The following is a 57671-nucleotide window of genomic DNA, read 5'->3' on the forward strand; positions in this document are numbered from 1 at the left end:
AACTTGATTATGCAGAATGTTAGAGTATGCCGAATGAGATGAGGGACAGAAAAGCATGATCAAGTTACGACATGGCATATATGGTGTGGCACTGGCGGCGGCGCTGATTTTGGGCGGTTGCGAGAACCTGTCACATATGGCATCTGGATCCTCGTCCTCGACGGCCAGCAGCCAGGGCGACAAGGGTGGATCATCGATGCCATCCTTTAACAAATTCACCGACATTCCGATGCCGTCCAATTCGACACTGGATATGGATCGCAGCATCATTTTCGGGGCGTCCGATGCCTGGACGGGCCGACTGGTGTTGAATTCGCGCGGGACGCCTGCGCAGATGTATGATTTTTACGAACGCGAAATGCCCAATTTCGGCTGGAGCAAAGTTACCGTGGTGCGCGCCGATGTCAGCGTCCTGGTATATGACCGGGAAAGCCGGGTTGCGACCATCAAGCTGACCGGCGGGTCCTTTAGCGGATCAACGGTTGATATCACGGTGTCCCCGAAAGGCTGATTGCCAATTACGGGTTGCCGGGGTTTCACCCAGGATACAAGACCAAAACAAAAGGGCTGCATTCCCAACCGGAATGCAGCCCTTTTTGATAAGTGACGAAAATTGACAGGCGGTGATTAACGCGTCCCAAACAGGCGGTCGCCTGCATCGCCAAGACCCGGCACGATATAGGCCTTTTCGTTCAGCTTTTCATCAAGACCGGCGGTATAAACCTGCACATCAGGATGGGCTTCCTGGAAAACGCGCACACCTTCCGGGGCTGCGACCAGAGCCATAAAGCGAATGTCCTTATCCTGCACACCGTGCTTATTGAGAACATCAATAGCAGCCACAGCAGAGTTACCGGTTGCCAGCATCGGATCGACCAGAATGAAGGTACGGCCTTCGACCTCCGGCAATTTGACCAGATATTCGACCGGCAGATGCGTTTTTGGATCACGATACATGCCGATATGACCGATACGGGCCGACGGCATCAGTTCGATCAGACCATCGGCCATGCCAAGACCGGCCCGCAGGATTGGAACCACGGCAAGTTTACGGCCCTGAATGATCGGTGCATTCATCTTGCAGATGGGGGTTTCGATTTCTTCAAAGCTGACCGGCAATTCGCGGGTAATTTCATAGCCCATCAGAAGGGCAATTTCGCGCAGAAGCTGGCGGAAGGTTTTGGTCGACGTATCGACCTTGCGCATATGCGTCAGCTTATGCTGGATCAGCGGATGATCGAGAATGTGAAGATTGGGAAATTCGGTTTGGTTGCTCATGATACTGCCAGCCATCCTCAATTACACTGCGCCAGAATGTGTTGGGGTGTCACCTAACGGGTTTACCCCGAGAAGGCAAGCCCCTCGCCCCACGAAGATTGCAGCATGCCGCAGTTTCCCCCAAAAAAGCAAACGCCGATGTCAGACACCGGCGTTTGGAAATCACGATAAGATGTAGGCTGCCATCCACGATATGGTGCGAAAATCAGTCGATTTTCTTGTCATTTGGTTCGGCACGAACCGGGAAACCGTCAATCCCGGTATCCTTTTTCACCTTTTCCGCACCTGATCGGGCCGACGTGGCGTCGGGATAGGCGCCAACACGCACATAATACCAGGCCCCATCATTGGTGCCGCGTTCAACGACGGCGACCTCCAGCCCCTTTTTGCGCAATTCGCCCGCACGCTGCCGGGCATTAGCATCAACCTTGAAGGCACCGACCTGAATGGAATAGGGCATATTTTTGCTGCCCGGTTCGCGGTGCAGGGCAGCAGATGCCGCTGTTTCAGAAGCGGCGGATTTTTCGGTTTTGGCCGGTGCGGGTTCTTCTTTGGCGACCGGTTTGGGCGGTTTGGTATCCTTGCGGATTTCTGGTGCAACGGGCGCGGCAGCCGGTGCCTTCGCCGTATCGGCTGACGATTTTTCAGCGCTGCTTACGGCATCATCGGCGGCTTCGGCCTCGCTTTGCGACATATCGGAGATATCAGGTGCATTAGGCGCCGCGGTTACGTCAGGCGCATCAGGGGCTGACATGGCATCAGAACTATCCGCATTACCAGCATTACCGCCATCACCTTCACCGGCGCGTTCGGCGATCAGATCACCAACCGGGTCGTTCCCCTGCGGGGCATCAACGCCTTGCGAGGATGTGGCAGACATATCGCCATTGGCAGAGGGAGCGTCGTCATTTGCACCGGAATCAGGTGTAAGGGTTTCGGACTGGCGCGGGGCAATTTCGGTTTGCACGCGCGGTGCCGTATTTTGTGCAAGCAATTCCATTTTACCGTCTTCGGCAACAGCGGATGCATTTTTAGGGGCATCAGGCCCCATAAACAGGCCAGCACCCACCAGCATGCCACCGAAAAACAAGACCAGGCCCAGCATGCAGGCCCCGGTAATAAGCCCCAACAATGTTTTGCGATCCATGTCTGCTAATGTCCTGTTAGTAAGCGAAAAGGGTTGCGACGGTTGATCGTCACGCGTTGCCGACAGCGATGACCCGGCTTGTGCCGATGGCCCCGGCCTGCCCTGCCCGTAAAAGAAGGCCGGCAAGGGTGCCTTTGGTGCACGTCCTTCCGAATCTTTGCTGGCATTATCCGGGTCGTTATCGGCCAATTTATTGCGCCCTGTTTGTATTTGAACGGTATGGGCCACGCAAAAACGCGCCCTTGCTGCTATTTCTAACCGCAAGGCCGTTTAAAAAACACTTAAATGCCGAGATTTTCCCGGCAGAATGGCAGCAAGTGGAAAACTGGCGAAAAATAAGGGCTGGCATTGAGCCCGGCTTTGTCCCGCACAAATACCGGATGCCAGCCCCTCGAGTGAGAGAGATCGACCTTCGGGGAGAGAGTCCCGAAGTGTGACTTCCGGATACGCCATGTTTCCCGGAAGCCATGTCACCAACGGAAGTTCCGTTGGCCAGTGACAAAAACAGTCATAACCAACCCCGAACGTAATTGCAAACGATTATCACACACATTCGCAATTATTTTTCTCGTCGAAATGTCAAATCGTTCCCATATGCAGTGCGACACGCTATGCGCGAATGCGAAATCCATCATCTAGAAACAGTCGCAACCGTCCGGTTTGCCTTATGTTCAGGGCTATCGGGAAAATTACGCAAAATGTGTCAGAACTGTTGTCTTTATGTTGAAGCTCTGCTTGGATTGCTACAAATGCGTCCTCAAGGACGCAACGGGAGGTCACAATCAATACAGATATAAAAATCCAAGTGACTGAGGAGGGTGTTGGATGAAGGGAGTGAAGGCCGTGAATACGGCTGTGGGGAGCAAGAGTGCAAGCATATTGACATTGCGCCGTATCCTCTTGGTAATTGGGCTTTTATTGTCGGGTGCAGTCGCGTGGATGCTGCTTTGGACCGGCGACAATTACCGCAATTTTGCCGTGGAAACGCTGAACAATTCGGTCAGCAGCACGGTGAACTTTTTTGTCAGATCGCGTGTCATCAATGATTATGCGAACCGAATCACCCCTGTAACGAATGACTGGTCGCGCACGACACGACTGGTGAAGGCCTTACAGGACAAGAATGTTGAAAATACCAAAACAGAACTGACCTTCTTTTCAAATGCAAGCCAGGTGACCCAGGGTGAAATAAACCTGATCCAGACGATTGCCTATGACAGCGATTTTAACAAGGTTGCCTTTTCGGACGGAGGCAATGGCGAAAGCGTTGCTGACGACCCTGCCCTTAATGACATGCTGAAATCGCGCGACAAGGCGGCAGCCCGCAAGGCCGTTTCCTATATCTGGCATATGAGCGACGGACGCCCGGTATTTAGCATGATCCTGCCGATTGGCGGGTTCAAGGCGGTTGGTTTTCTGGAAGTTGTAACTGACCCGCTGCCTATTTTGCAGGGGATGGGAACAGTTCTTGGCGGAGATTTCCGGATTATCGGCAATGACGGCCAGGTTCTGTTTGAAAGCCTGGAAAATGATGGCGAAACCGAAGATACACCACCAGCAGAAGCCGCCGCGGATGAAGCAAAGGCAGAAGCAGGTGATGCTCCGGCGAAAGAAAAATCGACCCAACGGGCATCGGTTGATGTGAATATCGGTAACGGGCGCGGAGGCCAATGGGCAACGGCCACCTTCACCCGAGACATTACCGAGTTTTACAGCCGCACTGGCGAACTTCGGAACCTTTCGGTCGAACTGCTGGTTGGCGTTTTGGCCATTGGCTGGATTGCCGGCTGGTTGCTGCTGCGCTTTACGGTATTTCGCAATCTGCGCGGTTTTGCCCGCGCCATGACATCGATTGCCGAGGGGGACACAAGTGTTCGTCTGCCCAAGGTTGGCAATGATGAAATTGGTGAAATGCGCAAAGCCCTGGTTCAATTGCGTGAATCGGTACGCCAGGCCATGATCCTGCAAAATATGGTGGAAAATACCCCCACCATGACAGCGCTTATGTCGCCCGAAGGCGAGCTGACCTATCTGAACGCCAGCGCCAAACGTTATCTTGGTGGTGACACCAATGACGTTAAGGAAGACTTCCTTGAGCTGGGCCCGGATTTCCAGCGCAAGCTTCGGAACCCGAGCAACCTGCCATTCGAGGAAGTATTGCAAAGCGGCAATGACCACCTTGATATTCTGGCCGCGCCAGTGCGCGACAAGGATAACGAACTGGTGGGCACCATGCTGGCCTGGAGCAATGTCAGCGAACGCGAAGAAAGCCGCATTGCCATTCAGGAACTGGTTGTTGAGGTGGAGAATGTTGCACGTTCGGTTACAGCACAGTCTGAAATGCTGCTGGAACTGGCAAACAACCTGACCCATCAGTCCGAAGAGACGATTACGCAATCTGGCACCGCACTGGATGTTTCGCGTGATGCAGCAAGCAATACGCAAAACGTTGCCACCGCGGTTGAGGAACTTTCATCCTCGATTGCGGAGATCAACCGCCAGGCGGGCGATGCCAGTACGGTAACGGAACGTGCCCGTTCCGAAGCCGAGGAATCGCAGCGCAATATCGTGTCGCTTGAAAATGCCAGCTCGGAGATTGGGTCGATCATTGATCTGATCAACGATATCGCCCATCGCACCAAGCTTCTGTCGCTGAACGCCACGATCGAGGCGGAACGTGCAGGCGAGCTAGGCAAGGGCTTTGCCGTTGTGGCAAACGAGGTCAAATCGCTTGCCGATCAGACCGCAAATGCCACGGGCAAAATTGGTGATCTGACTGGTGCCATCCAGACCGAAGTGAAAAAGGCCGCCCGATCCATCAGCACGGTGGGTGACGTTATTCACCAGGTCAATGACATCCAGAATACCATCACCAGTTCGGTGGACGAGCAACGCCGCGCAACCAGTGAAATTTCGGAAAACGTACAGCGCATCGCACAGGGTGCTGGCACGATGGATGAAATGATCCGGTTTGTGAATGGCGGGGCGCAAAGCACTGGTAAAACGGCATATGACCTGAACAGCGCCAGCCACGAGCTGTCGCAAATGGCAAAAAGCCTGTCGGACCGCATGGCTGCCTTCAGCTCGCGCGTCAAGATCGGCGACTAATCAGATAAACCTCCTGGTCAAAAAAGAAGCGGAGCCGGTTTCCTGGCTCCGCTTCTTTCGTTTCAGGTGATGCGCCCTGCCCCATTAAAGAAGCAGGACTGTATCCTGATTATTCGGCAACAGACTTGCTGGCGATTTCATAGAGATCGCGCGAGAGATTTTCCTTGGCAAGAATGCGGTTGAGTTCTGCCTTCATTTTGCTTGCGCGGTCTTCATCAAACTTGCGCCATTTGCCCAAAGGTGCGGCAAGACGGGCAGCCACCTGCGGGTTCAGGTTATCAAGTTCCATCAGACGGTCGGCATAGAAGGCGTAACCGCTGCCATCGGCGGCATGGAAATTACGCTGATTGGCCATGGCAAAGGCACCGACCAGTGCGCGCACCTTGTTGGGATTACGCATGGTAAAGGCGGAATGTTCCATCAGCTTTTTGACCTGATCAAGCGTATCGGTGCGCGATGACATGGCCTGGAGCGAGAACCATTTATCAATCACGACGGTATCGCTGGCAAAACGGCTTTCGAAATCGGCCAGGGCCTCTGCCCGGCCGGGATGATCCTGATCATTGAGAACCGTAAGGGCCGCCATACGGTCGGTCATGTTATCAGCGGTGCGGTATTGCTCCAGCGCCAGATCAAGGAACACCGTTTCACCGGTTGCGGCGAGATAGGACAACGCCACCGCCCGCAAAGCACGCTGCCCCGCCGAGGTCGCATCGGGTGAATAGGCATCATTTGATGCATTATGGCGATAGGATGCTTCAAATTCGTCCTGCAGGGCGATGGCAACCTTGCGGCGCAGGGCCTGACGAACCTGATAGATTGCTTCCGGATCGGCGGGCTGAAGTTGTTCGGCCAGCATTGCTTCACCGGGCAGGATCATGGCCTGCGCCCGGAAGGCTTTGTCCAGATCATCATTGGTCAGGGTTGCCCGCAGCGCGTTGCAAAATGCATTGACATTGCCAAGGGCCGCATCGGCATCACCGGATTTGGCATAGGCACGTACAGCCGCAATCAGCAGGTCGGATGCGTATTTTTGCCCGGCTTCCCAACGGTTAAAGGCATCGGTGTCGTTACCCATCAGGAAGGCAAGGTCTTCGTGGGACGGGATGGTGCCGACATTAACCGGCGCCGAAAAATCGCGGTTAAAGGAAACAACCGGTTCTTCGCTGATATCTTCAAACAGGAATTCCTGTTTGGCCTGTGTCAGGTCAATGGTCTGGGCGTGCAATTCGCTGCCATCACGGGCCAGCAGGCCAATTTTAACCGGCATCTGCAAATCGGATTTAATGACCTGCCCCGGTGTCGGTTCGGTTTTCTGTTCGATGGTCAGGCGGTATGCCTGCTTGTCGGCATCATATTCGCCCTTCCAGATCAGGTTGGGGGTGCCAGCCTGCGAATACCACAAACGGAACTGGTCAAAATTAACGCCATTTGCATCTTCCATCGCGCGGGCAAAATCATCGCAGGTGACGGCCTGCCCGTCATGGCGTTCAAAATAAAGGTCAATCCCCTTGCGATAACCTTCGGCACCCAAAAGGGTATGCATCATGCGGATGACTTCGGCACCCTTCTGATAGACCGTTGCGGTGTAGAAATTGTTGATTTCGATATAGCTGTCCGGGCGTACCGGGTGGGCCAGCGGGCCGCCGTCTTCGGGGAACTGGCCCGCGCGCAGACGCTGCACATCCTTGATGCGCTGAACCGGGCGGGAACGTTCATCAGATGAAAATTCCTGGTCCCGGAAAACCGTCAGCCCTTCCTTGAGCGAGAGCTGGAACCAGTCGCGGCAGGTAACTCGGTTGCCCGACCAGTTATGGAAATATTCGTGAGCAACAATGGATTCGATCAGTTCATAATCGGTGTCGGTTGCGGTATCGGACTTGGCGAGGATGTATTTGGCGTTGAAAACATTCAGGCTTTTGTTTTCCATCGCGCCCATATTGAAGTCCGATACAGCGACGATGTTAAACAGGTCCAGGTCATATTCCAGACCATAAACATCTTCGTCCCATTTCATCGCGCGTTTCAGCGAATCCATGGCGTAATCGCAGCGATCCTCGTTTCCATGTTCGACAAAAATGCGCAAGGCCACATCACGGCCCGACATGGTTTTAAAGCTGTCTTCAACACAAGCGAGATCCCCCGCGACCAATGCAAACAGATAACAGGGTTTCGGGAACGGATCATCCCACACCGCCTGATGGCGACCATCGGGAAGGTCGGTCGAGGAAACCAGATTGCCGTTTGAAAGCAGCACCGGGCAGGTATCCTTGGGCGCGTTGATGGTGACACGATAGGTTGCCATCACATCGGGGCGATCCATGAAATAGGTGATGCGGCGGAAACCTTCGGCTTCGCACTGGGTGCAATAGGCACTTTGCGATACATAAAGGCCTTCAAGACGGGTATTGTTGACCGGCGAAATACGAGTTTCGATTTCAACAACAAACTGTTCTGACGGTGCCTTGAAGCGCAGGCCTTCGCCGGTTACTTCATAATCACCCGCGGCAAGGGCCGTTCCATCAACCTTGAGCGAGAGCAGTTTCATGTCTTCGCCATCAAGGCTGACAACATCGCCAGCGCCGCTTCCGCGTTCCGGATTCGCCTTTAACGACAGGCGCGAAGCAACGATTGTGGCGTCGCGATCAAGGTCAAAAACCAGTTCGACGGTTTCAATCAAAAATGCCGGCGCGGTATAATCTTCGCGGCGAATTACTTGGGGCTGTTCCGACATGAAATGGTCCTTTTCCTTGTTCTATCGCACTTTTATGACAGATCGCACATTGTGGTGGCGGTTTGTGGGCAAGCACGAAAATCGACTGTTTCTTCCTCACAAATAACGCGGAATGCGCATACCCACAAATGCAGAGTTTACGTGAAGGCTTTTACAGGTCATAATCATAAACGGTGGCGCGAGGGGGGCCGAAGTTTCACATTCGTGGGGCGAAGGTGTTCTTTGGTTTCCCTCACTTCCTTTCGGCTCGCACCCAAGAGAAAAAATCCCGCAGGACAGAAAGTGGCGCAAACGCGCAATGAACCGATTGTGGGTTTTCCCGCGATCCGGAATTAACTTTACTGTTGCCTGGGGATTTACCGCTTATGACAACTGCTTTCCACGTATTGATTGCCGATGATCATCCTTTAATGCGTGGTGCGCTGTCACATGCCCTGAGTTCGGAACTAAGCAACATTTCCATTCATGAAGCGGGCAGCCTTGGCGAAGCCATTGATGTGATCGAGGCATGCCACGCCCAGGGCCATGATATTGATCTGGTCCTGCTGGATTTGCATATGCCCGGCATGAATGGCTTTACCGGGTTATTCACCCTGCGGGCATCCTACCCCGATATTCCGGTTACCATCGTTTCGGCCAGTCAGGATTTGCCGGTTGTGCGCCGCGCCATTGAATATGGGGCAGCGGCCTTTGTGCCCAAATCCGCCCCGGTTGAACAGATTGGCGATGCCATGCGCGCCGTTCTTGATGGTGAAATGTGGATGCCGGATTGGGCGCGTGACGCCATTGAAAACACACCAGCCGATTCCGAAAACAGCGATATTGCCCGCAAAATCAGCCAGCTTACGCCCCAGCAATTACGTGTTTTAAACATGCTGACCGAAGGCAAGCTGAACAAACAGATCGCCTATGAGCTTGATGTGACCGAAGCGACCATCAAGGCCCATGTTTCGGCGATTTTGCGCAAACTTTCGGTGCATAGCCGGACACAGGCCGTTATTGTTGCCCGCGAATTGCAAATTCAGGAACCCGCCGTCGAGGTTTGACCGGTTCGCCTTCCGCACATGATGAACCTGCACAGATTTACAGTGCAGGTTCCATCAGCGCGGCCGCTGCTGTGCTGATGGCCGTTGAAACTGCTTTGATCGATTCTTCGTTGACCATGGCGCGCGCCACTGTCAGCCCGCCAATTAAAATGCCCAAAAATGCCCATGCCTTTTCAAGGCGGGTATCTTCGGGCAAGTGCGGCAAACCTTGTGCAATCAGGCCAGCAATGCGGTTCATTTTACGGTCATAAAGGTTGCGGGTATCGTCATCCGCACGGGCAAGTTCGTGGGACAGGCTGGTCATGGCGCAACCACATGCCAGATCATCACGGTGGGCACGGCCCATATAATAATCAATAAAAGCCGCAATCCAGCCCGCACCGTAATCGCGCTGAAACACCGGGATATTTTCAATAACTTCGTCCAGGCCCAATTCAAGGGCCGCGCGAAATGCCCCGTCTTTGGACCCGAAATGGGCATAAAACGCGCCCGACGTCGCATTGGCGGCACGCGCGATACCATCAACACCGATGCCCGCAAAGCCACTGGCCCGGAACCCACGGCTTGCCGCAAGCAGGATATTCTGGCGGGTTTCTTCCTTGCGCGTCCTGTTACTGACCACGGCGGTTACCTGTACTGACCTCAAAAATATAACGACCGATATATTTTTAATTGACAGCAACGCGATTGTCGATCAAATCTTGAATATAACGATCGTTATATTTTTGAAAAACAGGATGACAGATATGGAATTGCGCATCTGACCAACGCCTGCCCCGGCAGGTTAAATACCAAACTTACTTCAATCCAATCACACCGACGGAACCGCGCTAGTGGCCTGCACATGCCCTGCCCCGCCCATATATATGGCTGGCAGGCAGCGAACCCTTGCGCCCATTTGAAAGATGAAAAATGTCAAACGCTGCTTTTGTTTACACCGAACTGCAAATTTCCGTTCCCTTTGATCAGGTTCCCTGGCAGGGCATTAACGCCGCCATTCGTGAATTGCCCGGTTTTCGCAATAAAACCTGGCTTTCCGGTATTGCAAACAATTCGGCGGGTGGGTTTTACGAATTTGACAGCATTGAAAATGCCCAGTCCTTTGTGACGGATTATTTCCCGACTGAGGCCCGTAATTTTGGCGTTGCCCAAACCACCCGCATTTTTGATGCCAATGCCGCCCGGGATGCCAGCATCGATATGCAGTCCCCGCATTTTGGCGTTAAACCCCGGCAAAAACCGGGTGCCTTTGTGTACACCGAAGTCCAGATCAATGTTTTGCCGTTCAACGATGCCCCTTGGCCTGCCCTTAACCCGGTCCTTAAGGCGCAGCCGGGTTTGCTTTCCAAAACATGGTTGTCGGGTGTACATACCGGCAGCCTTGGCGGGTTTTATTCATTTGATACCATCGAGAACGCCAAAAAGTTTGCCGTGGATTATTTCCCGCAAGAAGCCGCAAGCCTGAAGGCGGCCTTCACCACCCGCATTTTTGATGCCGCCCCCACCGAAACCGCAAGCCGCGAAATGGCATCACCGGTTTATGGCTAAATCAAAAGCCCCCTGAAACCTTCATTCAGGGGAAGCCAAAGCAGGATGCCGCATCTATCGGGCATCCTGCCCACTCACTCTTTGCGCCAATAATAATCTCGCGTTGGATTGCAACCTGGAAACGAGGAAACCCCGACACCGCATGGCTACGCATTACCACCGCCTTGCCCGGCAAAGCGTTTTTGGGGCATGATTGCCAGCCAAATTGTGAAAACAGGTTGCCGCCATGCCCAAGGGACAGATTGCCGTCCTGCCAACATCACGCCCGGGAACGGAAGCCGTTGCCGCCTGTTCCGCGCATCATTTTGCGCGGCACAGCCATGATGTGTATGGCATTGGCATGATTGACCGGGGCGGCCAAAAATCAGCCAGCGGACGCGGCATTGTCGAAGCTGGCCCTGGCACCGTCATCACGGTTAATCCCGGCGAAATTCACGATGGCGTGCCCGTGGCGGGCGAACCACGGCAATGGCGCATCCTGTATTTTCAGCCCGGTATTTTAAAAGATGCGATCAACGCCATCTTCGAGGGCGGCGCACCTGAACATGAATTCACCAGCCCGATTTTCCATCGCCCGGTATTGACGCAATATTTCAATCGCATTTACGGCCATTTAACAACGTCAAATGCGCCTTACAGCGATGAAAACCTTGAATATGACGAGCTGTTAATTCTGCTGGCACGCGCCAGCCTGGAACAGGCACACCAGCCCGATGAAAACAGGCTGATTGCACCGGGTGTTTTCCGGGCAAAACAGCAAATCGATGATGCGCCGGGCGAACCCCTGCAGCTTGATATGCTGGCGCAGACAAGCGGCCTTGGCAAATATCAGCTTATTCGCGATTTTAACCGTGCCACCGGCTTTACCCCGCACGCCTATATTATCCAGCGGCGTGCCCTTTTGGCGCGCCAGCTTATTTGTCGTAAAACCCCGCTGGCAGAAGCCGCCCTTATGGCCGGATTTTCGGACCAAAGCCATATGACCCGGCAATTCATACGCTTTTATGGCTATAGCCCGGGAAAACTGGCCCGATCACTGGGAACCTGACACCCTTTGATCACATGCTGCCGATAATGCCGGTTTGCAATTTCCTTCAAGACCGGGGGTGTAAGCATCCCTAAACTTTCCGATGTTGAAACCCCGCAATCAGGAGCCTTCATGTCGGCTGAATTTTTACTAACGTCCCTGATCCTGGTTCTGCTTCCCGGAACCGGGGTGATTTATACGCTTACTTCCGGGCTGAGCCAGGGCTGGAAAGCGGGCATTTGGGCCGCCCTTGGCTGCACATTTGGTATTGTACCGGCCGTGGTCGCCAGTGTTACCGGCCTTGCCGCCCTGCTGCATGCCAGCGCCCTTGTATTCGAGGCATTGCGCTATATCGGTGTGGCCTATCTGCTTTACATGGCAATCGCCATTTGGCGCGATCATTCAATGATGGTCGTTGATGAAAACCAGGCACAAAAAAGCAATGTGAAAGTTGCGATCAATGGCTGCCTGATCAATATCCTCAATCCCAAGCTGACGATATTCTTTTTGGCGTTTTTACCGCAATTCGTACCCGCCAATGCCACGAATGGGACCGAACGCATGATCCTGCTTGGTGCCGTATTCATGGCAATGACATTCGTTATTTTCGCCGGATACGGGCTTTTCGCATCATTGGCACGGCGTTATGTCCTAACCCGCCCGCGGGTGATGTTGTGGCTACGCCGCAGCATTGCGGGTGTGTTTGTCATGCTTGGCGCAAGGCTGGCATTTTCATCGCGCTAAAAATGATCAGGGGTGATGGCAGCATCACGACTGCCGTCATCCTGCTTTTTCCAACACGTATATCGGCCCAGGCCAGCCATCCCCGGCTATTCGTGCTTAGCGACCAAGTCGCTGGCGAAGCATTGAAACTGGATGCAATAGCACCCCGCCAATATCAATAACGACGGCGCGATAACAGCCAGAACAGCAAGACCCAGGCTGCCCCCAATGTCCAGCCTGCGAGAACATCGGTTGGCCAGTGAACCCCCAGATAAAGCCGGCTGGAGCCGATCAGCAACGTCATAAACACGCCAACCGACATTACAAAGATACGAACACGCGTACGTTTTTCCGTTCGCGCAACCAGTGTTCCCAATGTCAGATAGGTGATGGCCGATAACATGGCATGCGCACTGGGAAAGCTAAGCGAATGCACGGTCACCAGATGCGGTACAATGTCGGGCCGGGCGCGATCAAAGGCGATTTTAAGAGCCTCTTCAAACAAGGCCCCCAACCCGATCGATGCCACCACCCAGAATGCCGCCCGGCGATACCCGGCCACCAGCAAATATACCGTCACAATCGATGTAAACAGTGCTAACACGGCAACGCCGCCCAATGCGGTGATATCGCGAACCACGCCCAGCAACCAGCCCGGCCCTATTGGCTGGGACAAATCGTTTCCGTGGCGCATAAACAGCAAAATCGCCTTGTCGAACGCCCCGCTTTCCTGCTCGAACACATCTTCGGCGACTTTGCCAAACAGCAATAAAAGCCCGGCAATCGCCGCGATAACGGCCAGAACTTTTGGTTCAAACGGGGACTTTTGCCGGATTTTATCAAGCATCGAGCGGGAAAAGTTACGCAAGGACACACCTTTTAGGCTGCAGGTTTGTTATCTTCGCAAAGACAGCGGTTTATCAACAAACGTCGTTAATGCAGCTTTGTGCCGAAATAAGGCCAAACCGGGTTAGCCCCGAACACAAAGACGTTACCGGCCATAATAAAGCACTTTGCCCTTAATCAGCCCATGCCCGTAACGACACACCTGTTATCCCTGATGCACGAACGAACGTGTCATCAAAGCACGCAATTTTGCCGGTTTCAGGGGTTTGTTTAATAGACCAAATGACTGGGCCGATATTTTTTCCGCTGTTTCCGGGCTGCGATCAGCAGTGATGATAATACCCGGTATCGTAAGGCCGCGTTCGTCACGTAAACGGCGCAGCACATCAAGCCCGGTTTGGCCGGAACTTAAATGATAATCCGCCAGGATAATATCGGGCATGAATGCCGGGGTTGGTTTGTCTGGCGGGCAAAGCAGGCTTTCGGCTTCTTCGCCAGATCGCGCTGTTGCAACAACGCAATCCCAGTTTTCCAGCATTGCGCGCATACCGGCCAGAATATCGGGTTCGTTATCGATGCAAAGAACCCGTAACCCGCCCAATTCGCCACCTAACCGGCGGCGCGGTGTGGTAACGATGGTTTCTGGCGCGGCAATGCCCAATGGCACATCAACCGAAAACACCGTGCCATGCCCCGGGCGTGATCGCACCGAAACCGGGTGTTCCAACCGCCGCCCCAGGCGATCAACAATGGCAAGGCCAAGCCCCAACCCTTTGACATCAACATTTTCCGGGCTTTCCAGACGGTGAAATTCGCGGAAAATGATTTTCAGCTTGTCTTCGGGGATGCCTGGGCCGCTATCCCATACCTCGATGCGCAACACATCGCCGCGCAACCGGCAGCCCACCACCGTTCCGCCCTTGCGGGTATAGCGCAGGGCGTTGGAAATGAAATTCTGCAAAATACGGCGCAGCAAACGGCTGTCACTGCGAACCCATATGTCGCGGGAATGAACATTAAACCGCAGCCCAGCCTGTTCGGCAATCGGGGTAAATTCGGTTTTCAGGGCATTTAAAACCCGCGAAATCGGGAAATCCTGCAGGCTGGGCTGCATCGCCCCGGCATCAAGTTTGCAGATGTCCAAAAGCTCGTTCAAAAGCTCCTCGACACCTTTTAGCGATACATCGACCTTACCAACCAGATCGGCGGCATCATCGGCCAGTTCCCGCCCGCCAAGGGCAACGGTAAACAGGCGCGCAGCATTCAATGGCTGCAACAAATCGTGGCTGGCGGCGGCAAAAAACCGTGTTTTGGTGTCATTTGCCGTTTCGGCCTGTTCCTTGGCGATGGAAAGTTCGCTGTTTAGGGTTTCAAGGGCGTGGGTTCGGTCAATCACGCGCTGTTCCAGGCTTTCATTGGCTTCTTTCAATGCCTGTTCGGCCAAGCGGCGTTCGGTAATATCGTGATAAATACAGAAATAACCCAGCACCTCGCCCGTTTCATCGAAATGCGGAATATAGGTGCCCTCGGCAAAGCGTTCTTCGGTGAAGCCTTCCATCGGTGGAAAGTCGATTTCAAAGCTTTGCCGATAACCTTTTAAAACCTCGGCAATCATTGGGGCCAGGCGTTTATAGCGGGTTTCACCAACGGCCTCGGCCACGGTCAGGCCATGGGCGGCGGCCCGGCGCAGGCCAAACATGCGTTCATACGGGCGGTTGGTGAATCGTAGGCGCTGGTTTTTATCGGCATAGGCGATCATGACCGGGATATTATCGGTATAGATGCGAATATTGCGTTCGCTTTCGCGCAGGGCATCTTCGGTGCGGACACGCGCGGTAATATCGGCAATGGTCGCAACAAAGCCGCCATCGGGCATCGGGTTGGTGCGAATTTCCAGAACCATGCCGTCGCTGCGTTTGCGTTCATAGGTATGCGGCAAGCGGCGCATTTGTGGCGCCGCATTTCGCCCGACGAGAATATCCAGATCAACCGATCGCGGGCCGGTATGGCGGCAGGTTTCCACCAGTTGCGCCAGGGGCATGGTCACCTGAATATCGGCCGCAGCAATACCCAGCAGGTCAATAAAACGGTGGTTCCAGGTGGCAAGGCGCAAATCCTGGTCAAACACGCCCACCCCTTGCGAGATATTTTCCAGCGTGTTTAGCAACAGATCGCGGTTAAATTTGATCGCTTCGGATGCTTCATCGAGAAGCTCCATCGCGTCGCGGCGCGAAACGGCCTTATCGGGCAATAACAATGCCATGACCACGCGCGACGATGCCGCCCCCACCGCCCCGCTTAGCAAATGTTCGGTAAAATTGCTGGCATCGATATCGGCCAAATCCCCCCGGCCTACATCACCGCCGCGCCTTGCCAGATAGTTGCGAAAGGCACGTTCGGCCCATTGCGCGCCCAAAAACCGGGCAGCAAGGCTTTCGAGTTCGCCAATCGTGACCCGGCCAGGCCAGATATCATTGCGCGATTGCGCCGGGTTGCGCCCGACATCGACGAATAATTGCGCCTGCCTGCGTTGGGTCACCCCCTGAATACCCGTTGCCGACCCCAGCAACAGCAGGATCACGTTAACACCCAAACTCCAGATCACCCCATGGGTTAGCGGGTCGAGATGCAGGCCAAACAGGGCCTGGGGTTTTAAAAAGGCAATGCCAAGAGGCCCGTTTGCCAGCAATTCATGCGGCAAAAAGCCGCTTTGCACAAAGGATGGCAATAGAAGGGTATAACACCACAGGCCAAACCCGCCGATAAGGCCCCAGCGCACACCGGTCCGGTTAACCGCCTTGATATAAAGGGCGGCCAGCAAGGCCGGGGCAAACTGCGCCACGGCGGCAAAGGACAGCATACCAATATCGGCCAGCGCGTATTTTTCGCTAAGAAACCGGTAGAAGCCATAGGCCAGAAACATCAGGACCAGCACGGCAATACGGCGAATTTTCAACACAAGCTGGCTGACATCGCCATTCGCCTGATCGCGCAGGCGTGGCAGGCGCAGTAAAACCGGCATTACCAGGTCATTACAGACCATGGTGGATACCGCCACGCAGGAAACAATCACCATGCCGGTGCTGGCCGAAAGTCCGCCGACAAACGCAATCAGCGCCAGTCCGTTTTGCCCGCCCAGCAATGGCAGGGTCAGAACGAATGTATCGGGGTTCACGGCAGCCTGCCCGTCAAACAGCAACAGCCCGGCAACCGCAATGGGCACCACAAACAGGTTGATTGCCACCAGATAGGCCGGAAACAGCCAGCGCGCGGTTTTCAAATTCCGGCTGTCGTCATTTTCAACAAAGGTGACGTGAAACTGGCGCGGCAGACAGATAATGGCAAACATGCCAATCAGCGACCCGACAAAGAAATGAGGTGTCAGCCAGTTTTCCGGTGCAAACAGGGCGGTAATATCGGGCCGGGCGCTGGCCTGGCTGGCAAGGTCATTCATGCCGCCAAACAGGCCAAAAACCACAAACAGCCCCACCGCCAACAGCGCAACAAGTTTGACCGTGCTTTCAAAGGCAATGGCAAGGATAAGGCCATCATGATGTTCGGATGCGTGGATATAACGCACCCCAAACAACACGCCAAAAACCGCCATCAGGATGGTGACATAAAAGGCGGTATCCTTGGTGAAGTTCGCAGCACTGTGGCGCACGATATCTTCGCCAAGCGGGCCCAGCAAAACATCGAACGATGTTGAAACCGCCTTTAGCTGAAGTGCGATATAGGCCAGGATTCCGACCATGGCGATTACCGCAACAAGGGCTGCCAGACTTTGACTTTTGCCATAGCGCGACCCCAGGAAATCGGCGATCGAGGTGATATTTTGCGCGCGGCAGACCGTTGCAATTTTGACCATCACCGGATAGCCCGCCAGCATCATCACCAGCGGGCCGATATAAATGGGCAAAAACGCAAAACCATGCAGGGATGCGGTGCCGACAGAGCCAAAGAATGTCCAGCTTGTGCAGTAAACCGCCATGGAGAGCGCATAGATAACCGGCTTTAACCGCGACATGCGCCACAGGCGGGCATATTTATCGCCGTAATGGGCGATGGCAAAAAGCAGGCCGATATAGGTCATCGCGACGATAAATATCAAACCACCCTGAAGCATAAATTCGCGCGATCCCCAATTGGCCGCGGGCAAGGCCACGGCGCATTCAATACCAGTTTGGACTATACCATGCCGGTATCATCGACTAAAACGGCGGACATCATCCTTACGACCAATTGTTAAGCACCAGGTGATCATGTCTTCGCAATATGCCTTTTTTGCCGGAATTTTACGTTTCGTCGCCAAGAAAACCGCCGCTGACGACGCCGAAATTCGCGTCATGATGGGGCATTTATCGGGGATTGCCGATGCGGTTGAAAAAACCGGGCGTTTTATGGTTCTACGTGAAAATTGCGAAAGTGCCGCACGCGCCTTTGCCGGGGTGGCAAAATTCCTGCAGGAACGCATCCTGCCCGAGGCCCTGGCCGCTGGTAACAATGGTGCTGTCGAACAGGTGAAATGGACAATTGAAACATCCCTTGCGATGGCAGCCGAACTGGTAAAGCGCATCACCCAGGAAGAATATGCAAATCAGGAAAGCTTTACCTTTGATTTGCCCCTGCCCCCTGGTGCGCCCAAACCGCATTGATCGGCCGGTTGCGACAGGCAAAATCGCAACCGTCGCGCAGCACCCCTCGCAAAACAAAAACCAAAGCCAAACAAAAAGGGCGATCCCAGCGGACCGCCCTTTTGCATTAAAGATGCGAAATCACCGAAAAATCAGGATTCCCAAACCTTTGCGCGCTGGATCAGGCCCGTGGCCTCGAATTCCTTGGCATAGGGGGCAGCGATTTTGGTGAAGTCCATATAGGAATCATAAATGCGCTGGTTCAGTTCGTTTTTCGCCGCGATTTCCTTCACCGCATCCATCGACTGTTTGGCCAGTGCCTTGATCACTTCATCAGGGAAGTGGCGGACTTCGATGTTCTTTTTCAGAACGGCCTGATAGGACGTGATGTTGTTATAGGTGAAGTCAGCCAGGGTCTGTTCAGCATTGGCCTGTGCGGCAATACGAACAATTTCCTGCAGGTCTTCGGGCAGCGAATTGAATTTGTCCTTATTGATAAAGACTTCGATGCCAGTACCCGGTTCAGCGAATGCCGGGGTGTAGTAATATTTGGCAACCTGCGTCAGACCAAAGGCATAATCGTTCCACGGGCCAACCCATTCGGCAGCGTCAATCGCACCGGACTGCAAAGCAGGCAGAATTTCGGCCGCGGGCAGCATGGTCACAATGGCACCCAGGCGGCGCATTGCTTCACCACCGATGCCAGCATAACGCATCTTCACACCTTTGATGTCATCAACGGTGTTGATTTCCTTGTTAAACCAGCCACCAGCCTGCAGGCCGGTATTCCCTGCCAGGAACGGAACAACGTTGAACTGGGAATAAAGTTCTTCCCACAGGGCCTGACCACCACCAAAGCGCAACCAGCCCGACAGTTCCCAGCCCATCAGGCCAAACGGAATGGTCGAAAAGAAGTTAACCGCGTCGTCCTTGCCAGCCCAGTAATACGGGGTGCCATGGGCCATTTCGGCCACACCCTGTTCAACGGCGTCCATGCATTCAAATGCCGGCACCAGTTCACCGGGGCCATATACCTTGATGTTCAGACGACCGCCCGACATTTTGGTGACGCGTTCAGCAAACTTTTCGCCATTGGCCCCCAGTCCGGGCGAGCCTTTCGGCCAGGGCATGACCATACGCCAATTGAAGGTGTCATCGGCTTTGGCGATCGCAGGCGCGGCAAAGCCGCCAGCAACTGCGCCTGCGGCAAGGCCAGCACCTTTTAGAAATTTACGACGTTCCATGAAGAGCTCCAGTAGTCTTATTTGATAATTTTTTGCGTAAAAATGACAAATCTATGCCATTGAATACGTTGCAAGCGCGCAGAGTCATTGGTTTTACCAACAGCAACAATGCGCGTTTTCGGGATACAGCCATGCGCCAAATGCATGGAATGGATTATTTGCAACGCAAAACACAACCATAAATATCCATTTGCCGTTACGGCGTGCTATTGGCACCGTTTTTACAGTCTGTGCCAGCATTCGGCCCGTTCGCACCTGCAATGCGTAAAAAAACAAAACCGCCCTGCCAGATGACAGGACGGTCTTTTGCAAAAAGGCCTGATTAAAGGGCCTGTTCACGGATCAGGGGTTCAGTATCCCCAGACCTTTGCACGCTGAAGCAGGCCGGTTGCTTCAAATTCCTTGCCGTAACGGGCCGCTTTTTTGACCAGATCCATATAGGAATCATAGATCTTTTTGTTGGTTTCGCTCTGGTTTGCGATTTCTTCAACGGCAGCCTTGCTGGCATCAGCCAGCGCCATAATGACGTCATCGGGGAACTGGCGAACCTCGACACCCTTGTCGATCAGGGGCTGGTAGGATTCAATATTGTTGAAGGTGAAATCCGCCCAGGTGTTTTCAGCAATGGCCTGTGCCGCATAGCGGATGATCGCCTGCAGGTCCGGGCTGAGGCTGTCGAACTTTTCCTTGGAAACGAAAATTTCCAGGCCCGGTCCGGGTTCATGGAATGCCGGGGTGTAGTAATATTTGGCAACCTGATACAGACCAAATGCAAGGTCGTTCCACGGGCCAACCCATTCGGCGGCGTCAATCGCGCCGCTTTGCATTGCTGGCAGAATTTCGCCCGGCGGCAGCATGGTGATGTTGGCACCAATACGGCGCATTGCCTCGCCACCAAGGCCGGCATAGCGCATTTTAACGCCCTTCAGGTCATCAACCGATTTGATTTCCTTGTTGAACCAGCCACCGGCCTGCATACCGGAGTTACCAGCATAGAACGGCACCACGCCAAAATCGGCATAGACTTCTTCCCAAAGCTGCTGACCACCGCCAAAGCGCAGCCATGCCGTCAGTTCCCAGGCCGTCAGGCCGAAGGGAATGGTCGAGAAAAAGTTCAGAACCGGGTTTTTACCCTGCCAGTAGTAAGGTGTGCCATGGGCCATTTCGACCACACCCTGCTCGACTGCGTCCATGCATTCAAAGGGCGGAACCAGTTCGCCCGCGCCATACACGGAAATCGACAGGCGGCCATTGCTCATTTCTTTGACAATAGCCGCAAATTTTTCAGCGTTGGTGCCAAGACCCGGTGTGCCTTTGGGCCACGGCATAACCATACGCCATTTCAGGTTTTCCTGCGCCGAAGCAATTGCCGGTGCAGCTGCCGTCGCGGCAAGTGCGCCCGCCCCCAGACTGGCGCCTTTTAAAAACTGACGACGTTTCATCCTAACTTCCCCTAACCTGTTCTTATTTTAGCAGTTTGTTGCAAAAACTTGCGAACGAAGGGTGGATTTTGGCGAATTTCGCAAACAAATACCACCATTTTTCCAAGGGCGAAAAAACGGCCCTGCTTCGCGCAGTTTCAGACGCAAAATTCCGCCGCAGGCAGGTTGATGACCCGCAAAATCAGGGTTTGGTCGAAACCTGATACGACCTGAAAAATCAGTAAAATCGACAAAAGTTTAAATTCGAGATTCTTAAGTATAATGCATTTCTACTTAAAATTGCTTTTTGAAAAAGATACAATTTTAATTCAAAGAACAGATCGAAAAACCAAGGCATTGTTATGTAGTTTTTACTCATCCTACAATCGGGCTTTCACCATTATGGCATGTAAAGCCCCCATAATTTCCTTTCAAAAAGTGTGAATTGATTGCCGGTTTTTTAGAAAAAATGAAAAAAATCGGACCTATCCACACTAAAGTATAGTTAAATTTAATCTGATGAAAACCAACCTCAGATTTTAGAAGGATTCGTGCCAAAGCCTTTTTTTGGCACTGCTGCAGCGAAGAGAGATGGGGTCAGGGATGTCAGCAGAATTAGATCGTCGTATCGCTTTCGTTGAATTCAACGATAAAAAGCGCAGTTATCTGCGTGAACTTTGGCCGGTTATCGAAAAGAACCTGCCGGAAATGTTGGATTCTTTTTACAAAAAGGTGATGGCCCGGGCCGATCTTGCCGCCATTATCGGCGATATCAACCGTGTCGAAGGCCTTAAACGTGCCCAGACCAGCCACTGGAAGACCCTGTTCAAGGGGGATTTCGACGGGCATTATTATGAAGAAGTCCGCCGCATTGGTCGTGCCCATGAAAAAATCGGCCTGACCCCGGAAGCCTATGTATCGGGCTATAACTACATCCTTGGCATGATGACATCCATCCTGCATGACACTTTTCGCAAACGCCGCGAAGTTGGTGAAATGATTGCTGCTGCCTCGACGGCCATTATCATCGATATGGAAATGGCGATCACGATTTACTACGAAGAAACACGAAATACCTATCATCGTCGTCTTGGCGCCATGTCCGAGGATTTCCAGACAACGGTATCAAAGGTTGTTTCATCGCTGGCAGACAGTGCCAGTGACATGTCCAACGCGGCCGAGGCATTGGTCGATAGTGTGCAGCAAACCCGCACCCAGACCACCGGTGCGCGCGATGCAGCCGAAGTATCGGCCGAAAATGCCGCCACCGTTGCAGGTGCGGCCGAGGAACTTGACGGGTCCATTCGCGAAATTTCATCGCAGGTCAGCCGGGCATCAACAATATCGCAGGATGTTGAAGGCGCGGTGCGCGCAACATCCGATACCATCGGTATTCTTGATGCGACAGCGCAGGAAATTGGCACCGTTGTTGATTTGATCGACAAAATCGCCAGCCAGACCAACCTTTTGGCCCTGAACGCCACCATTGAAGCCGCCCGTGCCGGTGATGCCGGTAAAGGTTTTGCCGTGGTTGCAAGCGAGGTTAAAAACCTGGCCAATCAAACGGCCAAGGCCACGGGCGACATTACCGCGCAAATCAATGCGGTGCAGGAAACTACCCATCGCGCCGTGGACGCCATTCAGGGTGTTACCAGCCAGATCAGCATCATTGTGGATGCAGTTGCCGCCATTTCGGCAGCAGTCGAACAGCAAGCCGCCGCCACTGGCGAGATCAGCAACAACATCAACGCCGTTTCCAGTGCCAACCAGAATGTGAATTCCAGCCTGGGCCATGTTGGTTTGACGGCAGATCACACCGGTTCGGTCGCACAGGAAGTCCTTTCGGTATCCAAGGCACTGCGCAACCACGCCGATGTCTTGCGAAAAGATGTCGATAGCTTTCTTAAACGCCTGTCTGCCGGTTAAAAACAACCTACCTTACATACGCAAACAGCCCGGCCCAATCACAGGCCGGGCTGTTTTGTTTGGCGCAATCACAAAACAAAACCCGTGTGCGTTATTAACGTTCCCGTGCTTCTGATGGCGAGATGCCAAATACGCGTTTAAACGCGGTCGCAAAATTGGCCGGCGAGGAATAACCCGCCAGATAAGCCGCCTGGCCAATCGTTAATCCGTCCTTGTCCATGGCATCACGCGCGGTTTGCAGGCGGGTTTCGCGCATAAAATCCATAACCGTGGTGCCATAGGCGGTTTTAAACAGGCGCTGCAGGCGCGCGACACTCATATTCATCGCCGTGGCAAGATCGCGCAGGGACAGGCCACTGGTCATGTGGTGGGTAATATAATCGCGAATTTCCTGGGCTTTATCGGTGACATCCACAGATGCGGCCTGGCAGTTATGTTCGATCTGGGGTGTTTCCATCACGCTGCGCAGAGCTTCGCCAAAAATTTCCAGCCCGCGGCTTTCAATATAAATCTCGCGAAACAGCGGCAGCTCGATCGGCGGGTAAAGCATTTGTTCGGCCAGGGCGACAGCACGACGCGATGGTTGCCAGCGCACCGGCCCATGATCGCCGGTTAAAAATGCCCGGATCGCATCCTGACCGTGGCTTTGCCCCAGACTTTTTTCAACCCAGTCAAATCGCGCGGTTACCATCACCTTGCGCACGCGGTTATGTTTGGGAATACGCCGTGTCAGGGTAACGGCATGGGGCAACGCCCACATATAGCCAACCACACCATGCCTGGCGTCAAAATCAAACGGTTCATCATCAAATGCGCCTTCAACCCGGCCATCCACCACAATGGCAACCGTCACGGCTGGATGCACGAAATTTGAAATTTCAAAATCGCGCATTGCCACCGTATCGGTCGTATGCACGCGGAAATGCGATGTTGGCCTGTCATTAACCAGCCGCCCCTTCAACACCGTGTCATCGGGCTGCAAGCCTGCCTGCCCGCCTGCCACCTGCCGGCTTTGCCCGCCATTGCGCCACAAGGCAGCAGCGGTGATATCGTCGCGGTCAAGCGGTGTCCGTCGCAGCGCGGGCTGTTCTGGCAATTTATCCATCGTCATTTCCGTTCTGGTCCCTTTTCCCGCCTGGCAAACGGCAAAACGCCGTTTTCGCAGACAGGTGCGATGATTTCGCAAACGTCTATTGGCTGGTGACGTTTTGCAAAAATTAATATTAACAATCATTCGCATTTGGTAAAGACTATTCATCGATTGAGGGACCATATTATGCCGCAGCACCTGCTACCGTTGCTGTTTACCACTCATCTGCCCCTGCAGCGCTGGATCCGCACCACGCTTTTGACCGGGGTCAGCATTGCCGCCTTTCCCTGTGTCAGCCTGGCGCAGGACAACGGCAGTGAAAACAGCGCTGCGGCCAAACTGGACCCGATCACCATTACGGCGGACCGCGAAGCAGAAAATGCGCCCCTGCCCGGTGGCGTCACCATTGACCAGGAAGCATTGGATGCCATTGCCCCGCGCAGCCTGAAAGATGTGTTTTCCGGTGATGCGGCAGTCAATGTTGGCGGGGCATCGCCAGTCACACAAAAAACCTATGTGCAGGGCATTGAAGATACGAAACTGAACGTCACCATCGATGGCACCCGGCAGAACAATTCAAACTACCATCATCTGGGCACCACCATCATGGATCCCGGCATGTTAAAGCAGGTGGATGTTGAAACCGGTGTCGCCCCGGCAGACGGCGGCCCGGGGGCACTGGGCGGTTCCATTGCCTATGAAACCCGCGATGCCCGCGACATTGTTGAACCCGGTCGCACCTTTGGCGGATATGGCAAAATCGCCTATGACACCAATTCACAGGGACTAAGCGAATGGCTGACCATTGCCGGGCGCAGCGACAGTGTCGAGGCACTGGCCTATCTGCAAAATAACAACACCAATAATTACCGCGATGGCAATGGCGACAAGGTGCCTGGTACCGCCAATGGCAGCGAAAATGGCCTGGGGAAATTTGCCTTTAATGGCCGTGACGGCGAACGGTTCGAAGCCTTTGCCAGCCATTTGGAAGACGAAGGTGTGCGCCCGGCCCGGCCCAATTTTGGTGCCCTGACCGGCGGCCAGAACCCGCAATGGATTTCGTATAAGAAAACAGCGATGGGTGTTTCATATGTGGATGAAATACCAAATGGGCAGTTGGACCCGGAAGTGTCGCTGAATTACAGCAAATCCGAACTGGATGTGCCCCGCCTGCAAAGCGGCCCCAACTATTTTCATAACCAGTCCGAAGTCGAAACCATCAATGGCAAGGTTGCCAATAACTTTGACGTTGGCATGGGCAAGGTAAATACCGGGATTGATTTTTACCACGATGAAGCCACCGGCACCCATGACAATGGTGCGCGTGCTGGCACCTATAAGGAAAAATCGACCAATATCGGCCTGTTTTCGCAAGCCCGCCTGAACCTGACGGATCGCTGGCGCACATCCTTTGGCGGGCGGTTTGACCGGCAGTGGTTTACCGGCATTGATGGCACCGAATTTGATGAACAGGGCCTGTCTGCCAACGCCAATACCGAATATGACATTTTGCCAAACACCACCCTTTATGGCGGTGCAGGCACGGCTTTTGGCGGCCTGCCCATTGGGGAATCGGCGATCTATAATTTCACCGGTGTCTGGGATTACAGCAATTTCGCCCCATCGCGGTCATTTAACTACAAGGCTGGTTCCCGCGTTACGTTTGACCGGTTAACGCTGGACGGCAACGTATTTTACAACCGCATTGAACGGTCCCACGACCTGTCATCGGTTGACCGGCAAACAACGGCCGATCTGGTAACGCGCGGCATCAATCTTTCGGGCACCTATCAGTTCGATACGGCCTATATCCGCACCACATACAGCCACACCATTGTCCGGGCCGACGGTGCGCCGCCCGTTAGCACAGCATCGGCATGGCAAGGTGTTTTGCTGGGCGACATTATTACCCTTGATGCTGGTAAGGAATGGCGGGATCTGGGCCTGCGCGCCGGTATGTCATCCGAACTGGCACTGCGCAATGACGACCCCAAAAAATACGGCGAACAGCCCATCGATACCTATTTCGTCGCCAATCTTTACGGCGAATGGACACCTGAAATGCTGTCAAACGCGGTAACGCTGCGCATTGATGCCAATAACATCTTTGATCGCGCTTACAGCAACCGCACCACAACCGGTTACGACAGCATCCGTACCGAACCTTACCTTGATCCGGGGCGAAGCTTCATCCTTTCAGCGAAGGTTACCTTCTAACCCCCACCCACATATTTGCGCAATCGGGCGGCCCATACGGGCGGCCCCTTTGTGCGTTTTGACCGACCCAAAAACGCGGACATACGCATGAAAAAGCTGATCAAATCCCTGGCACATATTGCCATTATCACCGCAACGGCCACATTTGGCACCCAAACCGTCCTTGCGGCCGAACCCGCGCAAAAACAGGTCACCCTGACCGATGTTGCCGGCCACGACGTAACCGTGAATGTCCCGGTGAAATACATGATCCTGGGGGAAGGCCGGTTTCTGCCCAGTATCGGCATTTTGGACCCGGAAAACCCTGTTCGCTGGATTGCCGGTATGATGGGTGAATTCAAACGCCTGGATCCGGCAAGCTATGCCCAATATCAGGCGAAATTCCCCGCCATTGACGATATCGCGTTAATTGGCAGCAGCGGCGAAGAATCCTTTAATCTTGAAAAGGCGATTTCGCTGCATCCCGATGTGGCCGTTTTTGGCATTACCGGCGGGCATGGCCCCAGCGCCGAAAACAAACAGATTTTCGATACCCTGGCAGCCGCCAATATCCCCGTCGTCGCCATTGATTTTCGCCAGGACCCGCTGGTTAACGCCCCCAAAAGTGTGCGTATTCTGGGCACCCTGATGGGCAAGGAAGACCAGGCGGAAAAATTCCTGGAATTTTATGATCAAGGCCTGGCAACAGTACATGACCGGTTGGCAACAACCACCGAACGCCCCGGTGTGTTTATGGAAAGCCGTGTTGGCCTGGCACAGGAATGTTGCGAGGCAATGGGCCAGCAGATGATGGGCCGTTTCATTGACTGGGCCGGGGGCAAAAACGTGTTTGGCGATATCATCCCCGGCACACATGGCACGGTTACAATCGAACAGTTGCTGGTGACCCAGCCCGACTATTACATTGCAACGGCAATCGGCGCGGCCAATGTCAAAGACAATGGCAATCGCGTGATACTGGGGGCCATGGCAACACCCGATGATGCCGCAAAATCATTGCAGCACATAACCGGGCGTACCGGCATGGCGCAGCTTTCGGCCATTCAAAATGACCACCTGTTTTCGATCTGGCATCATTTTTACAACACACCAATGAATGTTGCCGCAGTCCAGCAAATGGCGAAATGGTTCCATCCCGACCTGTTTGCCGACCTGGACCCGAACCAGACATTGCAAACCTATTTTGACCAGTTTCAGGCGGTTGATCTGAACGGGGTTTATTGGACCGACACCAAAGCCGGAACCACGCCCCAATGAACCACCCCACCCCAAAGGACGTTGCCGCGAATGGCAACGTCCAACATGATGATATGAATATCAGCCAGACCGCCATTGACGCAGTGACAACCCCGCAAAGCGACCACAGCCTTGCCGGGCAATATCGCCGTTTTATTTTGCGCCGGATTTTATGGTTGTCGGTGCTGGCTATCGCACTTTTTGCGTCGGTTATCGTCAATATCATGACCGGCCCTGCCCTGCTGACTGTTGGGCAGGTTATTGGCGGCATTATTGACCCGGCATCGCTGGATGCTGCCACGCATGTCATTATTTTTGATGTGCGCCTGCCATTTGCCCTGATGGCGGTTGTGATTGGTGCGGCCCTGGGCCTTGCCGGGGCGGAAATGCAAACGGTGCTGAATAATCCACTGGCAAGCCCGTCCACACTGGGCATCATGCATGCTGCCACACTGGGGGCGTCGCTGGCGATTGTCTTTAACCTGACCTTTGGCCTGCCGGAAAGCTTCGTGATCCCGATCAGTGCCTTTGCCGGGGCAATCCTTGCGATGGCGGCCATCCAGTTTCTATCGCGGGCCTATGGTGCAAGTGTTGATACGATTGTGCTGTTTGGCATTGCACTGGTTTTTGCCCTTGATGCGCTGGTATCCCTTATTCAGTTTGCGGCCAGTTCCGATAGCCTGCAGCAGATTGTATTTTGGACAATGGGCAGCCTTGCCCGCGCCAGTTGGGAAAAAATCGCCATTGTTTCGGTGGTTTTATGCACCTGCATGCCGCTTGCCATGCGCCATGTCTGGAAGATGACGGCACTTCGCGGCGGCGAAGATTACGCGCGGAGCTTTGGCGTTGCCGTTGAACGGCTGCGTCTGCTGGTTCTGATACGTGTCAGCATCCTTACCGCTGTTGCCGTTGCCTTTACCGGCGTGATCGGCTTTGTCGGGCTGGTCGGGCCGCATATATCGCGCCTGGCCTTTGGCGAAGATCACCGTTTTTACATTCCGGGCAGCGTCCTTGCCGGTGCCTTTATTTTGTCGATGGCATCGCTGGTCAGCAAACATATCGTGCCGGGTATCCTGATCCCCGACGGGATTGTGACCGCGCTGATCGGTATTCCGCTGTTTCTGGCATTGCTGCTGTCGCAAAAAAGGCGGGGATGATCATGACCGAATTAGTGATCAAAAATCTGTCCATATCCTATGGCAGCAAAAATATCCTGTCAGACATCAATATCCCGGCCTTTGCACCGGGCAGCATGGTGGGTGTGCTGGGGCCAAATGGCGTTGGCAAATCAAGCTTCCTGCGCGCGCTGGCCGGGCTTAACAAATATCATGGTTCAGCCACGCTTAATGGCCTTGAGCTTGGGACAATGGCCCATCAGGACCGTGCAAGGCAGGTTGGCTATCTGCCGCAAACCCTGCCCCAAGGCACCAGCCTTGTCGCCTATGAGGCGGTTATTTCCGCCTGCCGTGCGGTAAGGCCGGACCTTAGCCACCCGCAGGCCCAAAAACTGGCGGAAACAACCTTTAACGAACTGGGCATCACCAAACTTGCCTTTCAGCCCTTGCATCAAATGTCGGGCGGGCAGCGGCAAATGGTGGGGCTGGCACAGGTGATTGTTCGTGCACCGGCGATCATGCTGCTTGATGAACCCACAAGTGCGCTTGATCTGCGCTGGCAGTTGCAGGTGCTTGATGTTGTCAGGCGGATCGCCCGGCAGCAACAGGGCCTTGCCCTGATGGCGTTACACGATATCAACCTTGCCCTACGTCATTGCGATTATGTGGTGCTGTTTGGCAATGGCCGTGTGCTGGCCTGTGATGATGTCAGCCGTGTTATGACGGTTGATCATCTTAAAACCGCCTATCAGGTTGATGGCCGTATCGAACAATGTTCGCAAGGCACACCCTTTGTCATTGTTGATCGCCTTTCCCCCACCCCCCATCACCATCGGGAATGATGATGTTTCACACCAAAGGAACGGTCAAAACGGCCCATGCCGCCAAATACCTGCAACAGCTTTGCAAGCATTTCGCCCACAAGGTTGAGGTTTCCTATTCCATGACCGAAGCCGATGTCGCCTTCCCTATGGGGCCATGCAAAATGCGGGCGACCGATGATGAGCTGCAATTTCACGCAAGCGCGCTAAAGGCCGAGGGGATTGAACGGATCAAAGGCATTATCATCAATCATCTGGACCGTTTCGCCTGGCGCGAAACCATCTCCTATGACTGGCAGGATTTTAACGACGCGGATTAACCCGGGCCAAGTCCCCCTGGATGACTGAAAAATGCACAAAGCAGAACGGCCCGGAAATTTCCGGGCCGTTTGTCATTTCACATTGATTAAACCACTTTAACGCAGATCGTAAATCAGCGGCACCTGGAAGGATACACGCGGGCCTTCCATATCGTCCGGGAATGGCGGGAAACGCTTGATACGTTCAATCAGCTTTTCCGTTGCGCGGTCCAGCAACCGGTTACCACTACCTTCCACCAGCTTGATGGTCGAAACCGTGCCGTCACGTTCAATCACCAGCAGCACAGTATTGCGGCCCTCAATCCCACGCCGGCGTGCTGCCGACGGATATTCCTGATAGCGCATAATCGTCTGGATCACCGATGACTGGTAATCAACAAATTTCGCCTGGCTAAGGGCCAAACCGCCCCCGCTACCCGATGCTGCACTGGCCGCCTGGCTGTGGGTTTTTGTCCCCGTTGTGCCATCGGATTTCTGGGAATTAAACGCACCACCCTGTGTCGGGGCCGTATCAGTGACCGGTTTTGTTACGGCCTCTGGTGCGGCCGGGGCTGGCTGGGGCTTGGGCTTTGCCACCGGTTCCGGTTTTGGCTCTGGCTTTGGCTTGGGTTTAACCGGCGGCTTTGGCTTTACCTTCGGCGGCACAATTTCTGCCAGTTCCGGCTTTGGCTCCGGTTTGACTTCCGGTTCTTTCACCGGTTCGGGCACCGGCTCTGGTTTAACTTCAGGGACCGGCTCCGGCTCTGGTACGGGTTCCGGTTCTATCACTGGCTCTGGTTCAGGTTCCGGGATAACTTCCGGCTCTGGCTCTGGCTCAGGTTCTGGTTCGATTACAGGTTCGGGAACGATTTCCGGTTCCGGCTCCACTTCGGGTTCCGGTGCGGGTTCGGGCTCGCTTAGCTCGGGGGCTTTTTCGGCCTCTTCCACGCCCTGGCGGCTATCCACATCGGAATTCGCACTTTCTTCGGGTTCGCTGTCTTCGCCGCTGGTTGCCCTGCCGTCGCCCAGCGAAATGCTGACACTTTGCACAGCCCCCATACCGCCCCAACCCGATGGCTGGGGCACGGGTGTTGCCAAAACAACACCGCCCGCCAGGACCGCACCTGTCAATGCAGTGGCAATCAGAAAGTCCGTTCGCTTCGACATCGAAATTCCGTTAATTCTGCGCTTCTACTGCAGTCATCAGCTGCACCTTGTCGACATGCAGTTCCTGCAGGCGTTTCAGCAATGCCACAATCATCTGGCCGTCGGTATCGCGATCTGCCCGAATTTCAATCGGGTGGTCCTGAAACCCTTCTGGCAGCAATGTGGTAATTTCACCCAGCGCACCGTGCTGGTCATCCACACCCAGTTGGCCAGTTTTATCAACCCACAGAACTACCGTTTCATCATCGCGTTCCGATGCATCAACACTGGAGGGCGGATTAACATCAAACGGCCCCAGTTTTTGCAGGCTGCCTGCAATCATGAAAAAGATCAGCAGCAGGAACACGATATTGATCAATGGCAGCATGGGTTCCTGGCCCATGGTGTCGTCGGTGATTTGAATGCGACGTTTCATTCTTCAATCAAATCCACGTTTTTAATGCCATCACGCCCTAAAACATCCATGACATGAACCAGGCTTTGCAGTTTTGCCCCATTAACCGGCTGCAAATGCACGGGTGCGCCAGCATGGTCACGGGTGATACGCGCAGCCAGTTTATCAAGCGGCGTGCTATCGCCGTTCAGGGTAATGGCACCGCTGCCATCAATGCGGACAATGGCCGGGCTGGTGTCTGATTTTCTGGCAGTGGATTTATCCTGCACAGTCACCGACATTTCATAGCCGCGCCAATCCAGGAAGCTTGATGCCAGCATGAAAAACACCAGCAGGATGAACACCACATCAATCAGCGGCGTCAGACCGATGACGGGCGACGAACTGCGATAACGGGAACGAAGCTGCATGGGAATTATTCCGCAGCGTGACGCAGACGGGTAATATTGGCGGCAGCATGGCTGTCACGGCCTGCAAGTTCCCCACGATTGATAATCAGGGTGCAGACCTCTTCGGTAACGGCGGCTGCGCGATTCACAATGCCCTGCATCCACATGTGAAGTGCAGTTGCCGGAATGGCCACCACAAGGCCGATTGCCGTTGTCAGCAATGCCAGCCAGATGCCACCTGAAAGAACAGACGGATCAATACGGCTGCCTGCGCCTTCCATTTGCTGGAAGGCATTAATCATGCCCATAACCGTTCCCAGCAGGCCCAAAAGCGGGCTGAGAACCGCAATCGCCGACATCAGACGCAAACCGCCGTTAAGGCCATCAATTTCCTTGTGTGCGCGCGATGCAATCAGGTCCGATGCCGATTCACGGCTATCGCCATCCCCAACGGGCAGCGACATGCCCAAACGGCCAATTTCCGCCGCCGGATGGCGGCGGCGCTGCAACAGGGTAAGTGCCTGCTGGTCATCGCCCGCAACAAGGTGACGTTCCAGATCGGGCACAAAGCCATCGGTGAACAGGCCACGGCGAATAAAACCGACCATTTTGTAGAAAAACAGCATCAGGCCGATAAGGGCCATGGCTGCCAAAATCCAGCCCACGGCCCCAGCACGGTCGATCAGGTCAAAAACCGGCAGGGTTGCAATGGCATCGGGCACCCACCCCGAATGGGCAATGGCAGTACCGCCCTGCAGCGCACCATCCACCATCTGATCAGCACCAGCAGCCCCTGTAACGCCGTCAACAGCCCCCTGGGCCGTTCCGGGGTCCACACCCCCGGCAGCAGCCTGCGCCACTGTATCGGCGGTTCCGGCAACACTTGAGGCAGCAGATTGCGCACTGTCGGTGGCGGCGGGAACAATATTGTCTGGCATGGGACTTCCGATCCTGATCAAAACTCGCAACAAGGTCGTTGCGTTTTCGCTATTGAAAATGATTTGCACTGTTTAATGCAAATGACTCTGCGATGCAATCTTAACTATTCGCAAAGGCGAATGGATCAGGGTCTTTTTTGCATCGCACCAGATGCAAATGCCTGCCGGCCAGCGCCATATGACCACCAGCAAGACAGACAGTTAATGCAATAGAAGGGAAGCAGCGCGGCACCCCGTAAGGCCGACGCATAACCAAAGCACCCTGAGGCAGGCAGGCCGGGGACAGACAGATCAGCGCCCTGCCCGGCAGAAACCAACAATTTGAATGATGGCAATATGTGCTTCCAGGGACCTTTCGGGACGCCAAAAGAATCCGCACGGAAAACAGCTGATACAGGAATTGGCGTGGCCGATTAATCAGTAGAAAAACAGCCGGGGAAATAGTGGAAAAAATAAACCCCCGAAACCATGCGGTTTCAGGGGTTTATTGGTGAGCCCGACAGGATTCGAACCTGTGGCCAACTGATTAAAAGTCAGTTGCTCTACCGACTGAGCTACGGGCCCAACGTCTCGGTGAGCGGCGTTTTAAAGCGGGATCACCGATGGGTCAAGCCCTGATTTTCAGAAAATTTCAATTTCGGAAAATAACATTTCAGCAGCCCGTACAAACCCATCTGAAACGGATGGAAAATGGGCAAAAATAAACCCCCGAAACCGGATGGTTTCAGGGGTTTATTGGTGAGCCCGACAGGATTCGAACCTGTGGCCAACTGATTAAAAGTCAGTTGCTCTACCAACTGAGCTACGGGCCCACAACGTGTTGACCGGCGTTTTAAAGGCATGCCCCCACCCGGTCAACCATTGATTTGCCGATTTAAGGCAGTTTTTTCACAATATGCGGGTTTTTGGCCCAAAAAGCAGAAAACCGCCCTGAAAAGAGCGGTTTCCGATTGAATTTGACGAAACAAATTCCCGTTTATTGTGCGTCAGCAGCGATCTGCATTTTCACGATATGGTCCGGGTCGGCCACGCGGCCATTGGCCCAGGGCGCGCCCTTCTTGATATTGTCGACAAATTCCATGCCCGAAACCACCTGACCCCAGATGGTATATTGACCATCAAGATGCGGTGCAGCGGCAAAGCAGATGAAGAACTGCGAATCAGCGCTGTTCGGATCGGCCGCACGGGCCATGGAAACAGTGCCGCGCACATGGTGGGCATCAGAAAATTCAGCCTGCAGCTTGGTGCCCGAACCGCCGGTGCCATCACCTTTGGGGTCACCTGTCTGGGCCATGAAACCATCAATCACGCGGTGAAACAACAGCCCGTCGTAAAAACCGCTGCGAACCAGTTCCTTGATTCGTTCAACAGTTTTCGGTGCCAGATCCGGGCGCAGCTGAATAACGACGCGACCATCCTTGAGATCAAGGTAAAGGGTGTTTTCAGGGTCAAGCGCGGCGGCATCCGTCGTCTGTGCCTGTGCTGCGCCGATTCCACCGTTCGACATTGTAAAGATTCCCAAAGCAATAATAACAAGAGAAAGAAAACGAAGCAGACGCATGGCCTTTGCAACCTATTCCTTTTCCTGTGCCAGTTTCTGCTGCAAAGCCTGCAACACAGGGGCTGGCACAAATTCGGTTACGGAACCACCCAGCCGGGCGATTTCCTTGACAAAACGCGACGACACAAACTGCTGTTTGTCCGACGCCATCAGAAACACGGTTTCAATATTTGGTGCCAGACGGGCATTCATGCCAGCCATCTGGAATTCATATTCAAAATCCGAAACAGCACGCAAACCGCGAATGATTACGGATGAATGATTTTCTGCGGCAAAATGCATCAGAAGCGACCCGAAAGGCTTGACCTCGGTCCGGGCGGCAACCTCGCCGCCCGCTGCCTTCAGGGATTCGCGTACCAGTTCACACCGTTCCTCGACCGAAAACATCGGCCCTTTGCCCGCATTGATCGCCACACCGACAATCAGATGATCCACAATGCGGGTCGCCCGGCGAATAATGTCCATATGACCCTGGGTGACAGGGTCAAATGTACCCGGATAAATTCCGATACGGTCAGGATCGATTGTTTTTTCTACCATCGGCCCTGATCCCGTTATTCCGCCGTAGACGGATCGGTTTCTTCATCGCTGCCAGACTGTGCATCGGCATCTGCCCCGCCTTCCGGCGCAACAGAGGTTTCAGCACCGTTTTCAATGTCGGCCTCGTCTTCCTCGGCGCTGTCACCCAGGTTGTTAAGGCGTTCAACGGCAACGACCTGTTCATCATCGGCGGTCCTAAACAGGGTCACGCCCTGCGTTTTACGACCGGCAATACGAATGTCGTGGGTTGGCATACGAATGACTTTGCCACCATTGGTGACCATCATCAATTCGTCGCTTTCCTCGATCACGAAGGATGCCGCGACCATACCGTTACGTTCGGACATGTCGATATTGGCAAAACCCTGCCCGCCACGCCCGGTCACACGATATTCATAGGCCGAGGTACGCTTGCCGTAACCATTTTCCGTCACTGACAGAATAAGCTGGTCACCGGAAAGCAGCTCGTCATAGCGTTCCTGGGTCAAAAGTTCGAGCGGCAGGCCATCCTCGGCGCGGATTTCCTCGCGGCGAAGCTTGGCGGCGATCGAAAGATATTCGCTGCGTTCTTCCATGGTGGCATGTGAGCCCCACAGAACCGACATTGCGATAACTTCATCACCATCGGCCAGACGGATGCCGCGTACACCAACCGAATTACGGCCGGTAAAGACGCGCACATCGGCCACACGGAAACGAATGCATTTGCCCTGACGGGTGGTCAGAAAAATATCATCGTCATCGGTGCAGGTCTGAACAGCAATCAGGCTGTCACCCCGGTCTTCTTCCAGCTTCATCGCGATCTTGCCGTTGGATTTGACATTTACAAAGTCGGCAAGACTGTTGCGGCGGACGTTACCCGTCGATGTCGCAAACATGATGTGCAGGTTTGGCCATTCTTCCTCGTCGGGAAGCGGCAGAACGGTGGTGATATGTTCACCTTCGGAAAGCGGCAGAAGGTTGACCAGGGCCTTGCCCCGCGATTGCGGCGTGCCCAGCGGCAGGCGCCACACCTTCATTTTATAGACCATACCCAGCGAACTGAAGAACAGAACCGGCGTGTGGGTGTTGGCCACAAACAGTTTCGAGACGAAATCTTCGTCACGGGTTGCCATGCCCGAACGGCCCTTGCCGCCACGGCGCTGCGCACGATAGGTCGACAGTGGCACACGCTGGATATAACCGGCATGCGACACGGTAACCACCATGTCTTCACGGGCGATCAGGTCTTCGATGTCATGTTCGAATTCGGCTTCAACGATTTCCGTGCGGCGCTCGTTGGCAAATTCGTTGCGCATTTCGCTCAATTCGTCTTTCAGAATTGTCAGCTTGCGTTCGCGCGATGCCAGGATATCCAGGAAGTCCTTGATCTTCTCGCCCAGTTCGGTCAATTCCGCGGCAATCTTGTCGCGTTCCAGACCGGTCAGGCGATGCAGGCGCAGTTCCAGAATGGCGCGGGCCTGGGCTTCGGACAGGCGATAATTGCCATCATCCGATCCCACCTGGTGCGGATCGGCAATCAGCTCGATCAGCGGGACGATATCGCCTGCCGGCCAGCTTTTTGCCATCAGTTGTTCACGGGCAATCGTCGGGTCGGCGGCATTGCGGATCAGACGAATGACTTCGTCGATATTGGCAACGGCAATCCCCAGGCCGACAACAACATGCGCACGATCACGTGCTTTTTTCAGCAGGTGGATGGTACGGCGCGTGATAACTTCTTCGCGGAATTCGACAAATGCCTGAATGATTTCTTTCAGGTTCATCAGTTCCGGCTTGCCCCGGTTCAGGGCCAGCATGTTCACACCAAACGAGGTCTGAAGCGCTGTAAAGCGGAAAAGCTGGTTCAGCACAACATCGGCAACGGCATCGCGTTTAAGCTCGATCACCATGCGCACACCGGAACGGTCCGATTCATCACGCAGGTCCGAAATGCCTTCCAGCTTCTTGTCACGCACCAGATCGGCGATTTTTTCCAGCAGCGTTGCCTTGTTCACCTGATAGGGAACTTCGGTCACGATGATGGCTTCACGATTGGCGCGGATTTCCTCGACATGGGTGCGCGCGCGCATCACCACAGAGCCACGACCCGTCTTGAACGCCGAATGAATACCGGAACGGCCCAGAATAAGCCCGCCAGTCGGGAAATCCGGCCCGCTGACATATTCCATCAGGCCTTCAACCGAAATGTCGGGATTATCAATTACCGCCATACAGCCATCAATCACTTCGCCCAGGTTATGGGGCGGAATGTTGGTTGCCATACCCACCGCAATACCGCCGGCACCATTGACCAGCATATTGGGATAGCGCGCCGGCAGCACCGACGGTTCCTTGGTGGTTTCGTCATAGTTGGCGCGAAAATCGATGGTATCCTTGTCGATATCATCAAGCAGATAATGCGCGGCCTTGGCCAAACGGGCTTCGGTGTAACGCATGGCGGCGGCCTTGTCGCCATCCATGGAACCAAAGTTCCCCTGCCCGTCAATTTGCGGCAGACGCATCGAAAAATGCTGCGCCATACGGACCATGGCATCGTAGATCGCGCTATCGCCATGCGGGTGATATTTACCCATGACGTCACCAACGACACGTGCCGATTTACGGAAAGGCTTGTTCCAGTCAAAGCCGTTTTCATGCATGGAATACAGAATACGGCGATGAACAGGCTTCAGCCCGTCACGAACATCGGGCAGCGCGCGGCTGACGATCACGCTCATCGCGTAATCGAGATAGCTGCGGCGCATTTCGTTTTCGATGGATACCGGAAAAATATCGCGGCTGGCAGTGTTTGACACTTCGGAGGACAAAGGCCGTAACCTCTTAAACGCTTAATCAAAAAGGAATCAATGCGGCCCGCCCTGCTATCGCATAACAAGCCATTGAGGGCGGAAAGTATCAGGTTTGACCGTCACAAACAACATATGACGCAGCACCTTTTCAGGCAAATCGTGCAAGCGGCAGGTTTCAGTCCTTTTTTGCACTTCCCGGTGCCACGGCCATTGCACTTGCGCGCGCCCCGAAGCGGATATTTGCCGCCGCAATCCCCGCCAGAATGATCACCATCGCAATCAGTGTGCTGGGTGCCGGAACCTCGCCCAGCACCGCCAGACTGACCAGAATTCCAACCGCTGGCACCAGATAATTGTTAAAGGCCAGAAATCCCGCCCCGGTACGCGCCACCATCAAGAGCAGCACAAACATTGCAAGCCCCGTAGGCACCACACCAAGATAGGCAATCGCCAATGCCCCATGGGCTGACCACGCCATCGTCCAGGGCTGATCAACGATCAGGGCGACGGGTGAAATCGTCAGAGAGGCAAAAGTCAGAATCAACGCCGCTGACCCGGCGCGTGGCTGGTCACGCACATGGCGGGCAACCAGCGAGGAAATGGCATAACAAATTGCCGCCACCAGAACCGCAAGCTGATAGGGCAGATCACCGCCAAGCCCCGAAAGGGTTTCAGGACCGACCAGCACCACAACCCCACAGGTTCCCAGCACAAGCCCCAGAACCTTGCCGATGGTCAGTTTTTCATCACGGGTGACGAAATGGCCCAGAACAACGGTTGTTAAAGGCACAACCGACATCAAAATGGCCGCAAGCCCGGCATTGATGCGGGTTTCGCCCATGCTGATCAGAAAAAACGGAATGGCATTGCCCAGCAGGCCGCACATAAAGGCCGCAATCCAGGCCCCGCGCCCCTTGGGCAAACTGCCCCGGCGCAGCAAAACAATCCCCCATAAAACGATCGCGCCAAGCGTGATCCGCCCGGCCGCAACCACCAACGGGGAATAGGCGTGAACACCCAGTTTGATAAAGGCAAATGAACTGCCCCACATCAGCGCCAGCAATATCAATAAAAAGTAATCAATCATTCCCGGACGTGACATGTTTCCCGCCTATTATCGCCATAATTTCTGGTGCATATGGCTTTGGTTCACCCATCAAAATGACGGGAACTTTTTCAAAGTCTTTGCGTTAGCGATTATCTTGAGAAAGATCAACAAAATAGAAACACCTGTCGTGCTACACAACCAGACTGCCGAACATAACCTGCGGGTGAAACCTTATGTCGCGCAAAAAGGTATACTACAACCCTGACGAATAATCAGGGACAGCGGCGCAATCGAGTTATTGATAATGATTTGCAATTGCGTTAAGCTGCAACCACAACAAAGAACGAAGCGAGCAATAAGATGAGTTATGTCGATCACGAACTGAGCATTGATGAAATGTTGGCCGATCCGATTGTCCGGACACTGATGGCCTATGACCGCATCACGGAAACAGATGTTCGTAAAACTCTGGCTCAGGTTGTAACTGCGCGCGAAACCAATCATCCCCGCCTGTCACGACGCCGCCAAACGCAGCAGCCCCAAAGCTGGGCGCAGCAGGCCGCCCCGATGACGGCCCCCAAAACGGCAGCCTGACGGTAAAACACCGTATTTTCAGCAGGGTTTTCATGACCTTGCCCACCCTAATTTGCGACCCTCGCCTTTTTCGGCTTGAGGGTCGCAAGCGTATTCAGGCCAGATTTTTACAGAAAGACTCGGCACGCAAACCGCACCGAACTTTCCCTGTTCAACCCTGCCTTTCGACGAATCAGACACCAAAGTTAACAAGTCCCACCAACACGCCCGGCCCAAAAACAGCCGATTACACGGGTTGATCGCATAAACTGGAACATTTCCAGCCTGCGCATTGTTGCGTATTGACAAAGACTGGCATCAACCCGCGATTTTGCCTATACTGTTGGAATTATGACAGCTATTGGCAGCATCCAGACCATACCGGGTAGCGGCGGGCGTCTTGGCGAAGTTATCGCCATGAACGGCTTGGCCAGCGCCAGCAATGAGGGAGCCTCTACCGGAGGGTCGTCCCAGTCCGGGGTATTGCCACGTCAAATGGCCGCTGTCTCGTTGGTGCCACTTGCGACACCCGCCAGCAAGGCCGCCCTTGCCGCCCCCTCTGGCAATGGAAGCCAGCCAGCAGCACCGACCACCACAAAAGATGGTTCTGCGGCCAATCAGTCAAATATTCCTGCCACACCAGCACCGGCAGCACGCCCTGCCCCCGCCATTTCGGCGGCATCCGTTACGGTTATTCAGCAGGTTGACCCGCGAAGCCTGCCTGGTGGCAGCGGCAGCACTGCCGATATTGACCTGCCGGGCAGCAGCGACAACAAGGATACGACCCCAGCGCCGAACGCCAAGGCACCGGATGGCGCGCCCGACACCCTGAGTGCCGGTGCCCAGGAACAGGTGCGCCGCATGCAGGACCGCGATGCGGCCGTTCGCGCCGAGGAAAACAGCCACAAGGCCCTGGCCGGGGCCAATGCCGGCATGATCAGCTATGATTACGCGGTTGGCCCGGATGGCCGCCTTTATGCCGATGGTGGCCATGTTTCGATCATGCCCCTGCAGGGGCTTAGCGGCATTCAGGCTGTTGCCAATCAGGCGGCTATTGGCCGTGCGGCATCGGTTGGCACCTCCACCGCCGACTTTGCCGCCCACAAAGGGGCATCTGGCAATATCAGCCACATGCTTAGCCAGCAGCAACAGGCTGCCAGCCGGTCCTATAACGAAACCACGGCCATGATGTTCAGCCAGCAGCCAAAGTCTGCCGGGCTGGTTGCCTGATTTCCCATAACATTTTACAAAAAGCCTAATCCGGTGCCCTTTGATGGCATCGGCGATCTGTTTTGCCTGCGGCGGGGTGCTATTGCATCATGCACGGGCCAATATGCATACTGGCAAGCCCATGACGATAAAACCCGATACATCACCGCTATCAACACCCGCCAGCAGCGAAACCATCGCCTTGGCCGAAGATTTGCGCCAATGCATTGGCAGTTTTGTGCGCAATGTGCGCAGCGAAGCCAACACGCCGACATCGGCGCAAAACGAAACCCTGGCCTTGATCGCCCGGGACGGGCCGCAAAGCATGGCGGTGCTGGCGCAAAAGCGGAGCGTCAAACATCAAAGCATGCGCCTGGTGATTGCCCAACTTGAAAAAGCCGGGCAAATCACGCGCCAGCCCAACCCGGATGATGCCAGAAGCCACCTGATCGCTTTGACCGCCGCGGGTGAAAATGCCTTAACCACAGCAAGACAGGCCCGCACGGACTGGATTGCCGCGAAAATACAAACCACCCTAAACACGGCAGAGCGCCAGTCACTGCGCAACGCGATCACAATTTTGCAAAAGCTTGGCGCGCCGACTGACGATCACTAATTATTTAGGCTGGGGCACGACAAAACCCGCTAACCGCGAAGGCTTCAGGCCTGTTTCTGCAGGGCCAGCAGCACCGATGGCAAAGTGTTGACACCCCAATGGGCGATATATTTGCCATTACGGATCGCCACAATATCAATCACACCAATTGAAACGGCATGGCCCGTTGGGGCAATTCCCATCAAGGGGCCGGTATGTTTCCCGGAAATGGATTTTCGGGTCGTGATCTTGTCACCCTCGGCAATCTGGTCATGGATCGTCACCTTCAAACCCGATAATGCCGGGCGCAAGATATTTTCAAAGGTGTGCCACATCCCCTCTGCCCCGTTGGGCATACCTGGCGGGGCAGAATGATTGATAAATTCATCATCAAACAGGCTTTCAAAAACTGCGCGATCCCCCTTCTCGATCACTTCGCGGTTAAATCGTCGGACAATCTCTTTGTTTATCTCGCTCATGGGTATCTCCTCAGGCTGGATCACTTCCGTATATATACAGTTAAACTGTATATATAGCATCAAAAAAGGCGCCGGTCGAAACAGGCGCCTTTTCACAGGTGGCTAAACCCAGCCTAAGCCTTGCGTCTTTTAGGACGCATAATGCCAGTAAACGTCGTAGCCGGGGTTAAACACGGTCACCAGGCCGTCTTTGGTGTCGATTTTGTCAGCAAAGCTTGCCGGAACATTCCGTTTTTCCAGCGTAATTTTGGCGTCATTTACCGGCAGGCCATAAAATGCCGGGCCGTTCAGCGACGCGAAGGCCTCCAGCTTATCAAGTGCATTTTCTTCTTCAAAAACATGCGCAAGCAGCTGGACAGTATTATTTGCGGTGAAAATACCGGCACATCCGCACGCACTTTCTTTCCGGTCATCGGTGTGCGGTGCCGAATCAGTCCCCAGGAAGAACCGCGCATCACCCGACGTTGCCGCAGCGCGCAGGGCAAGGCGGTGCTTTTCACGCTTTGCCACCGGCAGGCAATACATGTGCGGGTGAATCCCGCCAACCAGAATGGCATTGCGGTTAATGATCAGATGGTGGGTCGTGATTGTCGCACCAACATTGGTGTCGTTAGATTTGACGAATTCGACACCATCCTCGGTGGTGATGTGTTCCATGATAATGCGCAATTCCGGCAGGCGCTTGCGCAGCGGGGCCAGAATGCGATCGATGAACACGGCTTCGCGGTCGAAAATATCAATTTCAGGATCGGTCACTTCGCCATGGACGCAAAGCGGAATGCCCAGCTTTGCCATGCGCTCCAGCACCAGCATTGCCTTTTCAAAATCGCGCACACCGCTGGCCGAATTGGTGGTTGCCCCGGCAGGATAAAGCTTCAGCGCGCTGATCACGCCTTCCTTATGGGCGGCTTCCACATCGTCGGGGTCTGTCCCCTCGGTCAAATACAGGGTCATTAACGGGGTAAATTCGTGCCCGGCCGGCAGGGCCGCGACAATGCGGTTGCGATAAGCGGTTGCATCGGCCTTGGTCAAAACTGGCGGCACCAGGTTCGGCATGATAATGGCACGGCCAAAATGGGCACTGGTTTCCGGCAGAACCGCGCGCAGCATGTCGCCATCACGCAAATGCAGGTGCCAGTCATCAGGGCGATGGATGGTAATGCGATTGGACGACATGGGGGAACCTCCTGAAACATGCAGACAGATGCGCAATCAGCCATAAGGGCGCGCGTGCTGCTGCTCAGTACCAGATCAGCCATTTTTTGGGAATTGCAAACATCGGCCAGCAGGTATTTTGCCATCCGCATAGCCAGAAAGACAAAAGGCCAGGCTGTTAAGCCTGACCTTTTCACAATGGGGCGAGTGATGGGATTTGAACCCACGGCCCCCAGAGCCACAATCTGGTGCTCTAACCGACTGAGCTACACCCGCCATCATTTGGCGTTACCGCCATCGTGTGGCGCGGTTTTTATCGCCGTGGGCATGGTACGTCAAGCGGAGATTTCGACTTTTTTTCACATCCCTGCAAAAGGCCGCCAACAACCCGCCAATCCCTGCGATTTTCGGGCGTTAAATTACCCCGGCCCGCCCTTTCAGGTTTATTGCGACATTTTTTCATTCGCATATTTCACTTGCGTCAGGACAGAATGGGAACAATTAAGTCAACGCGATATCATGAATCCGGCATATTCCGATCCTATCAGAAATGCCGGAGCAGGTAAGGAAACGGAGAATCCGATGAAGTGGGGCGTGATCAGCACAGCCAATATTGGAACGGCAAAAGTCATTCCGGCGATGCAGCAAAGCGACAAGCTGGAGATTCTGGCCATTGCCGGCCGCGATCTGGAAAAAACCCGCGAGGTCGCCGAAAACCTGCGCATTCCACGCGCCTATGGTTCATATGAAGAATTACTGGCCGATCCCTCGATCGAGGCCGTTTACAACCCGCTGCCCAACCACCTGCATGTGGAATGGACCATCAAGGCCCTGGAAGCGGGCAAGCATGTCCTGTGCGAAAAACCGATCGGCATGAACACCGAAGATGCCCAACGCCTGCTCGACGCCCGCGAAAAAAGTGGCAAACAGGTGCTTGAGGCTTTCATGGTGCGCCATCACCCGCAATGGAAACATGCCCAGGAACTGGTTGCCAGCGGGCAGATTGGCGAGCTGACGGCAGTTCAAAGCATTTTCACCTACCACAATACCGACCCGTCGAATGTGCGAAACAAAAAGGACATTGGCGGCGGCGGACTGCTTGATATCGGATGTTATTGCATTGTTGGCCCGCGCTATATTGTCGGGCGTGAACCGGTGCGTGTGGTATCGTTAATGGATAAAGACCCGAAATTTGGCACTGACCGCCTGGTTTCAGGGATGCTTGATTTTGGCAGCGGGGTTCAGGCCAGCTTTGTTTGCGGCACACAATCTGCTGCTGTACAGCGTGTGCATATTCTGGGCACCGAAGGACGCATTGAAATTGTCATGCCCTATAACCCGGTGCCGGAAAATCCTGCTGTCATCCGTGTCGGCACGCAAAAGCAGCCGGGATTTGATGAAGCCCGCGAAATCACCTTCCCGGTTTGCAATCACTATACCCTGCAGGGCGAAACCGCGACGGCCATTTTTAATGGCAGCATCGAGGTTGATTATCCCATCGAAGACGCCATCAATAATATGAAGATCCTTGATAGCCTTGCCCGCTCTGCCCGCACTGGCAGCTGGGAAATGGTGGATCACAAATAATCGGCCTGCGGCTTCGCACAGCCCGAACCAGGCAATAAAAAAGGACATCGCCGGTCGCGATGTCCTTTTTGTTTGGGCATATGCCGCAAAATCAGGCAGCAAAAACCTTCTTCATCCGCGTGATGGCTTCTTCCATCATTTCCTCGCGTTTGCAGAAGCAAAAACGCACAAAATGGCGCACATCGCCCTGCTGATAAAAGGCGGAAACCGGAATGGCGACCACCCCCACCTTTTCGATCAGATACTGGCAAAAGGCCTCGTCATCGCCTTCAAACCCCAGCGGGCGGAAATCGCAGGTGATAAAATAGGTCCCCTGGGAATCCAGCACATCAAAACCAACTTCGCGCAGCCCCTTCATAAGGTAGTTGCGCTTGTTTTCCATATCGGCGGTAAAACCGGCAAAATAGCTGTCATCCTGGTTAAGGCCATAGGCCACGCCGTGTTGCAGGTTCGGTGCCGTTGTAAAAACCAGGTACTGATGGGCTTTTGAAATCGGCTCCAACAGTTTGGCGCAGGCAGTGATGTAGCCTACTTTCCAGCCCGTCAGTGAAAAGGTTTTGCCTGCCGAGCCAATCCGAACACAGCGATCCCGCATACCGGGAAAGGTCATTAGCGGGCGATGCTTGCGACCATCAAAAACCAGATGTTCATAAACTTCATCGCACAGGGCATAGGCATCGTGCCGGGTGACCAGCTCTGCCACAAAAGCCAGTTCATCATCGGTAAAAACCTTGGAACAGGGATTCATCGGTGAATTGATCAGAACCAGCTTGGTTTTGTCGGAAAAGGCTGCTGCCAGTTCCTCGCGCGGCAATTCCCAATGCGGCGGGGTTACGCGCACCAGTTTGGGAATGCCCCCTGCCAGCTTCACAATCGGCAGGTAGCTGTCATAAAGCGGCTCGATCAGGACAACCTCGTCACCCGGTGCCACCAGCCCCAAAATGGCGTTTGCCAGGGCTTCGGTCGCGCCAGCCGTCACCATGACTTCGCTTTGGGCATCGATATCCAGGTCATAGAACCGTTTATTATGGCGGGCGACGGCTTCGCGCAGTTCGGGAATACCCATCATCGACGGGTACTGGTTGGACAGGTTCATGGTTGCATCCGCCGCAGCCTGGCGAATATCGGCCGGGCCATCGGTATCGGGTGCACCCTGCCCCAGATTGATCGCCTGGTGTTTACGGGCAAGGCCACTCATGACTTCAAAAATCGTAATACCGCCCGATGCAAACAATGGATTGCCGATAAAATCCGACATCACGAACCGTCCTTTTACCTGTCTTGGTCAAATCTTCTTGCGCAGGCGATCACCATATGATGGCAAAGCAGCCCTGCATGTTTCTGTATCTTCATATGTTTCTGCCACGATGGCAGGGCAATGACCAGCATCGCGCACCGATAGGCGCAATAAAACAGGCAATCATGCCTCATCCCACCCGCAAAAATAGAATCGGTGCCCCGCAACATGCCTTTTGTTTGGTCTGATTGCGCACGGAAATAACAATTTTGGCGCGGCAGATTTTACAATTTTTCCAGATGCCTCTCGATGCGTCATCATTTTGCATATTTTTTATGCAAACTGCCTAAAATACGATCAGCAAATAATAAATTTTCCATGATAACCGGTGGGTTTTACTAGGTTTTCGCCATAAGACTCCCTAGAATATCGGCACTCGGCGACGGGAGCTTAAAACTGGCACGCGCCGTGCTAACCACATTGACCGAGTTCATCGCAACTCTCGCACAAAGCAGAGGGCGCTTAATGAAAAAGATTGAAGCCATCATCAAGCCGTTCAAGCTTGACGAGGTTAAGGAGGCCCTTCAGGAGATCGGCCTTAAAGGGATTACCGTTACCGAAGCCAAGGGCTTTGGCCGTCAAAAAGGTCACACGGAACTTTACCGTGGCGCTGAATATGTGGTCGATTTCCTGCCGAAGGTGAAGCTTGAGATTGTTGTCGAAGACACGCTGGTCGAGCGTGCAATCGAGGCAATCCAGCAGGCTGCCCATACCGGCCGGATCGGCGATGGTAAAATTTTCGTATCCTCGCTTGAGGACGCGATCCGTATCCGTACCGGCGAACGGGGTAACGACGCGATCTGATCGGTCGTTACGTTTCTGCTCGCCATACGGTCACTGAATTATTGAGTTTTAAAGGGTTGCATCATGTCTGACGCTGCTTCAGTACTTAATTTGATCAAAGAAAAAGGCATCCAGTTCGTGGATCTGCGCTTTACCGATTCCAAAGGTAAATGGCAGCACACCGCGCAGGACATCTGCTCGATCGATGAAGACGTCTTCACCGACGGCATCATGTTCGACGGTTCGTCCATTTCGGGCTGGAAAGAAATCAATGAATCCGACATGGTTCTGATGCCCGATCCCTCGACCGCCGTTGTTGACCCGTTCACCGCACAGCCGACCCTGATCGTTTTCTGTGACGTTATCGAACCGGCGACCGGCCAGGGTTACGAGCGCTGCCCGCGTTCGACCGCAAAACGCGCACTTGCTTACATGAAATCGGCCGGTATCGGCGACACCGCATATTTCGGTGCTGAACCTGAATTCTTCATGTTCGACGACGTTCGCTGGACCACCGCTGGCGAAGGCATGGGTTACCAGCTTGACTCCGAAGAAGGTCCGTACAACACCGGCACCGAATTCGAAGGCGGCAACCGTGGCCACCGTCCGGGTCCGAAGGGCGGTTACTTCCCGGTACAGCCGGTTGACTCGGCCAACGACATCCGCGCCGAAATGGTCAACTACATCAACGAAATGGGCGTGCGTTGCGAAAAGCACCACCACGAAGTTGCTCCGTCGCAGCACGAACTGGGTATCGGTTTCGGCACCCTGATCGAACATGCTGACGCGATCCAGATCTACAAATACTGCATCCACATGGTTGCACACCAGTATGGCAAAACCGCAACCTTCATGCCGAAACCGGTATGGGGCGACAACGGTTCTGGCATGCACACCCACCAGTCGATCTGGCACGAAGGCAAGCCGCTCTTTGCTGGTAACGGCTATGCTGACCTGTCTGACACCGCTCTGTACTATATCGGCGGTATCATCAAGCATGCCAAGGCGCTGAACGCATTCACCAACCCGACCACCAACAGCTACAAGCGTCTGGTTCCGGGTTTTGAAGCACCGGTTCTGCTGGCATACTCTGCCCGTAACCGTTCGGCTTCCTGCCGTATTCCGTACACCGCTTCGCCGAAGGGCAAGCGCGTTGAAATCCGCTTCCCGGATGCCCTTGCCAACCCGTACCTGGCATTCTCTGCCATGCTGATGGCTGGCCTTGACGGTATCGAAAACAAGATCCACCCGGGCGAAGCAATGGACAAGAACCTCTATGATCTTCCGCCGGAAGAACTCAAAGAAGTTCCGACCGTTTGCGCATCCCTGCGTGAAGCACTGGAAAGCCTGGACAAGGACCGCGAGTTCCTGAAGAAGGGCGACGTGATGAGCGACGACCTGATCGATGCTTATATCGGTCTGAAAATGGAAGAAGTTATCCGTTTCGAACAGTCGCCGCACCCGGTCGAATTCGACATGTACTACAGCGGCTAATTGGTTCGCCAATTACCAACGTAATCGGAGCGCCCGGCATTTTGCCGGGCGTTTCTTTTTTGAGCACCCGAACAGCACGTGCCGCTTCCGACCACCCATTGGCCTACAAGGGACAAAGGCGCGAAGAGGCTGCGTCACAATAACATGCCCCCAACAACCAACACAAAACCCCGCCTGCAGATGCAAACGGGGTTCTGAATAAATCGGGCTATCAGGCCTGATTATTCTTCGATCAGATCAACATCTTTTTCGACATCATAAAGGGCATATTGCCCCTTCCCGGCCAGCTTTGCCTGATACATGGCCTTATCGGCACGGCGGAGTTGTTCGCTCATGTCACAGAAACCGCCATCAAACACCGAAATACCAATCGATGCGCCAATCGGGCATACCTTGCCTTCCCAGACATAGGGTTCTGCCAGCGATTTAAGGATTTCATCGGCCATTTTCGCCATTTCGGCTGCTTTGCCTTTATTGACGAAAACCAGGGTAAATTCATCGCCGCCCAAACGCGCCACTTCATCGGCACGGCGGGCAACGCGCACCAAGCGGCGTGCGGTTTCAACCAGCACCCAGTCCCCGGCGGCATGGCCCAATGTATCGTTCACCTGTTTGAAACCGTCCAGATCCAGCAGGAAGACAGCAGCAGGCGTTTCCGTGCCACGCAAAACCGATTCACAATGGTTGAGCTTCTGCATAAAGCGGGCACGGTTGGCAAGGCCGGTCAGTTCATCATTGTTGGCCTTGTTCTGCAATTCGCGGGCCGCCATTTTCTGCTTGGTGATATCGGCAACCCACCACAATACCGCTTCGCGCCCTTCAAAAGGCAGCGGCTCCAGCGAGGTTCGCAGCCAGCGGGCTTCTTTGGCACCTTGGGGACGAATGCGCAGTTCCACGTCATGCAACTCGCCCATGGCATCCATTTCAAGCAGGCTTTTCTCGCGATAACGTTCCGAAAGCAAAATGCTGTCTGTCGCATCGGTAATCGGCGTTTTATTGCTGACTTCGGCGGGTTCAGCCCCGTCCGCCCCTGCTGGGCTTTCAACTTCAACACCGAGAAGTTCGATAAAGGTCTGGTTGAAAAACAGGAACTTGCCCGTTTCGCGGTCTGAAATGCCAACGCCGATGGGGGCTTTTTGCAAAATATCGGTCAGGCGGGCGGCCGCACCGGCAACTTCGGCTTCGGCCTTTTTAAGCGAGGTAATATCAATCAGCGAGCCGATGGTGCCACCGATGGCCCCGCTGGGTGTTTTAAGCGTCGATGCTGCAAAAATAGCCGCCTTTTCCGAGCCATCAAGGCTGGCAAAGGTAATTTCATCGCTGATATTACCTTCCTTGGTCAGTAGCGGCTTTTCCTTTGCTTTCATCGTCGCATCAAGCTTGGCCGGTGCCACATCCGATGATTTGCGCCCCAAAACAGCATCAAGTTTGCTGCCGATCAGTTCGGAAAAGGCCGTGTTGCAACGGTTGATTACGCCATCAAGGTTTTTGACGTAAATCGGGATCGGCAGAACATCGATCAGATGCTGGATAAAGAATTTATGGTCGTTAAGCGTGCGGGTCATGGCCTCGCTACGGGTGATGTCGCGCAACATCAAAACCACAAGGTTTGACGGGCCATCAATCCTGCGCCAGGAAATGCGGGTTTCGCCGACAATAAAGGCCGGAAGGTCGTGTTCGCCCTTTTTACCGATTTCCGAAAGGGCCTTGCGCACGGCTTCAACGCCGTCGCTATCCACAAATTTTGCTTCGCGTGACAGAAGTGCCAGAAACTGCTTGAGCGCGGTGCCGCTTTTCAGGCCAATCGCGACCTTATCAAGCATTTTCAATGCGGCTTCGTTTGCATGCTGGATTACCAAATCAGATGCAGAAAGAAAAATAATGCCGTCGCGCCCCAGGGCAGCGGTCGCAACAATATCGGAACTGATCGCCAATGCACATATAAGCGCCGCTAACGGCGCACTCCCTGTTCAATCGCAGTATAACTTCGCAAATACGCCTTGGAACGGCAGGTCCCCTGCCGAAACCACAGGCCGCTACTTACATGGAGAAGTTTTTCAGTATTACATCGTCAAAGCGCGGGCTTTTTTGCCGTCGGATTATCCGCCAGATCAATATAGCCACGATCCACACAATGTTCGAGTTCCCGACTGGCAGCCTTCATTTCCTCATACGCCTCGCGAAGCTGACGCAGTTTCTGGACTTCGGCCTCGGTCGGGTGGTTGGATTTGCCATCGCCCGCCAGTTTGAAGGCATAACGCAAATATTCGGCACGCGAACGTGCAACCGAAACCATCAAGGGCAGAATTTCATCAACCGTCAGGTCGGGTATGGCCGGGCTGATAACTTCATGGTTGATCTCCCGGATTACATGTTCAAGTGCCATACGGAAACGGCTTTTTGTGCGGCCAGGATCTTCGGTCATTTCGCGGTTCCCCCTATGGTTAACAACCCAGCAAACCATATGTTACGTGCGGTTATTTTAACTGATTCGTTTTCATGACAAAATGCCTAAAGCGGGCTTTTTTGTGATATTTGCACGATTTACGCAAATGTCATCCCGCCATTGCCAGCCCATTACACCAATTGCGGGCTTGATAGAGGAGTTTTGTCCGGCTAGAGGTTATTTCACGCAAAACTTCTCGCCGCCACCTGGTGGCGTCACGCAAAGGAACAGGCAAAATGGAAGCACGGGTTAAATGGCTCGACAAGCTGACCTTCACCGGAACCAGCGGATCTGGTCATGGTGTGGTGATGGATGGGGACCGCGAAAACGGTTATGGCCCCAGCCCGATGGAAATGCTGCTTCTGGGTGTTGCAGGCTGCTCGTCGATTGATGTTGTGCATATCCTGCAAAAAGGCCGCGAAAACGTGCAGGATGTTGAAACCGACATCACCGCAGAACGCGCCGAAACCGACCCGAAGGTTTTCACCAAAATTCACCTGCATTTCAAAGTGCGCGGTGAAAACCTGAATGAAGCAAAGATCGAACGTGCAGTTCATCTTTCGGCTGAAAAATACTGCTCGGCCTCGATCATGCTTTCAAAGGCAGCCGAACTGACACATAGCTGGGAACTACTGGATTAATCCGGCTTTTACCCGCACAGGCCTATTATAAAGGCAACGGCATCCGCGTTCACGGGGCCGTTGCTTTTTTGTTGGCACACCATGTGATAAAAAGAACCAACCCTGCCCCATCAGGGCGACAATATATCTGACCACCACAGGATCGCGTTTCATGCAATTTCCACGGTTTTTTGTTCGCCCGCAAATATGCCTAGTGATGGCAGGCCTTTGCCTTGTTGCGGCCTGCGAAAAGGAACCGGGTCGGTATCAGGCATCGGGCCACGCGATTACCACACCACAGCCCGGCACCCCCTTTGGTGAATATGTCAGCGACAGCCGCAGTAAAATTCATGATACGCTGGCTGATATTCGTTTTGGCGTGGAACAGCATCCGTTTGACGATTACACTCTTGATCAGGCTGTCAATATGCGGTCGCCCTATGAAATAAAACCCGATGCCGATGCCTGCGCGCAAAAAGGCAAAACCGTTACCAATGGTGATGGCGTGGGCTTTTTGATGGTTCATGGCCTGTCCGATGGCCCCTATCTTTTAAGTGATGTAGCTGCCTCTTTGCATGAAGCCCTGCCGTGCGCAACGCTGCATGGCCTGCTTTTGCCCGGGCATGGCACCGTACCGGGTGATTTGCGCGATATAGACCGCGCCGATTGGCAAAGCATGGTCAAATACGGCTTTGAAAGTTTTGATGCCGATATTCGCCATATCATCCCCGTTGGGTATTCAATGGGCGCGGCATTGGTGGTCAAGGCCGCCGAAAACCATCGCAATGACCCGGAACTTTCCGGGATGGTATTGCTATCGCCCGGTTTTCAGGCCTATAGCGAGCTGGCCTGGCTTAGCCCCTATATTCGTTATGTGATGCCATGGGTGGATAAACACCGCGACCACGATGTGGCAAAATATGAATCCCTGCCGATGAATGCAGCAGCCGAATTTCAATTGCTGACTGTGCCGTTTGGCGAAAATACCCTGCCGCCCATCACCCAGCCGGTTTTTATGGCTGCAAGTTCGGATGACCGCACCGTTCGCAGCGATGTTGCCGTGCATTTCTTTTGTGGCAAAGTACAGTCAGACACCCGATATATGATATGGTACCAGGGTGAGGAAAAGGCCCTGGAAGACCGCATCCAGCCGATTTGTGATGATATTGATATTGTCACATCGGCCAATCCTGACCTTCGCACTGTCAACCACGCCCACACGGCAATGACAATGCGCCCGGATAACCCGCATTATGGCCTGAATGGCGATTATCGCCGCTGTGACCATTACAGCGAACCCGCCGATTACAAGGCCTGTGAAGACGATAATGACGACGCCATTTATGGTGAAACCAATCTTTTGGATTCTGCCACGCCCGGAACATTGCGGCGCGGAACATTTAACCCCGATTTTGGCCGCATGATGGAAAAAATGACAGATTTCATCCATAAGGCGCTGGAACACTAACGGGTTTAAATCGTTACCACTGTAGCATTGTGGGCCGATCTGTATCCCGGGTTCATACCCACCCGCGCCCAAACCCCGATGACGCCGCAAAAACGAGACCGAATTAATGCCATTTGAAATCCAGCATTGCCTGTCCTCGACCGGGACGAAACTACGTTATGGCATTTCTTCGCCCAGAAACGCGCGCGGCCATATTTTCATTTTGCAGGGTCGGGCCGAGTTTATTGAACGTTACAGCGAAACTGCCCGTGACCTTGCCGCACGCCAGATCGGCTGTGTTGCGTTTGATTTTCGCGGTCAGGGTGGGTCGGTCCGCGAAACCACAATTTCCGAAATGGGTTATGTCGCCGATATCGCCCATTATGTCGAAGATGCCCACACCGTTGCCGATTACGTCCGTGCCCGCCACGACATTGACTGCCCGATGTTGATGACCCATTCAACCGGCGGGCTGGTTGGCATCAATCTGTTGCTGGCCGCCCCGACACAGTTTTCATCAGCCTTGATGATAGCCCCGTTTTTCGGGCTAAGCGGCCCGGACTGGATGGTGCGCCTGGCCAAAGTGATTTCGGCAAGCCTGTGCAAGGCTGGCATGGATAAAAAATATCTGCCCGGTCAAAAGATGCTGTCCCCCCTGCAGCCTTTCCACCCGGAAAACCTGCTGACATCGGACAAGGGACGCTATGAACGCAGCTTTGCCCTGTTGCACCAACAGCCGGACCTGATTGTGGGTGGTGTTTCGGCAGGCTGGCTTAATGCGTGTTTCCGTGCACAGGCATTGCTGGATTTCCAACTGGCCGAAGCTGCTGGCAAGGCATCGCAAAAGAATGGGCAAGCCCTAACACCCACCACGATGATTTTGTCAGGTGATGACAGGGTTGTCAGCAATGTCGCCACCAAACGCCTGTTTGCATCCCACCCCGATGTTACCCTGCACGAAGTGGCGGGTTCCCGGCACGAGATCCTGCAGGAACGTGACGACTTGCGCGGCCAGTTCTGGGACATTTTTGACAACCATATCCACCATCATCATGCCAACTGGTTTGGATCGGCAAACCAGCAGGATATGGTCGAAGCACAGGTTGCCAGCTAGGCTTTCTCGTTCAGTTAGCGACCTCTGATTATGCTTTTTACGCGGCAGAATTGCGAAAGCGCGATGCCCGAAAGGCAGACGGCGTCATGCCCTTATGGCGGTTAAATTGCCGGTTAAAATGTGACAGATTTTCAAATCCTGATTCCTCTGCCACACGATACACCGGCAAATCCGACGAAAGAAGCAATGCCGCCGCCCGCCCCAACCGCAAGCCCATCATATAATCCTGCATATTACTGCCCATATAGGCCTTGAAAAAACGCCGCAGGGTCCGCTCGCTCATGCCCATTTCACCGGCAAGCTCAATCGCGGTTGGCGGGGCAGCATAACGCGCATGAAGAATATCCAGGATTTTTCCCAGCCGGGTGGCCTCGCTGCGGTTGGGAATGGCGGCATCAAAACGGGCCGATGCCAGCGGCACCACATTTTTTGCCATGCTTAAAATGGCCAGAACCTCCAGCAGCAATACAAGCTGATCGGCCGGTGGGCCGTTTTCAAACCGTGGAGTTAGTGCCGCAACCCGGCATGCGATTTCCCGGTCAAACACGGCACCACGGCGTGATAGATGCAAAACAGGCACAAGTGGCGAAAGTTCTGGCATTGTTGCACAAATCTGATCAATCCAGCTTGCTGAAAACCAGAAGACAAATGCCTGGTGTGGTTCCTGGCTGCATTCCCCCGTGACTGTATCGTTGGTTGCGGCTTCACCCGCGACAATTTCATTTCCGCCGCCCACAACTTGCCCGGCACCGTCACCGCCCGTTACCGGCGCATGGGCATTTGAGGAATGCCATGTATGGGGCAGGTTCGGCCCCAACAGGACCAGATCTTCGTTTTCGTAATCGCCAATATGATCGCCGACATACCGCCGCCCGATGCTGTTTATCGTCAGCGTCAATTCATATTCAGGGTGATAGTGCCATTCAAACGGAATGGCCGGCAGCCTGCGATGCAGACCGCGCCAGGAACGCTGTGGCGATATTTGCACATGTTCATACAGCAATTTCACTTTCCGGCACCTTTTCCCATCAATTTGGCCGAATAGTATCAGATTTCGTCCGTTACGTCAGTGGGCAGTGAATATGACGGCAAATTAGAATGCCTCTATTAAATGCAAACGCCATCAGGCCCGCACGATCAGGAGGAATTTTCATGTCCATGTCTGCCATGTCCGCGGCAAATACCCCGCAAACCATGACCATGTCACCCAATGCCGACCGGCCGGGCAATGCATCAACCAGCATTGTCAACGGAACGCAACTGCGTGACATGAAAAAGGCCCTGCCCCTGCGTGTACTTGGCGAGGACGATTTCGCACATTGGCAGCGTTATGGTTATGTTGTTGTACGCAATGCCATTTCCCTGACCCAGGCGCAGGCAACTGCCGATTTCCTGTGGGAATTTCAGGAAATGGACAAAAACGACCCTGAAACATGGTCGCGTCCGCAATTGCGCGACCACGCCATGACCGAACTTAACAATTCCGGCATGGTAGAGGCCTATCATCACCAAACCATGTGGGATAACCGCCAGTGTCCGCGCATTTATGATGCCTTTGTCGATATCTGGGATCGCGAAGATTTGTGGGTGTCCATCGACCGCGCCAACCTGAATACACCCAATGTTGGCAAACGTGCCTTTGATGGTTTTATCCATTGGGACGAAGATACAAGCCAGCGTCCGTTACCGATTAATGTGCAGGGTGTCCTGTCACTGGCCGATACCACCGATGAAACAGGCGGCTTTCAATGCGTGCCGGAACTGTTTGAAAATTTTGCAGCGTGGCTGGAAACCGCACCTGAAGGGCGCAACCCGTTTCGCCCCGATATGGATGAAATGCCCTATCCCTGCCACCGTGTCCCCATGCAGGCAGGTGACCTTTTAATCTTTAACAGTTTGCTGGCACATGGCATTCGTGCCAACCGGTCCAATTCGGCCAGAATTGCACAATATATCTCGATGGCACCAGCATCGCAGGATCAAGCCGAACTGGTGGATTGGCGCGTTAAAAGCTGGGATGAACGTCTGCCTGCCCGTGGCCATGCCTTCCCCGGCGATCCGCGCAATTGGGAACAAACCCGTTATGCCCGCGCCGAATTAACCCCGCTAGGCGAAAAACTGTTAGGCAAACAGCGCTGGTAAGGCTGCCTGTATTTTGTGAGAAAAAGGGGCGCGCCATTCACAGCGCGTCCCCTTTTTTGGTCACATCACTTCGCAAATATTATTGTGATCAAACCCTGGCAAGCAGTGATGCTTTGGTCTCAGCATCCACATACGCCGCGTTAATTGCCGTGCGGGTGATGCCGCGCAATTCATCTTCGCTAAACCCGAAAAGATCATGGGCACGCTGATATTCATCAGCCAGCGTTGTATGGAAAAATGGTGGGTCATCCGACCCTAATGTTACCTTCACCCCGGCATCATATAACCGGCGCAACGGATGACTGGCGTAATCAGGATACACTGACAGGGCAATGTTGGAACCGGGACAAACCTCCAGCACAATGCCGCGCTTTGCCAGTTCGGCGACCAGCTTTTCATCCTCGATCGAGCGCACACCATGACCAATGCGGTCTACCGGCAAATGGTCAATCGCATCCCACACACTTTCTGGCCCCAAAACCTCGCCAGCATGGGTAGTGCAGCCCAACCCGCCATCCGCCGCAATTTTATAGGCAGGATAAAAATCCTTCTGGGTGAAAAGGCTTTCATTTCCCCCCATGCCAAAACCGACAATATAGGGATGTTTGCAAGCAACCGTTTCGCGTGCAACGTCAATGGCTTGGTCCGGGCCCAAATGGCGCACACAGGTCATAACGATACGGCCGATAATCCCGCTTTGGCGGAAGGCGCGATCAATACCGTCGGCCACCGCCAGCAAATGATCATCAAATGACAGGCCCTGCATCGCCGCGTGCGATGGTGAACAAAAAAGCTCGACATACAGCGCGCCAATTTTTGCCTGTTCAACCAGATACTGGCATGTCAGGTCGCTATAATCCTGCCGGGTGCGGATAACACTGCTGGCACCATCAAAACTATCAAGAAATTGCGGGAAATCTGACCAGATATAACGGTCATTTTCATCATACAGACCATCGGCAATTTCAATGCCGTTACGCGCGGCAAAAAGCCGGACCAGATCGGGCGTCATCGCCCCTTCCAGATGCAAATGCAATTCCGCCTTGGGCAGGGTCAGTGTCATGGATGCCTCTAGGGTTGCGTGGCTGCTTTTTTCAAACTCATCCTAGAGGTAATGGCTTCCTTTTGCGAATAGAAGCCTGTTTTTGGCGAAAAACGCAAACAGCCGCCCATTAACGGGGCGGCTGTTTGCACTTTCCAGGTCCGGCAACAGGCAATCAGGCGGCTTCGGTCCGGCGATTGCCTGATGTGTCATTATCATCGCCCGGCCCTGCCAGTTCGGCCAGCGGACCGATGAACGGTTTGAAGCGTTGCCATTTATCAACCGATTCAGCATTGATCGGGCGACGCACCTGCATAAGACTGGCGGTACGTGCGGCCTGACGGCTACGGTAAAATTCAAGGCAATCTGCCTGCCAATCAAGGCCGCAATGCGCTAGCAAACGCGGTGCCATTGTTTCAGGGTCTGATACCAGTTCCTCGTAGGACAAATTGAAAATCTGCCCCGCATCATCCTGCGATGAAAAGGACTGCATCAGTTTTTCATAGGCACGGTAATAATCCGCCAGATCATCAAGGCTGTCGGAAAAGCGCATAGGATTGGCAAATGGCGTTGTATAAATCGAAAGCGTAATTGCCAGCGGATGACGCTGACAATGAACAATCGGTGCATCCGGGAATACACGGCGAATAAGCCCTGTGCGCAGGAAATTGGCAGGCGTTTTATTGGCAACCATTTTAGCGCTCGGGGCATAACCCTTCATGGCGGCAAGGTATTTTTTGCGAATGGCGCGCGCCGCTTTATCGTCAATCAGGGCCATCTGTTCGGAAATGCTGCCCCAGCCGACAACTTCGCCAACCGCACGGGCAAAATCACCGGCTTCGCCAGCGGCATGCACATCGCTATGCGCACCAATGATCCGCTCGGTCAAGGTTGTGCCCGAACGCGGCATCCCCACAATAAAGACCGGCTTTGGCGCGGTTGCATCATCACCCGCCGACAGTTTTTCAATCGCTTTTGCCTGTGCTTCAGCGCTTAAATCATCACGGTTTGCAAGCTCGATAATCCGGTCGATCTCTGCCAATTCCTGATTGGCATTATAACCATTGGCTTCGCGATGTACCGCATGGCCTTTTTCATACCATTTGAAGGCGTCTTCAAACTGCTGGCGAACCTCTGCCGTGCGCGCCAGGGCAAATGCCGCATTATAGCGATGCAAGGGATTTTGTGCCGCATCGGAGAAAACACTTTCAAGAAACGGAATGGCGCTATCGGGCATGACATGCGGCCGTAAAAACGCCACGACCAGATAGGGTTGCGTATTGGTTTCCTGATGGTTTTCAATCAGATCAAGGCTATTGCAAACGGCCGGATCCACCTGCCCGGTCAGTGCCTGGGCTGAAATCTGCAAATGGCGGATTGCCCGGTTATCCGGCTGGGC

Annotated in this window: 48 protein-coding genes and 3 tRNA genes (1 of these 51 only partly in view); 23 read left to right on the plus strand and 28 right to left on the minus strand. The window is 54.0% G+C overall.

Features of this window, described 5'->3' with window-relative positions; genetic code table 11:
- The first annotated feature begins 55 nt into the window (after positions 1-55).
- Complete coding sequence (locus CSC3H3_RS10990) at positions 56-511, plus strand: hypothetical protein (protein WP_101264247.1); 456 nt, start codon at positions 56-58, stop codon at positions 509-511.
- A gap of 116 nt (positions 512-627) precedes the next feature.
- Here the strand turns inward: CSC3H3_RS10990 and upp are convergent, their stop codons facing one another.
- Both upp and CSC3H3_RS11000 read right to left on the minus strand, forming a co-directional pair.
- Positions 628-1278 carry a uracil phosphoribosyltransferase gene (gene upp / locus CSC3H3_RS10995; RefSeq protein WP_101264248.1) on the minus strand — a complete coding sequence of 217 codons (651 nt, stop codon included), beginning with the start codon at positions 1276-1278 and terminating at the stop codon, positions 628-630.
- A gap of 205 nt (positions 1279-1483) precedes the next feature.
- Positions 1484-2425, minus strand: coding sequence for an SPOR domain-containing protein (locus CSC3H3_RS11000; RefSeq protein ID WP_157831878.1), 942 nt, complete (start codon positions 2423-2425; stop codon positions 1484-1486).
- Between the two features lie 939 nt (positions 2426-3364).
- On the opposite strand from CSC3H3_RS11000, the gene CSC3H3_RS11005 reads away from it, so the two are divergent.
- Positions 3365-5533, plus strand: coding sequence for a methyl-accepting chemotaxis protein (locus tag CSC3H3_RS11005; protein WP_101264250.1), 2169 nt, complete (start codon positions 3365-3367; stop codon positions 5531-5533).
- A gap of 109 nt (positions 5534-5642) precedes the next feature.
- Here the strand turns inward: CSC3H3_RS11005 and pepN are convergent, their stop codons facing one another.
- Positions 5643-8267: an aminopeptidase N gene (gene pepN, locus CSC3H3_RS11010; protein WP_101284836.1), complete on the minus strand. Its 2625-nt coding sequence runs from the start codon at positions 8265-8267 to the stop codon at positions 5643-5645.
- A 365-nt stretch (positions 8268-8632) separates the two neighbouring features.
- Here pepN and CSC3H3_RS11015 point away from each other — a divergent pair, with 365 nt between their 5' ends.
- Complete coding sequence (locus tag CSC3H3_RS11015) at positions 8633-9313, plus strand: response regulator (protein ID WP_101284837.1); 681 nt, start codon at positions 8633-8635, stop codon at positions 9311-9313.
- 37 nt (positions 9314-9350) lie between these two features.
- Here CSC3H3_RS11015 and CSC3H3_RS11020 read toward each other — a convergent pair whose 3' ends face one another.
- A complete protein-coding gene (locus tag CSC3H3_RS11020; RefSeq protein WP_101284838.1) occupies positions 9351-9935 on the minus strand; it encodes a TetR/AcrR family transcriptional regulator in 585 nt (194 codons plus the stop codon).
- 290 nt (positions 9936-10225) lie between these two features.
- Between CSC3H3_RS11020 and CSC3H3_RS11025 the strand changes: the two genes are divergently transcribed.
- From CSC3H3_RS11025 to CSC3H3_RS11035, 3 genes are all read left to right on the plus strand, one after another.
- Positions 10226-10861 (plus strand): YdhR family protein, encoded by a 636-nt coding sequence (locus CSC3H3_RS11025; protein ID WP_101284839.1) that lies wholly within the window; start codon positions 10226-10228, stop codon positions 10859-10861.
- Positions 10862-11087: 226 nt separating this feature from the next.
- Positions 11088-11909 (plus strand): AraC family transcriptional regulator, encoded by an 822-nt coding sequence (locus CSC3H3_RS11030; protein ID WP_101284840.1) that lies wholly within the window; start codon positions 11088-11090, stop codon positions 11907-11909.
- 111 nt (positions 11910-12020) lie between these two features.
- Positions 12021-12632, plus strand: coding sequence for a LysE family translocator (locus tag CSC3H3_RS11035; protein WP_101284841.1), 612 nt, complete (start codon positions 12021-12023; stop codon positions 12630-12632).
- 154 nt (positions 12633-12786) lie between these two features.
- Here the strand turns inward: CSC3H3_RS11035 and CSC3H3_RS11040 are convergent, their stop codons facing one another.
- Together CSC3H3_RS11040 and CSC3H3_RS11045 are read right to left on the minus strand one after the other, a co-directional pair.
- A complete protein-coding gene (locus tag CSC3H3_RS11040; protein ID WP_215907489.1) occupies positions 12787-13479 on the minus strand; it encodes a phosphatase PAP2 family protein in 693 nt (230 codons plus the stop codon).
- 183 nt (positions 13480-13662) lie between these two features.
- Entirely contained in the window at positions 13663-17583 is a 3921-nt protein-coding gene (locus tag CSC3H3_RS11045) for a hybrid sensor histidine kinase/response regulator (RefSeq protein WP_101286195.1), read from the minus strand.
- A gap of 136 nt (positions 17584-17719) precedes the next feature.
- On the opposite strand from CSC3H3_RS11045, the gene CSC3H3_RS11050 reads away from it, so the two are divergent.
- The gene (locus CSC3H3_RS11050; protein ID WP_101284843.1) at positions 17720-18112 is read left to right on the plus strand and encodes a hypothetical protein; all 393 of its coding nucleotides are present in this window, start codon (positions 17720-17722) and stop codon (positions 18110-18112) included.
- Between the two features lie 131 nt (positions 18113-18243).
- Here CSC3H3_RS11050 and CSC3H3_RS11055 read toward each other — a convergent pair whose 3' ends face one another.
- Positions 18244-19335: a TRAP transporter substrate-binding protein gene (locus tag CSC3H3_RS11055; protein WP_101284844.1), complete on the minus strand. Its 1092-nt coding sequence runs from the start codon at positions 19333-19335 to the stop codon at positions 18244-18246.
- 350 nt (positions 19336-19685) lie between these two features.
- Positions 19686-20777, minus strand: coding sequence for a TRAP transporter substrate-binding protein (locus CSC3H3_RS11060; protein ID WP_101264260.1), 1092 nt, complete (start codon positions 20775-20777; stop codon positions 19686-19688).
- 582 nt (positions 20778-21359) lie between these two features.
- On the opposite strand from CSC3H3_RS11060, the gene CSC3H3_RS11065 reads away from it, so the two are divergent.
- Positions 21360-22682, plus strand: coding sequence for a globin-coupled sensor protein (locus CSC3H3_RS11065; protein ID WP_101284845.1), 1323 nt, complete (start codon positions 21360-21362; stop codon positions 22680-22682).
- Positions 22683-22776: 94 nt separating this feature from the next.
- Here CSC3H3_RS11065 and CSC3H3_RS11070 read toward each other — a convergent pair whose 3' ends face one another.
- Positions 22777-23787, minus strand: a complete 1011-nt coding sequence (locus CSC3H3_RS11070) for a helix-turn-helix domain-containing protein (RefSeq protein WP_157831879.1) — start codon at positions 23785-23787, stop codon at positions 22777-22779.
- Between the two features lie 171 nt (positions 23788-23958).
- Here CSC3H3_RS11070 and CSC3H3_RS11075 point away from each other — a divergent pair, with 171 nt between their 5' ends.
- From CSC3H3_RS11075 to CSC3H3_RS11095, 5 genes are all read left to right on the plus strand, one after another.
- The gene (locus CSC3H3_RS11075) at positions 23959-25989 is read left to right on the plus strand and encodes a TonB-dependent receptor domain-containing protein (protein ID WP_101284847.1); all 2031 of its coding nucleotides are present in this window, start codon (positions 23959-23961) and stop codon (positions 25987-25989) included.
- Positions 25990-26076: 87 nt separating this feature from the next.
- A complete protein-coding gene (locus CSC3H3_RS11080) occupies positions 26077-27246 on the plus strand; it encodes an ABC transporter substrate-binding protein (protein WP_101284848.1) in 1170 nt (389 codons plus the stop codon).
- The gene (locus tag CSC3H3_RS11085) at positions 27243-28382 is read left to right on the plus strand and encodes a FecCD family ABC transporter permease (RefSeq protein WP_245881084.1); all 1140 of its coding nucleotides are present in this window, start codon (positions 27243-27245) and stop codon (positions 28380-28382) included. Before CSC3H3_RS11080 ends, CSC3H3_RS11085 begins: the two co-directional genes overlap by 4 nt.
- Before the next feature lie 2 nt (positions 28383-28384).
- Positions 28385-29182, plus strand: coding sequence for an ABC transporter ATP-binding protein (locus CSC3H3_RS11090; RefSeq protein WP_101264265.1), 798 nt, complete (start codon positions 28385-28387; stop codon positions 29180-29182).
- A gap of 2 nt (positions 29183-29184) precedes the next feature.
- Positions 29185-29481 (plus strand): DUF2218 domain-containing protein, encoded by a 297-nt coding sequence (locus tag CSC3H3_RS11095; protein ID WP_101284849.1) that lies wholly within the window; start codon positions 29185-29187, stop codon positions 29479-29481.
- A 96-nt stretch (positions 29482-29577) separates the two neighbouring features.
- Here the strand turns inward: CSC3H3_RS11095 and CSC3H3_RS11100 are convergent, their stop codons facing one another.
- The 10 genes from CSC3H3_RS11100 to CSC3H3_RS11145 all read right to left on the minus strand — a co-directional run bounded on the left by CSC3H3_RS11100 (position 29578) and on the right by CSC3H3_RS11145 (position 38343).
- Positions 29578-30627 carry an energy transducer TonB gene (locus CSC3H3_RS11100; RefSeq protein WP_101284850.1) on the minus strand — a complete coding sequence of 350 codons (1050 nt, stop codon included), beginning with the start codon at positions 30625-30627 and terminating at the stop codon, positions 29578-29580.
- 10 nt (positions 30628-30637) lie between these two features.
- The gene (locus tag CSC3H3_RS11105; protein WP_101284851.1) at positions 30638-31042 is read right to left on the minus strand and encodes an ExbD/TolR family protein; all 405 of its coding nucleotides are present in this window, start codon (positions 31040-31042) and stop codon (positions 30638-30640) included.
- On the minus strand, positions 31039-31431 hold the full coding sequence (locus CSC3H3_RS11110) for an ExbD/TolR family protein (RefSeq protein ID WP_101284852.1): 393 nt from the start codon (positions 31429-31431) through the stop codon (positions 31039-31041). Before CSC3H3_RS11110 ends, CSC3H3_RS11105 begins: the two co-directional genes overlap by 4 nt.
- Before the next feature lie 5 nt (positions 31432-31436).
- Positions 31437-32348 (minus strand): MotA/TolQ/ExbB proton channel family protein, encoded by a 912-nt coding sequence (locus CSC3H3_RS11115; protein WP_245881085.1) that lies wholly within the window; start codon positions 32346-32348, stop codon positions 31437-31439.
- Positions 32349-32836: 488 nt separating this feature from the next.
- Positions 32837-32912, minus strand: a tRNA-Lys gene (locus CSC3H3_RS11120).
- Between the two features lie 172 nt (positions 32913-33084).
- Positions 33085-33160: transfer RNA gene (locus CSC3H3_RS11125), tRNA-Lys, on the minus strand.
- A 164-nt stretch (positions 33161-33324) separates the two neighbouring features.
- Positions 33325-33855: a peptidylprolyl isomerase gene (locus tag CSC3H3_RS11130; protein WP_101286198.1), complete on the minus strand. Its 531-nt coding sequence runs from the start codon at positions 33853-33855 to the stop codon at positions 33325-33327.
- Between the two features lie 66 nt (positions 33856-33921).
- Complete coding sequence (gene coaD / locus CSC3H3_RS11135) at positions 33922-34449, minus strand: pantetheine-phosphate adenylyltransferase (RefSeq protein ID WP_101264270.1); 528 nt, start codon at positions 34447-34449, stop codon at positions 33922-33924.
- Positions 34450-34463: 14 nt separating this feature from the next.
- Positions 34464-37196: a DNA gyrase subunit A gene (gene gyrA, locus CSC3H3_RS11140; RefSeq protein ID WP_425444981.1), complete on the minus strand. Its 2733-nt coding sequence runs from the start codon at positions 37194-37196 to the stop codon at positions 34464-34466.
- Between the two features lie 220 nt (positions 37197-37416).
- Positions 37417-38343 (minus strand): DMT family transporter, encoded by a 927-nt coding sequence (locus CSC3H3_RS11145; protein WP_101284853.1) that lies wholly within the window; start codon positions 38341-38343, stop codon positions 37417-37419.
- A 306-nt stretch (positions 38344-38649) separates the two neighbouring features.
- Here CSC3H3_RS11145 and CSC3H3_RS11155 point away from each other — a divergent pair, with 306 nt between their 5' ends.
- The 3 genes from CSC3H3_RS11155 to CSC3H3_RS11165 all read left to right on the plus strand — a co-directional run bounded on the left by CSC3H3_RS11155 (position 38650) and on the right by CSC3H3_RS11165 (position 40687).
- Positions 38650-38883 carry a hypothetical protein gene (locus tag CSC3H3_RS11155; RefSeq protein ID WP_101264274.1) on the plus strand — a complete coding sequence of 78 codons (234 nt, stop codon included), beginning with the start codon at positions 38650-38652 and terminating at the stop codon, positions 38881-38883.
- Between the two features lie 330 nt (positions 38884-39213).
- Positions 39214-40092: a putative metalloprotease CJM1_0395 family protein gene (locus CSC3H3_RS11160; protein WP_245881086.1), complete on the plus strand. Its 879-nt coding sequence runs from the start codon at positions 39214-39216 to the stop codon at positions 40090-40092.
- Between the two features lie 121 nt (positions 40093-40213).
- Positions 40214-40687, plus strand: coding sequence for a MarR family winged helix-turn-helix transcriptional regulator (locus CSC3H3_RS11165; protein ID WP_101286199.1), 474 nt, complete (start codon positions 40214-40216; stop codon positions 40685-40687).
- 44 nt (positions 40688-40731) lie between these two features.
- Here the strand turns inward: CSC3H3_RS11165 and CSC3H3_RS11170 are convergent, their stop codons facing one another.
- The 3 genes from CSC3H3_RS11170 to CSC3H3_RS11180 form a co-directional block, all read right to left on the minus strand.
- Complete coding sequence (locus tag CSC3H3_RS11170) at positions 40732-41145, minus strand: ester cyclase (RefSeq protein WP_101284855.1); 414 nt, start codon at positions 41143-41145, stop codon at positions 40732-40734.
- A gap of 129 nt (positions 41146-41274) precedes the next feature.
- Entirely contained in the window at positions 41275-42321 is a 1047-nt protein-coding gene (pyrC, locus tag CSC3H3_RS11175) for a dihydroorotase (protein ID WP_101284856.1), read from the minus strand.
- A 178-nt stretch (positions 42322-42499) separates the two neighbouring features.
- Positions 42500-42576: transfer RNA gene (locus CSC3H3_RS11180), tRNA-His, on the minus strand.
- 306 nt (positions 42577-42882) lie between these two features.
- Here CSC3H3_RS11180 and CSC3H3_RS11185 point away from each other — a divergent pair.
- Positions 42883-43887, plus strand: coding sequence for a Gfo/Idh/MocA family protein (locus CSC3H3_RS11185; RefSeq protein WP_101284857.1), 1005 nt, complete (start codon positions 42883-42885; stop codon positions 43885-43887).
- A gap of 91 nt (positions 43888-43978) precedes the next feature.
- On the opposite strand, the gene CSC3H3_RS11190 is transcribed toward CSC3H3_RS11185, so the two are convergent.
- Entirely contained in the window at positions 43979-45145 is a 1167-nt protein-coding gene (locus tag CSC3H3_RS11190; protein ID WP_101284858.1) for an aminotransferase, read from the minus strand.
- A 504-nt stretch (positions 45146-45649) separates the two neighbouring features.
- Between CSC3H3_RS11190 and CSC3H3_RS11195 the strand changes: the two genes are divergently transcribed.
- Entirely contained in the window at positions 45650-45988 is a 339-nt protein-coding gene (locus tag CSC3H3_RS11195; RefSeq protein ID WP_007091888.1) for a P-II family nitrogen regulator, read from the plus strand.
- A 63-nt stretch (positions 45989-46051) separates the two neighbouring features.
- Positions 46052-47461, plus strand: coding sequence for a type I glutamate--ammonia ligase (glnA, locus tag CSC3H3_RS11200; protein WP_101264281.1), 1410 nt, complete (start codon positions 46052-46054; stop codon positions 47459-47461).
- A gap of 221 nt (positions 47462-47682) precedes the next feature.
- Here the strand turns inward: glnA and CSC3H3_RS11205 are convergent, their stop codons facing one another.
- Together CSC3H3_RS11205 and CSC3H3_RS11210 are read right to left on the minus strand one after the other, a co-directional pair.
- Positions 47683-49284, minus strand: coding sequence for a diguanylate cyclase domain-containing protein (locus CSC3H3_RS11205; RefSeq protein WP_245881378.1), 1602 nt, complete (start codon positions 49282-49284; stop codon positions 47683-47685).
- Positions 49285-49532: 248 nt separating this feature from the next.
- Positions 49533-49886, minus strand: a complete 354-nt coding sequence (locus tag CSC3H3_RS11210; RefSeq protein ID WP_101264283.1) for a hypothetical protein — start codon at positions 49884-49886, stop codon at positions 49533-49535.
- Positions 49887-50143: 257 nt separating this feature from the next.
- Here CSC3H3_RS11210 and CSC3H3_RS11215 point away from each other — a divergent pair, with 257 nt between their 5' ends.
- The 3 genes from CSC3H3_RS11215 to CSC3H3_RS11225 all read left to right on the plus strand — a co-directional run bounded on the left by CSC3H3_RS11215 (position 50144) and on the right by CSC3H3_RS11225 (position 53088).
- Positions 50144-50548, plus strand: coding sequence for an OsmC family protein (locus CSC3H3_RS11215; protein ID WP_101264284.1), 405 nt, complete (start codon positions 50144-50146; stop codon positions 50546-50548).
- 151 nt (positions 50549-50699) lie between these two features.
- The gene (locus CSC3H3_RS11220; protein WP_101284859.1) at positions 50700-51995 is read left to right on the plus strand and encodes an alpha/beta hydrolase; all 1296 of its coding nucleotides are present in this window, start codon (positions 50700-50702) and stop codon (positions 51993-51995) included.
- 106 nt (positions 51996-52101) lie between these two features.
- Positions 52102-53088, plus strand: a complete 987-nt coding sequence (locus tag CSC3H3_RS11225) for an alpha/beta fold hydrolase (protein ID WP_101284860.1) — start codon at positions 52102-52104, stop codon at positions 53086-53088.
- 37 nt (positions 53089-53125) lie between these two features.
- Here the strand turns inward: CSC3H3_RS11225 and CSC3H3_RS11230 are convergent, their stop codons facing one another.
- Positions 53126-54097 carry a helix-turn-helix domain-containing protein gene (locus CSC3H3_RS11230; RefSeq protein WP_101284861.1) on the minus strand — a complete coding sequence of 324 codons (972 nt, stop codon included), beginning with the start codon at positions 54095-54097 and terminating at the stop codon, positions 53126-53128.
- Between the two features lie 143 nt (positions 54098-54240).
- On the opposite strand from CSC3H3_RS11230, the gene CSC3H3_RS11235 reads away from it, so the two are divergent.
- On the plus strand, positions 54241-55230 hold the full coding sequence (locus CSC3H3_RS11235) for a phytanoyl-CoA dioxygenase family protein (protein WP_245881087.1): 990 nt from the start codon (positions 54241-54243) through the stop codon (positions 55228-55230).
- Positions 55231-55318: 88 nt separating this feature from the next.
- On the opposite strand, the gene CSC3H3_RS11240 is transcribed toward CSC3H3_RS11235, so the two are convergent.
- A complete protein-coding gene (locus CSC3H3_RS11240) occupies positions 55319-56293 on the minus strand; it encodes an adenosine deaminase (protein ID WP_101284862.1) in 975 nt (324 codons plus the stop codon).
- Positions 56294-56447: 154 nt separating this feature from the next.
- Positions 56448-57671 carry the 3' portion of a tetratricopeptide repeat-containing sulfotransferase family protein gene (locus tag CSC3H3_RS11245; protein WP_157831880.1) on the minus strand. The gene runs 555 nt beyond the window's last position, so the window shows 1224 of its 1779 coding nt (coding positions 556-1779); its start codon lies off the right edge, out of view — the gene reads right to left on this strand; the stop codon is at positions 56448-56450.

Source organism: Thalassospira marina, from assembly GCF_002844375.1.
GTDB lineage: Bacteria > Pseudomonadota > Alphaproteobacteria > Rhodospirillales > Thalassospiraceae > Thalassospira > Thalassospira marina.

Bases quoted from the DNA above. Each gene is read 5' to 3' on its own strand.
- CSC3H3_RS11235 (WP_245881087.1), top strand. From the start codon at position 54,241: ATGTCCATGTCTGCCATGTCCGCGGCAAATACCCCGCAAACCATGACC.
- CSC3H3_RS11060 (WP_101264260.1), bottom strand. From the start codon at position 20,777: ATGAAACGTCGTCAGTTTTTAAAAGGCGCCAGTCTGGGGGCGGGCGCA.
- CSC3H3_RS11240 (WP_101284862.1), bottom strand. From the start codon at position 56,293: ATGACACTGACCCTGCCCAAGGCGGAATTGCATTTGCATCTGGAAGGG.
- CSC3H3_RS11155 (WP_101264274.1), top strand. From the start codon at position 38,650: ATGAGTTATGTCGATCACGAACTGAGCATTGATGAAATGTTGGCCGAT.
- CSC3H3_RS11215 (WP_101264284.1), top strand. From the start codon at position 50,144: ATGGAAGCACGGGTTAAATGGCTCGACAAGCTGACCTTCACCGGAACC.
- CSC3H3_RS11205 (WP_245881378.1), bottom strand. From the start codon at position 49,284: ATGCTTGATAAGGTCGCGATTGGCCTGAAAAGCGGCACCGCGCTCAAG.
- glnA (WP_101264281.1), top strand. From the start codon at position 46,052: ATGTCTGACGCTGCTTCAGTACTTAATTTGATCAAAGAAAAAGGCATC.
- CSC3H3_RS11070 (WP_157831879.1), bottom strand. From the start codon at position 23,787: ATGGATAAATTGCCAGAACAGCCCGCGCTGCGACGGACACCGCTTGAC.
- CSC3H3_RS11160 (WP_245881086.1), top strand. From the start codon at position 39,214: ATGACAGCTATTGGCAGCATCCAGACCATACCGGGTAGCGGCGGGCGT.
- pepN (WP_101284836.1), bottom strand. From the start codon at position 8,267: ATGTCGGAACAGCCCCAAGTAATTCGCCGCGAAGATTATACCGCGCCG.
- CSC3H3_RS11115 (WP_245881085.1), bottom strand. From the start codon at position 32,348: ATGCCAGACAATATTGTTCCCGCCGCCACCGACAGTGCGCAATCTGCT.
- CSC3H3_RS11080 (WP_101284848.1), top strand. From the start codon at position 26,077: ATGAAAAAGCTGATCAAATCCCTGGCACATATTGCCATTATCACCGCA.
- CSC3H3_RS11225 (WP_101284860.1), top strand. From the start codon at position 52,102: ATGCCATTTGAAATCCAGCATTGCCTGTCCTCGACCGGGACGAAACTA.
- upp (WP_101264248.1), bottom strand. From the start codon at position 1,278: ATGAGCAACCAAACCGAATTTCCCAATCTTCACATTCTCGATCATCCG.
- CSC3H3_RS11190 (WP_101284858.1), bottom strand. From the start codon at position 45,145: ATGTCGGATTTTATCGGCAATCCATTGTTTGCATCGGGCGGTATTACG.
- CSC3H3_RS11055 (WP_101284844.1), bottom strand. From the start codon at position 19,335: ATGGAACGTCGTAAATTTCTAAAAGGTGCTGGCCTTGCCGCAGGCGCA.
- coaD (WP_101264270.1), bottom strand. From the start codon at position 34,449: ATGGTAGAAAAAACAATCGATCCTGACCGTATCGGAATTTATCCGGGT.
- CSC3H3_RS11165 (WP_101286199.1), top strand. From the start codon at position 40,214: ATGACGATAAAACCCGATACATCACCGCTATCAACACCCGCCAGCAGC.
- CSC3H3_RS11185 (WP_101284857.1), top strand. From the start codon at position 42,883: ATGAAGTGGGGCGTGATCAGCACAGCCAATATTGGAACGGCAAAAGTC.
- CSC3H3_RS11195 (WP_007091888.1), top strand. From the start codon at position 45,650: ATGAAAAAGATTGAAGCCATCATCAAGCCGTTCAAGCTTGACGAGGTT.
- gyrA (WP_425444981.1), bottom strand. From the start codon at position 37,196: ATGCGCCGCAGCTATCTCGATTACGCGATGAGCGTGATCGTCAGCCGC.
- CSC3H3_RS11005 (WP_101264250.1), top strand. From the start codon at position 3,365: ATGCTGCTTTGGACCGGCGACAATTACCGCAATTTTGCCGTGGAAACG.
- CSC3H3_RS11025 (WP_101284839.1), top strand. From the start codon at position 10,226: ATGTCAAACGCTGCTTTTGTTTACACCGAACTGCAAATTTCCGTTCCC.
- CSC3H3_RS10990 (WP_101264247.1), top strand. From the start codon at position 56: ATGATCAAGTTACGACATGGCATATATGGTGTGGCACTGGCGGCGGCG.
- CSC3H3_RS11220 (WP_101284859.1), top strand. From the start codon at position 50,700: ATGCAATTTCCACGGTTTTTTGTTCGCCCGCAAATATGCCTAGTGATG.
- CSC3H3_RS11085 (WP_245881084.1), top strand. From the start codon at position 27,243: ATGAACCACCCCACCCCAAAGGACGTTGCCGCGAATGGCAACGTCCAA.
- CSC3H3_RS11035 (WP_101284841.1), top strand. From the start codon at position 12,021: ATGTCGGCTGAATTTTTACTAACGTCCCTGATCCTGGTTCTGCTTCCC.
- CSC3H3_RS11090 (WP_101264265.1), top strand. From the start codon at position 28,385: ATGACCGAATTAGTGATCAAAAATCTGTCCATATCCTATGGCAGCAAA.
- CSC3H3_RS11170 (WP_101284855.1), bottom strand. From the start codon at position 41,145: ATGAGCGAGATAAACAAAGAGATTGTCCGACGATTTAACCGCGAAGTG.
- CSC3H3_RS11095 (WP_101284849.1), top strand. From the start codon at position 29,185: ATGTTTCACACCAAAGGAACGGTCAAAACGGCCCATGCCGCCAAATAC.
- CSC3H3_RS11000 (WP_157831878.1), bottom strand. From the start codon at position 2,425: ATGGATCGCAAAACATTGTTGGGGCTTATTACCGGGGCCTGCATGCTG.
- CSC3H3_RS11065 (WP_101284845.1), top strand. From the start codon at position 21,360: ATGTCAGCAGAATTAGATCGTCGTATCGCTTTCGTTGAATTCAACGAT.
- CSC3H3_RS11210 (WP_101264283.1), bottom strand. From the start codon at position 49,886: ATGACCGAAGATCCTGGCCGCACAAAAAGCCGTTTCCGTATGGCACTT.
- pyrC (WP_101284856.1), bottom strand. From the start codon at position 42,321: ATGTCGTCCAATCGCATTACCATCCATCGCCCTGATGACTGGCACCTG.
- CSC3H3_RS11030 (WP_101284840.1), top strand. From the start codon at position 11,088: ATGCCCAAGGGACAGATTGCCGTCCTGCCAACATCACGCCCGGGAACG.
- CSC3H3_RS11130 (WP_101286198.1), bottom strand. From the start codon at position 33,855: ATGTCGAACGGTGGAATCGGCGCAGCACAGGCACAGACGACGGATGCC.
- CSC3H3_RS11145 (WP_101284853.1), bottom strand. From the start codon at position 38,343: ATGTCACGTCCGGGAATGATTGATTACTTTTTATTGATATTGCTGGCG.
- CSC3H3_RS11100 (WP_101284850.1), bottom strand. From the start codon at position 30,627: ATGTCGAAGCGAACGGACTTTCTGATTGCCACTGCATTGACAGGTGCG.
- CSC3H3_RS11110 (WP_101284852.1), bottom strand. From the start codon at position 31,431: ATGCAGCTTCGTTCCCGTTATCGCAGTTCGTCGCCCGTCATCGGTCTG.
- CSC3H3_RS11045 (WP_101286195.1), bottom strand. From the start codon at position 17,583: ATGCTTCAGGGTGGTTTGATATTTATCGTCGCGATGACCTATATCGGC.
- CSC3H3_RS11015 (WP_101284837.1), top strand. From the start codon at position 8,633: ATGACAACTGCTTTCCACGTATTGATTGCCGATGATCATCCTTTAATG.
- CSC3H3_RS11075 (WP_101284847.1), top strand. From the start codon at position 23,959: ATGCCGCAGCACCTGCTACCGTTGCTGTTTACCACTCATCTGCCCCTG.
- CSC3H3_RS11050 (WP_101284843.1), top strand. From the start codon at position 17,720: ATGTCTTCGCAATATGCCTTTTTTGCCGGAATTTTACGTTTCGTCGCC.
- CSC3H3_RS11105 (WP_101284851.1), bottom strand. From the start codon at position 31,042: ATGAAACGTCGCATTCAAATCACCGACGACACCATGGGCCAGGAACCC.